Annotated in this window: 41 protein-coding genes and 2 pseudogenes; 21 read left to right on the plus strand and 22 right to left on the minus strand. The window is 66.0% G+C overall.

The annotated features are described in order from the left end of the window. Window positions 1-261: pseudogene (locus AC1DRP_RS08125) on the plus strand (aromatic amino acid exporter YddG); the annotation flags it as partial. A 6-nt stretch (window positions 262-267) separates the two neighbouring features. Here AC1DRP_RS08125 and AC1DRP_RS08130 read toward each other — a convergent pair. From AC1DRP_RS08130 to argH, 4 genes are all read right to left on the minus strand, one after another. Further along, a complete protein-coding gene (locus AC1DRP_RS08130; RefSeq protein ID WP_476768261.1) occupies window positions 268-2,946 on the minus strand; it encodes a TIGR02302 family protein in 2,679 nt (892 codons plus the stop codon). A 130-nt stretch (window positions 2,947-3,076) separates the two neighbouring features. Beyond that, window positions 3,077-4,369, minus strand: coding sequence for a diaminopimelate decarboxylase (lysA, locus tag AC1DRP_RS08135; protein ID WP_441504370.1), 1,293 nt, complete (start codon window positions 4,367-4,369; stop codon window positions 3,077-3,079). A gap of 7 nt (window positions 4,370-4,376) precedes the next feature. Further along, window positions 4,377-4,637 carry an LPS translocon maturation chaperone LptM gene (gene lptM, locus AC1DRP_RS08140; protein WP_441504369.1) on the minus strand — a complete coding sequence of 87 codons (261 nt, stop codon included), beginning with the start codon at window positions 4,635-4,637 and terminating at the stop codon, window positions 4,377-4,379. A gap of 165 nt (window positions 4,638-4,802) precedes the next feature. Further along, window positions 4,803-6,194 carry an argininosuccinate lyase gene (gene argH / locus AC1DRP_RS08145; RefSeq protein WP_441504368.1) on the minus strand — a complete coding sequence of 464 codons (1,392 nt, stop codon included), beginning with the start codon at window positions 6,192-6,194 and terminating at the stop codon, window positions 4,803-4,805. A gap of 29 nt (window positions 6,195-6,223) precedes the next feature. Between argH and tlpA the strand changes: the two genes are divergently transcribed. The 3 genes and pseudogenes from tlpA (at window position 6,224) to AC1DRP_RS08160 (ending at window position 8,968) form a co-directional block, all read left to right on the plus strand. Then, entirely contained in the window at window positions 6,224-6,853 is a 630-nt protein-coding gene (gene tlpA, locus AC1DRP_RS08150; protein ID WP_441487948.1) for a thiol:disulfide interchange protein TlpA, read from the plus strand. 48 nt (window positions 6,854-6,901) lie between these two features. Then, a pseudogene (locus AC1DRP_RS08155) lies at window positions 6,902-8,632 on the plus strand (carbamoyltransferase family protein). A gap of 87 nt (window positions 8,633-8,719) precedes the next feature. After that, window positions 8,720-8,968, plus strand: a complete 249-nt coding sequence (locus AC1DRP_RS08160) for a DUF1272 domain-containing protein (RefSeq protein WP_441487946.1) — start codon at window positions 8,720-8,722, stop codon at window positions 8,966-8,968. Window positions 8,969-9,007: 39 nt separating this feature from the next. Here the strand turns inward: AC1DRP_RS08160 and grxD are convergent, their stop codons facing one another. The 6 genes from grxD to AC1DRP_RS08190 form a co-directional block, all read right to left on the minus strand. Further along, window positions 9,008-9,343 carry a Grx4 family monothiol glutaredoxin gene (gene grxD, locus AC1DRP_RS08165; protein WP_043233156.1) on the minus strand — a complete coding sequence of 112 codons (336 nt, stop codon included), beginning with the start codon at window positions 9,341-9,343 and terminating at the stop codon, window positions 9,008-9,010. A 46-nt stretch (window positions 9,344-9,389) separates the two neighbouring features. Next, a complete protein-coding gene (locus tag AC1DRP_RS08170) occupies window positions 9,390-9,626 on the minus strand; it encodes a BolA family protein (RefSeq protein WP_113518613.1) in 237 nt (78 codons plus the stop codon). A gap of 12 nt (window positions 9,627-9,638) precedes the next feature. After that, window positions 9,639-11,846, minus strand: coding sequence for a phosphoribosylformylglycinamidine synthase subunit PurL (purL, locus tag AC1DRP_RS08175; protein ID WP_476768278.1), 2,208 nt, complete (start codon window positions 11,844-11,846; stop codon window positions 9,639-9,641). A gap of 167 nt (window positions 11,847-12,013) precedes the next feature. Then, window positions 12,014-12,466, minus strand: coding sequence for an acyl-CoA thioesterase (locus tag AC1DRP_RS08180; RefSeq protein WP_441504367.1), 453 nt, complete (start codon window positions 12,464-12,466; stop codon window positions 12,014-12,016). Between the two features lie 16 nt (window positions 12,467-12,482). Further along, window positions 12,483-13,364 carry a methyltransferase domain-containing protein gene (locus AC1DRP_RS08185; RefSeq protein ID WP_441504366.1) on the minus strand — a complete coding sequence of 294 codons (882 nt, stop codon included), beginning with the start codon at window positions 13,362-13,364 and terminating at the stop codon, window positions 12,483-12,485. A gap of 26 nt (window positions 13,365-13,390) precedes the next feature. Next, a complete protein-coding gene (locus AC1DRP_RS08190; RefSeq protein ID WP_476768262.1) occupies window positions 13,391-15,247 on the minus strand; it encodes a M3 family oligoendopeptidase in 1,857 nt (618 codons plus the stop codon). 165 nt (window positions 15,248-15,412) lie between these two features. Between AC1DRP_RS08190 and AC1DRP_RS08195 the strand changes: the two genes are divergently transcribed. From AC1DRP_RS08195 to AC1DRP_RS08205, 3 genes are all read left to right on the plus strand, one after another. After that, on the plus strand, window positions 15,413-16,906 hold the full coding sequence (locus AC1DRP_RS08195; protein ID WP_476768263.1) for a sigma-54-dependent transcriptional regulator: 1,494 nt from the start codon (window positions 15,413-15,415) through the stop codon (window positions 16,904-16,906). A 108-nt stretch (window positions 16,907-17,014) separates the two neighbouring features. Then, window positions 17,015-18,940, plus strand: coding sequence for a L,D-transpeptidase family protein (locus AC1DRP_RS08200; protein WP_441504363.1), 1,926 nt, complete (start codon window positions 17,015-17,017; stop codon window positions 18,938-18,940). 200 nt (window positions 18,941-19,140) lie between these two features. After that, entirely contained in the window at window positions 19,141-20,910 is a 1,770-nt protein-coding gene (locus AC1DRP_RS08205) for a peptidoglycan L,D-endopeptidase MepK (protein WP_476768264.1), read from the plus strand. An 18-nt stretch (window positions 20,911-20,928) separates the two neighbouring features. Here AC1DRP_RS08205 and AC1DRP_RS08210 read toward each other — a convergent pair whose 3' ends face one another. Further along, complete coding sequence (locus tag AC1DRP_RS08210) at window positions 20,929-21,537, minus strand: glutathione S-transferase family protein (RefSeq protein WP_476768265.1); 609 nt, start codon at window positions 21,535-21,537, stop codon at window positions 20,929-20,931. A 78-nt stretch (window positions 21,538-21,615) separates the two neighbouring features. Beyond that, window positions 21,616-22,617 carry a LysR family transcriptional regulator gene (locus AC1DRP_RS08215; RefSeq protein WP_441487938.1) on the minus strand — a complete coding sequence of 334 codons (1,002 nt, stop codon included), beginning with the start codon at window positions 22,615-22,617 and terminating at the stop codon, window positions 21,616-21,618. 116 nt (window positions 22,618-22,733) lie between these two features. Between AC1DRP_RS08215 and AC1DRP_RS08220 the strand changes: the two genes are divergently transcribed. The 8 genes from AC1DRP_RS08220 (at window position 22,734) to AC1DRP_RS08255 (ending at window position 30,346) form a co-directional block, all read left to right on the plus strand. Then, window positions 22,734-23,339 carry an FMN-dependent NADH-azoreductase gene (locus AC1DRP_RS08220; protein WP_441504361.1) on the plus strand — a complete coding sequence of 202 codons (606 nt, stop codon included), beginning with the start codon at window positions 22,734-22,736 and terminating at the stop codon, window positions 23,337-23,339. Window positions 23,340-23,486: 147 nt separating this feature from the next. Beyond that, complete coding sequence (locus AC1DRP_RS08225; RefSeq protein WP_441504360.1) at window positions 23,487-24,965, plus strand: SLC13 family permease; 1,479 nt, start codon at window positions 23,487-23,489, stop codon at window positions 24,963-24,965. Between the two features lie 111 nt (window positions 24,966-25,076). Continuing rightward, window positions 25,077-26,252: a glycerate kinase family protein gene (locus AC1DRP_RS08230; RefSeq protein ID WP_476768266.1), complete on the plus strand. Its 1,176-nt coding sequence runs from the start codon at window positions 25,077-25,079 to the stop codon at window positions 26,250-26,252. Beyond that, a complete protein-coding gene (locus tag AC1DRP_RS08235; protein ID WP_441504358.1) occupies window positions 26,249-27,619 on the plus strand; it encodes a S8 family serine peptidase in 1,371 nt (456 codons plus the stop codon). Before AC1DRP_RS08230 ends, AC1DRP_RS08235 begins: the two co-directional genes overlap by 4 nt. Window positions 27,620-27,666: 47 nt before the next feature. Next, entirely contained in the window at window positions 27,667-28,236 is a 570-nt protein-coding gene (locus AC1DRP_RS08240) for an RNA polymerase sigma factor (RefSeq protein ID WP_476768267.1), read from the plus strand. Further along, window positions 28,233-29,042, plus strand: a complete 810-nt coding sequence (locus AC1DRP_RS08245; RefSeq protein ID WP_476768268.1) for an anti-sigma factor family protein — start codon at window positions 28,233-28,235, stop codon at window positions 29,040-29,042. The genes AC1DRP_RS08240 and AC1DRP_RS08245 overlap by 4 nt, the downstream gene beginning before the upstream one ends. A gap of 85 nt (window positions 29,043-29,127) precedes the next feature. Then, window positions 29,128-29,259, plus strand: coding sequence for a hypothetical protein (locus AC1DRP_RS08250; protein WP_441504355.1), 132 nt, complete (start codon window positions 29,128-29,130; stop codon window positions 29,257-29,259). Window positions 29,260-29,626: 367 nt separating this feature from the next. After that, window positions 29,627-30,346 carry a response regulator gene (locus AC1DRP_RS08255; protein ID WP_441504354.1) on the plus strand — a complete coding sequence of 240 codons (720 nt, stop codon included), beginning with the start codon at window positions 29,627-29,629 and terminating at the stop codon, window positions 30,344-30,346. On the opposite strand, the gene AC1DRP_RS08260 is transcribed toward AC1DRP_RS08255, so the two are convergent. Together AC1DRP_RS08260 and AC1DRP_RS08265 are read right to left on the minus strand one after the other, a co-directional pair. Then, window positions 30,310-33,000 carry an ATP-binding protein gene (locus AC1DRP_RS08260; protein ID WP_441504353.1) on the minus strand — a complete coding sequence of 897 codons (2,691 nt, stop codon included), beginning with the start codon at window positions 32,998-33,000 and terminating at the stop codon, window positions 30,310-30,312. The genes AC1DRP_RS08255 and AC1DRP_RS08260 overlap by 37 nt on opposite strands. Continuing rightward, on the minus strand, window positions 32,997-33,893 hold the full coding sequence (locus AC1DRP_RS08265) for an ABC transporter substrate-binding protein (protein ID WP_441504352.1): 897 nt from the start codon (window positions 33,891-33,893) through the stop codon (window positions 32,997-32,999). The genes AC1DRP_RS08260 and AC1DRP_RS08265 overlap by 4 nt, the downstream gene beginning before the upstream one ends. Before the next feature lie 592 nt (window positions 33,894-34,485). Between AC1DRP_RS08265 and AC1DRP_RS08270 the strand changes: the two genes are divergently transcribed. Then, window positions 34,486-37,023, plus strand: a complete 2,538-nt coding sequence (locus AC1DRP_RS08270) for a methyl-accepting chemotaxis protein (protein WP_476768269.1) — start codon at window positions 34,486-34,488, stop codon at window positions 37,021-37,023. A gap of 199 nt (window positions 37,024-37,222) precedes the next feature. Here AC1DRP_RS08270 and AC1DRP_RS08275 read toward each other — a convergent pair whose 3' ends face one another. Both AC1DRP_RS08275 and AC1DRP_RS08280 read right to left on the minus strand, forming a co-directional pair. Beyond that, window positions 37,223-37,465, minus strand: a complete 243-nt coding sequence (locus tag AC1DRP_RS08275) for a DUF2312 domain-containing protein (RefSeq protein ID WP_043233170.1) — start codon at window positions 37,463-37,465, stop codon at window positions 37,223-37,225. Window positions 37,466-37,575: 110 nt separating this feature from the next. Continuing rightward, window positions 37,576-38,370 (minus strand): N-formylglutamate amidohydrolase, encoded by a 795-nt coding sequence (locus AC1DRP_RS08280; protein WP_476768270.1) that lies wholly within the window; start codon window positions 38,368-38,370, stop codon window positions 37,576-37,578. Between the two features lie 173 nt (window positions 38,371-38,543). Between AC1DRP_RS08280 and AC1DRP_RS08285 the strand changes: the two genes are divergently transcribed. From AC1DRP_RS08285 to pyk, 3 genes are read left to right on the plus strand one after another with little or no spacing between them, the layout of a single operon-like run. Then, a complete protein-coding gene (locus AC1DRP_RS08285) occupies window positions 38,544-39,800 on the plus strand; it encodes a glycerate kinase type-2 family protein (protein ID WP_476768271.1) in 1,257 nt (418 codons plus the stop codon). A 6-nt stretch (window positions 39,801-39,806) separates the two neighbouring features. Continuing rightward, window positions 39,807-40,256 carry a DUF1036 domain-containing protein gene (locus tag AC1DRP_RS08290; protein WP_476768272.1) on the plus strand — a complete coding sequence of 150 codons (450 nt, stop codon included), beginning with the start codon at window positions 39,807-39,809 and terminating at the stop codon, window positions 40,254-40,256. Between the two features lie 10 nt (window positions 40,257-40,266). Continuing rightward, window positions 40,267-41,706 (plus strand): pyruvate kinase, encoded by a 1,440-nt coding sequence (gene pyk / locus AC1DRP_RS08295; RefSeq protein ID WP_441487924.1) that lies wholly within the window; start codon window positions 40,267-40,269, stop codon window positions 41,704-41,706. A gap of 100 nt (window positions 41,707-41,806) precedes the next feature. Here pyk and AC1DRP_RS08300 read toward each other — a convergent pair whose 3' ends face one another. The 4 genes from AC1DRP_RS08300 to AC1DRP_RS08315 all read right to left on the minus strand — a co-directional run bounded on the left by AC1DRP_RS08300 (window position 41,807) and on the right by AC1DRP_RS08315 (window position 44,727). Beyond that, entirely contained in the window at window positions 41,807-42,775 is a 969-nt protein-coding gene (locus AC1DRP_RS08300; protein ID WP_476768273.1) for an alpha/beta fold hydrolase, read from the minus strand. A gap of 53 nt (window positions 42,776-42,828) precedes the next feature. After that, window positions 42,829-43,485 (minus strand): tetratricopeptide repeat protein, encoded by a 657-nt coding sequence (locus tag AC1DRP_RS08305; RefSeq protein ID WP_476768274.1) that lies wholly within the window; start codon window positions 43,483-43,485, stop codon window positions 42,829-42,831. A gap of 147 nt (window positions 43,486-43,632) precedes the next feature. Further along, the gene (gene ykgO / locus AC1DRP_RS08310; RefSeq protein WP_038363015.1) at window positions 43,633-43,758 is read right to left on the minus strand and encodes a type B 50S ribosomal protein L36; all 126 of its coding nucleotides are present in this window, start codon (window positions 43,756-43,758) and stop codon (window positions 43,633-43,635) included. A gap of 177 nt (window positions 43,759-43,935) precedes the next feature. After that, window positions 43,936-44,727 (minus strand): MBL fold metallo-hydrolase, encoded by a 792-nt coding sequence (locus AC1DRP_RS08315; protein WP_441504346.1) that lies wholly within the window; start codon window positions 44,725-44,727, stop codon window positions 43,936-43,938. A gap of 134 nt (window positions 44,728-44,861) precedes the next feature. Between AC1DRP_RS08315 and AC1DRP_RS08320 the strand changes: the two genes are divergently transcribed. Further along, a complete protein-coding gene (locus tag AC1DRP_RS08320; protein ID WP_476768275.1) occupies window positions 44,862-45,395 on the plus strand; it encodes a MarR family winged helix-turn-helix transcriptional regulator in 534 nt (177 codons plus the stop codon). Window positions 45,396-45,511: 116 nt separating this feature from the next. Further along, window positions 45,512-46,180 carry a hypothetical protein gene (locus AC1DRP_RS08325; protein ID WP_476768276.1) on the plus strand — a complete coding sequence of 223 codons (669 nt, stop codon included), beginning with the start codon at window positions 45,512-45,514 and terminating at the stop codon, window positions 46,178-46,180. Window positions 46,181-46,270: 90 nt separating this feature from the next. Here the strand turns inward: AC1DRP_RS08325 and sugE are convergent, their stop codons facing one another. Together sugE and AC1DRP_RS08335 are read right to left on the minus strand one after the other, a co-directional pair. Continuing rightward, the gene (sugE, locus tag AC1DRP_RS08330; protein WP_113511072.1) at window positions 46,271-46,588 is read right to left on the minus strand and encodes a quaternary ammonium compound efflux SMR transporter SugE; all 318 of its coding nucleotides are present in this window, start codon (window positions 46,586-46,588) and stop codon (window positions 46,271-46,273) included. A 25-nt stretch (window positions 46,589-46,613) separates the two neighbouring features. Next, window positions 46,614-46,836, minus strand: a 223-nt coding sequence (locus AC1DRP_RS08335; protein ID WP_476768277.1) for a F0F1 ATP synthase subunit A, incomplete at its 5' end; no start/stop codon positions are given.

A 46,836-nucleotide genomic window follows, 5' to 3' on the forward strand; every position in this document is an offset into this window, starting at 1 on the left:
ACCCTCTGGGAGCTGACGACAGTTGAATGGGCCGGCGCGCTCGGGCTCGGCCTCGGCTCGATCGGGCTGGCCTTCATCTGCTGGGATATCGGCATGAAGCGCGGCGACGTCGCCTTCCTCGGTGTCGCCTCCTATGCCGCACCGGTGCTCTCCACGCTCATCCTCGTGATCGCGGGCTATGCGGCCGCGAGCTGGCTGCTCGCGGCGTCCTGCGCGCTGATCGTGGCCGGGGCGCTGGTCGCGAGCTCCCGCAAGGCCTGAAAGCGCTCAGTTCCGCCGGAGCAACCGCTCGAGATAGTCGAGCTCTTCGAGGGGCCGCGACGGATCGCCGAGCCGACGCCGGAGCTCTTCGAGGATGCGCCGCGCCCGCTGCGTCGCACTTTCATCGGCCCCGGGCACGCGCACGCGGCCATCGGCCCAGTCGCGCTGACGCTGCGGCCGGCCGAGCGGATCGTCACGGCCTCGCTGCTGTGCAGAAGGCCGGCCGGCTGGTTGGCCATCCGGCTCGCCGAAGGCGCCTTCCGTACCGTCGCCGTCACCGGGCTGCCCCTGCATTTGCTGGGCAAGGTTCTGCCCGCCACGGCGCAAGGCATCGAGCGCCTTGCCTTGCGATTCGAGCGCACCCTCGCCCTGCCCCTGGCCGAGCTGGCCTTCGGCCTCGCGCATTGCGTCCTCGGCCTCGCCCAGCTCGCCGGACTCCGGGGCGCCCATGCCGCGCATCCGCCGCTGCAGATCCTGCAGGCGCTCGCGCAGAGCCTGCTGGCGCTGTGACAGCCCCTGCCCTTGGCCCTGCTGCTGACCCTCGGCTCCCTGCTGCCCGTCCTCGCCCTCGCCGTCTTCGCCCTCCTGGCCGGGCTGCTGCTGTCCACGCTGCCCGCGCTGGCCCTGTTGGCCCTGCTGACGCTGTCCTTGGCCAGGGCGCGCCTGCTGTTGGCCAGGGCGTCGGCCCTGCTGCGCCCGGTTCTGACGCTGCTGTTCCTGCTGATAGGTTTCGTCGCGGAGGTTCTGCTGGTCGCGGGTCATCCGGTCGAGATCGCCGAGTGCCTGGTTCATCTCGCGCTGCCGCGGATCCTGCTGGCCGGGCCGCGCCATCTGGAGATTGTTGAGGAGATTGTTCAGCTCCTCCATCAGCCGCTGAGCCTCGGCCATGTCGCCGCGCCGGGAAAGCTCTTCGATCCGGTTCAGCATGTTCTGCAGGTCTCGCGGCGTCACTGAGCGGAAATTCTCCGGCAGTTGCGCCTGGTTCTGGTCGCCATTCTGCTGCTGGCGCTGCATTTGCTGGGCGAGCTCGCGCATGAACTTGTCGAGCGCCCGCCGCATATCTTCGGTCAGCTTGCGGATCTCTTCCTCGGACGCCCCGCGCTCCAGAGCCTGCTGCAGCCGTTCCTGGGCGGCGCGCAGATCGCGCTCCGCATCGGAGAGATCGCCATCCTCGAGCTGGAGCGCCATGCCCCACATCAGGTCGGCGACATCGCGCAACTGGTCGTCATTGGTGGCGCGCCGCAGCCTTTCGCCGATCATGCGCATGCCGAGATAGACGCCGGCCTCCTTCATGAAGCGCCCAGGCTCGATCAGCAGCGCATCCATGGCGAGCTGGACGTGCTTGCGCGCGTCGACATCCATGACGAGCTTGCGTCGCTGCTCGACCAGCGCCTTGGCGAGCGGCTTGGTGAAGGTGCGCTGCGGCAAGACGACCTCGACCGTCTCGCTGCGGCCCTCCTGCCCGGCTTCGTCGCGGGCAACGAGCACCATCTTGACCTTGGCACCGGCCCAGGGATGAGCCGAGAAATCGACCGTGTTCTTCAGTTCTTCCTCGCCGGACGGGGAGGACGGAACGCTGAGCGCCTGTTTCGGCGGCTCGACCAGCGAGYGCCCGCCCGATGGCGGCCCGGTCCGCGAGACGACGACCTCGGCCGAGGCAATGCCGTAATCGTCCTTGGCGCGGAACGTCAGCCCCAGCCCGCCCTGCACCCCGCTGACCGGTTTGGGCGGCTCGACGAAGCTGATCTGGGGCGGCTGGTCCGCAACCGCGGTCAGGGTCAGTGTCGCCTGAGGCGCGCCGCTGCCGGTGATCCTGAGCGTGCCATTGCCGGCCAGCATGTAGCGCTTTTCCAGCACGGCAACAGAGGCCGGCTCGACCGGCTTGCCATCCTTCGTCTGCGGCGGCGGCAATACGTCGAGCCGGCCCGTGGTCACGACATCCATGCCGCTCTTGCCGGCAATGCGAATCACCACGGTCGATTTTTCCGGCGCGGTGAAGGCGGTGCCGTGCAGCCGGGCGAAATCGATCAGGATCGGCGGCAAGCGGGTATAGGCGGGCGGATCGATCCAGGCATCGATCCTGGCGGCGGCAACCGGCGCCGACGGACCGCGCCAGTCGAAGGCAGCCGAGATACGGGATCCGGCCTCGTGGCCAGCGACGAAAAAGGCGGTGACGGCCGCAAGCAGCGGCACGGCGCGAATGGCAAGCCGGTCGCGCATGGCCATGCGTGGCCGCGGCGGGGCGACCCGCAAACCAGCGATCTGCGCGCCCTGGCGCTCGACGTGAAGCTTCCACAGCGCCTGGGAAACCGGATCGTTCGAACCGACGGCGAGACTGTCCTCCAGCGCCGAGGCCGGGCGATGCGCCCCTTGCAGCGACTGGTCAAGCCGCGCCAGCGCATCGCGCCGTGACGGCAAGGGCGTGCGAACAACGTACCAGATGCTGGCAGCCAGCGCAGACAAGAAGAGCACGACGCCCATGGCGCGGCCCTGCCAGGGCAGGTGCGTCCACAGCCCGAGCCAGGACAGCGCCAGGAACGTGAGGATGACTGTCGCGGGCAACCAGAGCCGGGGCCAGAGGCGCTCCCAGGCAAGCGAGGCGCGGGACACCGCGGCCAGCCTGCCAAGGCGCTGGCGGATGCTCCCGATCGGATCAAGCGCCATGCGGCGCTGCGCCTCTTTCATGCCGTCGCTCCGAGCCGCCCCCGCTCCGCGTGAACCCCACCAAGTAACAGCACGCTATCACGTGAATATGGCAAGGCCAGAGTGCAGCCCTGTCACACACAGGCCGCTCCGCGTTTCGTGAACCGCAGGCTCAGGCCAGCCAGGGCGGTGCACGATCCGTGCCGATCAGGTCTTCATAGCTCTGGCGCGGGCGCGTCACGGCAAATTCGGCACCCTTGACCAGCACTTCGGCGACCAGCGGGCGCTGATTATAGGTCGAAGACATGCTGGCGCCATAGGCCCCCGCTGTCATGAAGGCGATCAGATCGTGCTGTTTCAGCTCCGACAGCAGGCGATCGGTGGTGAATGTGTCGCCCGATTCGCAGATCGGTCCGACCACGTCATAGGCAAGCTTGCGCATATCGGCAGCAGGCTCGGCCACCGGCCAGATCTCGTGATAGGCCTCGTACATCGCCGGCCGCAGCAGGTCGTTCATCGCCGCATCGACGACGAGAAACTGCTTGGTGGGCCGCGAATTGAGATGCAACACCTGCGTCAGCAGGATGCCGGCATTGCCGACGATCAGGCGGCCAGGCTCGAAGCCAAGCTCGACATCGAGCCCCTTGGTGACGCGCCCGACCATGGCCGCGTAATCCTCGATCAGGCTCGGACCGTGATCGAAATCCTTCGGAATCTCGTAGGGAATTCCAAGGCCTCCGCCGAGATCGAGCCGGTCGACCCGGTGCCCCTCCGCCCGCAGGCTGCCAACGAGGCCGACCATCTTGGCATAGGCCGCCTCAAAGGCCTCGGTCTCGCGGATCTGACTGCCGATATGAACTGCCAGCCCCATCATCCGGACACCCGGCATATTGGCGGCGCGTGCGTAGAGCCGGCTCGCCTCCTCGAAGGAAACGCCGAACTTGTTGGCGGCAGAGCCGGTGGTGATCTTGGCGTGGCCGCCGGCACCGACATCGGGATTGACGCGGAAGACAGCCTCCTGGCGCTTGCCGAGCCTTGCCGCCACCTTCGACAACAGGTCGAGCTCGCTCTCCGACTCGATATTGATCTGGAAGATGCCCGCCCCGACTGCGAAAGCGAGTTCGCTCTCACTCTTGCCGACGCCGGAAAAGACGATCTTCTCGGGAGCGAAACCGGCGGCAAGTGCCTTGCGCACTTCGCCTTCCGAGACGGTATCGGCCCCCGCGCCGAGCGCGGCCAGCGTCTTCAGGACACCGAGATTGCCGTTCGCCTTGACGGCATAGAAGACATGCGGCGCCGGCCCCGCGGGATCGATGCCACGCATTGCGCTTTCGAACAGCCTGTAGTGCCGCTCGATCGTCGCCGAGGAATAGACATAGACCGGCGTCCCGACGTCGGCCGCAATCCGGCGCAGATCGACATCCTCGGCGAAGAGCGCGCCGTCGCGATAGGCAAAGTGATGCATCGGGATCTCAGAGCAGAGGATCGAGCACGAAGCTCTTGTTCGGAATGGCGATGGCGCGGCTCGCTTTCGGCGGCTTGGCGATCGGCGAAGTCGTGGTCTCCGGCACGCGGTTCTCGACCGCGCCGATGTCCTCGTCAGGCAGGTCGAGGGCGTTGGTCGCGTTCGGCGGCGCTTCGAGCGGTCCCTTGCGGCCGCAGGCAGTCAAAGCGAGACCTAGCAGGCCGGCGACCACGATGGCGCGGCCGAGTTTCAGGCGGGGGTGCAGCACGAACGGGAATCCTCGGGCAATATGTGACGGGGACTGTAGCGAAAGGCGCGCGCGCTTGCGAGCCTTTGCAGCGACGGAGCGTCATTCCCAGGGCAGAGTGCAGGGCCGCCCCGGGAATCTCCTGCGGTCATGCCCGGGTTGTGCCCGGGCATCTCCCCCGAATTGTCACTGCTGCTCCTTGGCGAGCTGCCTCAGCCAGCGCTTGGCCTGACGACGGACATTGGCCGGCGCCGTGCCGCCATAACTGACACGGCTCTTCACCGACTGCTCGACGCCGAGCACGGCGAAGACAGCCTCGGTAATCTTCGGCTCGACGTCCTGCATCTCGGCGAGCGTCAGCTTCTCCAGCCCGACGCCCCTGGCAGAAGCGACGCCGACCAGCTTGCCAGTGACGTGATGCGCATCGCGGAACGGCATCTTCAGAACCCGAACCAGCCAGTCCGCAAGGTCGGTCGCGGTGGCGTAGCCGAGGCCCGCGGCGTTCTTCATCACCTTCAGGTTGGGCTCCATGTCGCGGACCATGCCCGACGTGGCGGCAAGGCACAGCGAGAGCGACTGCAGCGCATCGAAAGTGCCTTCCTTGTCCTCCTGCATATCCTTGGAATAGGTGAGCGGCAGCCCCTTCATCATCGTCAGCAGCGCCTGAAGATGCCCGAAGACGCGTCCCGCCTTGCCGCGCACCAGCTCGGCGGCGTCGGGATTGCGCTTCTGCGGCATGATCGAGGAGCCGGTCGAGAACTTGTCCGAGAGCTTGACGAAGCCGAACTGGGGCGTCGCCCACAGCACGATCTCCTCAGCGAAACGCGAGAGATGCATGGCGCAGATCGAGGCCGCCGCGAGTGTCTCCAGTACGAAATCGCGATCCGAAACCGAATCCAGTGAATTGGCGGTCGGCCTGGCAAAGCCGAGCGCCTTGGCCGTGTGGAAACGATCGATCGGGAAGGAGGTGCCGGCAAGCGCCGCAGCGCCGAGCGGGCATTCGTTGAGGCGCTCGCGCGCATCATGGACACGACCGCGGTCGCGCGCCAGCATCTCGACATAGGCGAGCATGTGATGCCCGAACGTCACCGGCTGCGCCGACTGCAGATGCGTGAAGCCCGGCATCACCGCACCGGCATGGGCCTCGGCCTTCTCGGCAAGAGCCAGTTGCAGGTCGGCGATCTGCCGATCGAGCGTTTCGAGCGTATCGCGCACCCACAGGCGCATATCGGTCGCGACCTGATCGTTGCGCGAGCGGGCCGTGTGCAGACGGCCCGCCGCAGCGCCGATCCGCTCCTTGAGATTGCTCTCGACATTCATGTGGATGTCTTCGAGCGCGCGCGAGAACGTGAACGTGCCGGCCTCGATCTCGGCCTCGATCGCCTTGAGCCCTGCGCTGATCACGTTCACATCTTCACGGGTCAGGATGCCGGTCTCGCCCAGCATCGCCGCATGCGCCAGCGACCCGCGGATATCCTGGCGCCACAGGCGCTGGTCGAAGTCGATGGAGGCATTGATCTCCTCCATGATGGCATCCGGCCCCGTGGCGAAACGCCCTCCCCACATGCGATTGCTCACGACGCTCTTTCCTGCTTTTTGGACGCGCAATGACGTCTCGTTCAAAAACATTTGCCGCCTTCGGCGCTCTCGCCTTGATTGCACTCGGCGGCGTCGCGGCCTTCTACTCTGTCCAGGGCCGGGCCGGCAATTCGGGATCATGCTCGGCGGCGGCAGCGACCGCTGAAAAACTGCGACCGTTGGCACGCGGCGAACTTGCGGCCGTGGAGGTTGCAAAAGCACCGCAGCCCTTGCCAAACCTCGCCTTCAACGGCCCCGACGGCCAGCCGACAACATTGTCAGCCTTCAAGGGACGGACCGTCCTGGTCAATCTCTGGGCGACATGGTGCCTGCCCTGCCTGCATGAGATGCCGTCGCTGGACGCGCTGCAGGGCAAGCTCGGCGGCCAGGATTTCGCGGTGGTGGCGATCAATATCGACACCCGGAACCTCGAGAAGCCGAAGACCTGGCTTGCCGAGCGCAAGATCGACCAGCTCGGCTATTACGCCGATCCGGAGGCCAAGGTCTTCCAGGATCTGCGCTCGGCCAAAAAGATCGAAGGCATGCCGGTCAGCTTCCTGGTCGACCCGTCGGGCTGTGAACTCGCGATGCTCCAGGGCCCTGCCGACTGGGCCAGCCAGGACGCGCTCTCCTTCATTCGCACGGCGCTCGGACGCTGAGCCGCCGCGGTTTGCCTGATCGCGCGCTCTGCTCCATATCGTTGCGGCATGAGCTACACGATCGGCCTCGCGACCACCTTCCACGATCCTGCGATCGCGATCGTTGGCCCCGATGGCGAGGTGCTCTTCGCCGAGGCGACCGAGCGCTACCTGCAATATAAGCGCGCACCGAACTGCGAACCCGATTCCGCACCGCGGATGGAAAGCCTGCTCAAGCGCTACATCCCGGCAGGCGCTCCGGTACAGATCGCGACGAGCTGGAGCGGGGAGTTCACCGGGTTCCTCGAGCAGATGAGCCGGACCGGCGCCTTCACGATCGATGAACTGCTCAAGCTCTCCCCCGAGCTCAACCGCTCGCTGGTGCCGGAGCGCTCCGAGCGGGCCTTGATCGCCTCGCTGCATCTCGGCCAGCAGCGCGCCGGCCTAGGCACTCTGCTCGGGCTCGACCGCGCCTTCGGCAAGGCAAATGTCACCGGGATCAAGCGCTATGGCCACCATCTCGGTCACGCGGCCTATGCCTGTTGGTCGTCGCCCTTCCGCGATGCCGCCTGCCTCGTCGTCGACGGCATGGGCGAGACAGGGGCCTCGGCCATCCTTACGTTGCGCGATGGCGAGATCAGCGAGGTGAAGCGTCACCGCGGGCGCGAGTCGATCGGCTTCTATTTCGGCCTCGTCACCGACCTGACCGGCTTCGACCAGGCGAAGGGCGAGGAATGGAAGATCATGGGGCTCGCGCCCTATGGCAAGCAGGATGCCGGCTTGCTGGCGCTGCTGCGACGCCTCTATCGGATCGAGGAGAACAAGCTTTCCTTCGCGGATACCGCAACCATACGCGCGGTCTCCGCCGAGATCCTGGCGCGGCGGCCCACTGATGCGCTCGACCAGGGCTGGGCCGACCTTGCCCGCTGCGGCCAGGATGTCTTCGCCGAGATGATGGCGGCTCTGCTGGCTGAAGCTGCCGCATTGGTGCCCTCCGAGAATCTGGTGCTGTCAGGCGGCTGCGCGCTCAACTCCTCGTTCAACGGCAAGATCGTCGGCCGCCACGGCTTCAGCCAGGTCTTCGTACCCTCCGCTCCCGCCGATGACGGCAATGCCATTGGGGCGGCCTGGCTCGCCCATGCCGAGGCGCATCCGGACTGGCGCGCGCCGAAGGGCCCGATGACGCCCTATCTCGGCTCGCGCGTCTCGACCGAGCCGCTGGAGCGCATGGCGGCCTGGGAGCCTCGCCTGAAGCGTCTCGCACCCAAGGAGGTTGCCCCGGTGACGGCCCGGCTGCTTGCCGAGGGCAAGCTTGTCGGCTGGGTCCAGGGCAAGGCCGAGTTCGGCCCACGTGCGCTCGGGAACCGCTCGATCCTTGCCGATCCTCGCCCGGCCAACGCCAAGGATCTGCTCAACGCCAAGGTCAAGTATCGCGAGGCCTTCCGCCCCTTCGCCCCGTCGATTCTCGCCGAACACGGCACGGACTGGTTCGAGAACTACCAGGACTAGCCCTATATGGAGCGTACGCTGGTCTGGAAGCCGCCGGTGCGCGGACGCGTCCCCGCCGTGGTTCATGAAGATGCGACTGGCCGGCTGCAGAGCGTCACAGCCGACCGCAACGAGCGCTATCACGCGCTGATCTCAGCCTTCCATGCCATCACCGGCGTTCCGGTGATCCTCAACACCTCTTTCAACATCATGGGTAAGCCCATTCTGCACACGGCAGAGGATGCGATCCTGATGTTCTATACCAGCGGCCTTGATGCGCTGGTCGTCGAGGACTGGCTTTTGGTGAAGTAATCGCCTGGGCTGATCGATCTCATCAGCAAGTGCTGGCGGCGCAGCATCGCCGGTCGCATGATCTCTCCGCCGTGTCTGGAGAATGCCATGCTGCAACTTCGCCCGAACTGTGAATGCTGCGACCGTGACCTGCTGCCCGAGGCGCGCGACGCGATGATCTGCACCTTCGAATGCACCTTCTGCGCCGACTGCACCGAGACGCGCTTCAACGGCGCCTGCCCGAATTGCGGCGGCGAACTGGTGCGCAGGCCGATCAGGCCCGCCGACAAGCTGGAAAAATACCCGCCCTCACAGGAACGGATCCGCAAGCCCCACCCGGAATGCGCCGCGGCCTGAAGGCTACGACGCAGCTCCGCGGACGGGTCCGGACGAGCCTCAGCTCGCCTGCTTGACGGTGATGCCCTTTTCTTCGAAGAGCGCCTGCAGCTCGCCGGCCTGGAACATCTCGCGGGTGATATCGCAACCGCCGATGAACTCGCCCTTGACGTAGAGCTGCGGGATGGTCGGCCAGTTGGAATAGGCCTTGATGCCCTCGCGGATCTCCTGGTCTTCCAGCACGTTCACGCCCTTGTAGGGCACGCCGAGATAACCGAGGATCTGGGCGACCTGCCCGGAGAAACCGCACATCGGGAACTGGGGCGTGCCCTTCATGAAGAGCACCACGTCGCTGGACTTCACTTCGGCGTCGATACGGGCGTTGACGTCGCTCATCGGTCTTCTCTCCTGAGGCGGGGTCAAGGCCCGCTGGTCATCTCTACTAATTCTGGGGAACCGTCGTCGTCAGCGCAAGGGCGTGCAGCACGCCGCCCATGCGGCCTTGCAGCGCGGCATAGACCATCTGGTGCTGCTGAACCCGGCTCTTGCCCTTGAAGGCGGCCGAGGTCACGGTCGCCGCGTAGTGGTCGCCATCGCCGGCGAGATCCTTGATCTCGATCACCGCGTCCGGCAGCGCCGCCTTGATCATCGCCTCGATATCGTGCGCGTCCATCGCCATGATCGTGTCTCCTTACGCGCCCTTGGCCGACATATAGGTCGGGAACCAGTCCTCATGCGCCTTGTCGAGCGCGGTCAGCGCCACCGGCGCMTCGCCCGGCAGCGCAAGAGCGTTTCCGCCAGTCCGGCCGATGAGAGCGGCAGGCACGCCGGCCGCCCTGGACTCGGTCAGCAGCCCCTCGACGGCACTCGACGGCACGGTGACGAGATACCGCGCCTGATCTTCACCGAACAGGACGGCATGGGCCGGCCCCGCGGGAAGCTGCGTCACGGTCGCGCCGACGCCGCCGGCAAGCGCCATCTCGGTCAGGGCAACCGCGAGGCCGCCATCCGACAGATCATGGCAGGCGCTGACGCGGCCGCCCGTGATCAGCGCGCGCACGAATTCGCCATTGCGGCGCTCGATCGCGAGATCGACCGGCGGCGGCGCGCCTTCTTCCCGGCCGCAGATGGTCGCGAGATAGGCCGACTGGCCGAGCCAGCCGGAGGTCTCGCCGATCAGGATGATGCTCTCGCCTTCGGCCTTGAAGCCGACAGTCGCGTGCTTCGTCACGTCGGCCAGAACACCGACGCCGCCGATCGTCGGGGTCGGCAGGATCGAGATGCCATTGGTCTCGTTGTAGAGAGAGACGTTGCCGGAGACGACCGGGAAGTCGAGCACCTTGCAGGCCTCGCCGATACCCTTGATGCAGCCGACAAGCTGGCCCATCACCTCAGGGCGCTCGGGATTGCCGAAATTCAGGTTGTCGGTGATGGCGAGCGGCGTCGCACCGACGGCGGTAAGGTTGCGCCACGCTTCGGCGACCGCCTGCTTGCCGCCCTCGAACGGGTCAGCTTCGCAATAGCGGGGCGTCACGTCGGCGGTCATGGCAAGGCCCTTCGGCCCCTCCTCGATGCGAACGATGCCGGCATCGCCGCCGGGCGTGACCACCGAGTTTCCGAGGATCAGCGTGTCGTACTGCTCATAGACCCAGCGCTTCGAGCAGAGATCCGGCGAGCCGACGAGCTTCAGCAAGGCATCCGCGTTCGACATGGGTGGCTTCACCGCAGCCGCCTCGATGATCGCCAGCTTCGGTGTCTCGATCCAGGGCCGGTCATATTCGGGAGCCTCGTCGCCGAGTTCCTTGATCGGCAGGTCGGCCATGGTCTCACCCTGGTGCTTCACGACGAAGCGCAAGGTGTCGGTGGTCTTGCCGACAACGGCGAAATCCAGACCCCATTTCCTGAAGATCGCCTCGGCCGGCTCCTCATGACCCGGCTTGATCACCATGAGCATGCGCTCCTGGCTCTCCGAGAGCATCATCTCATAGGCGCTCATCTGGTCTTCGCGGCAGGGCACCGCGTCGAGATCGAGTTCGACGCCGAGGTCGCCCTTGGCGCCCATCTCGACGGCCGAGCAGGTCAGTCCGGCTGCGCCCATGTCCTGGATGGCGTCGACATGGCCTGCCGCCATGATCTCGAGGCAGGCTTCCAGCAGCAGCTTCTCGGCGAAGGGATCGCCGACCTGCACGGTCGGGCGGCGTTCCTCGCCGCCATCGCCGAAGGCGGCCGACGCCATGGTCGCGCCGTGGATGCCGTCGCGACCGGTCTTGGATCCGAGATAGACGATCGCCTTACCAACACCCGACGCCTTGGCGTAGAAAATCTCGTCGGTCTTGGCGAGGCCGACCGCCATCGCGTTGACCAGGATGTTGCCGTCATAGCGCGTGTGGAAGCCGACCGCGCCGCCGACCGTCGGGACGCCGAAGGAATTGCCGTAGCCGCCGATGCCGGCAACGACGCCCGAGACAAGATGCCGGGTCTTGGGATGCGAAGGATCGCCGAAGCGCAGCGCATTCAAGGCCGCGATCGGGCGTGCGCCCATGGTGAAGACGTCGCGCAGGATGCCCCCGACACCGGTCGTCGCGCCCTGATAGGGCTCGATGAACGAAGGGTGGTTGTGGCTCTCCATCTTGAAGACCACCGCAAGTCCGTCGCCGATATCGATGACACCGGCATTCTCGCCCGGGCCCTGGATCACCCAGGGCGCCTTGGTCGGCAGCGTCTTCAGATGGATCTTCGAGGATTTATAGGAGCAATGCTCGTTCCACATCGCCGAGACGATGCCGAGCTCCGTGATCGTCGGTTCGCGACCGATCAGGTGGAGGAAACGCTGATATTCGTCCGGCTTGAGGCCGTGCTCGGCCACGAGTTGCGGAGTGATCTTGATCTCGTTGGGAATCACGGCTCGCCTGGTCCCTGATCGCGGACGCCCGGCCCGCCTCTGATGCGCGGGGCATAACCTGCTTGTCCGCCGGAGACAACGCATTCCCGCCGATCAATGCCATGCAGGCGTGCATTCGCGCCTATTCCGCCCGCGAAAGCACCAACCGGTGTCCCGAACTGAGATCAGCCCGGCGCGTCCGATACGGCGAGCGCCTGGAGCGCATCGCGCAATCCGTCCGGGATCGGGGCCGGCTTCTGGCTGGCGCGCCCGACATAGACATGGGTGAAGCGGCCCTGCGCCGCCGCCTGCTCGCCACCGCGCCGGAAGATGCCGATCCGATAGGTCACCGAACTGCGGCCCAGTTTCTCGACCGCAATTCCAGCCTCGATCGTCTCGGGGAAGGCGACGCTTTCGAAATAGGTGCAGGCCGTCTCGACCACGAGGCCGACAATCTCGCTTCCGGCAAGATCGAGATGCCCCTGCTCGATCAGCCAGGCATTCACCGCCGTGTCGAACCAGGAGTAATAGACCACGTTGTTGACGTGACCATAGGCGTCATTATCTGCCCAACGCGTCGGAATCGCGCGAAACAGCCTGAAATGGGAGCGACCAAGCCGTACCGCGCGTTCGCTCATCGGCTGCTGCTCCCTGTCATTGCCCCGGCTTCTCGCCTGTCCCGATCTCGGGCACGCCGAGCGCATCCGCCAGCCTCGCCTTGGCCGAGCCCGGCCTGAGCGGCTTCTGCTGACTCTCATGCGGCGCCCAGCCGGAAAGCCAGACGATCTCGAACGTGGCGCGCAACCGGCTGTCGGGATCGGCAAAACGCTCGGCATAGAGCGCAGCTGCACGCATCAGCGTGTCGCGACGGAGCGGCGCCTTGCGCCGGTCGGTCAGCGCATTAGCCCAGCCCATCGCGCGTAGATCACGCAGCAGGCCGAACAGGTCGCGATAGCGCACCGTGACGAGTTCGCTGTCGACCACCGGAAGTGCGAATCCCGCGCGCTGCAGCAGGCTGCCCATGTCACGCAGATCGGCGAAGGGCGCGACACGCGGGCTCACGCCGCCGGTCGTCTCGGCTTCTGCGGCAAGCAGGACTTCGCGCAATTCCTGAAGCGTGCGACCGCCCAGCAGGCAGCCGATGAAGAGGCCATCGGGCCTGAGCGCCCGCCTGATCTGAATCAGCGCGCCCGGCAGGTCGTTGACGCCGTGCAGGGCGAGCAGCGAGGCGGCAAGGTCGATCGAAGCCGCTGCGAGCGGTAGGCGCTCGAGATCGCCGACGACATCGCCTCTCGCCCCCTCGGTCTCCGCCATTCGCCAGAGCGCCTCGGCCTTGGCACGCAGCACGGGTGCTGCAACCGGCAGCGGCGTGCCGAGATCGGCCGCCAATGCGAAGCGGCGCAGCACCGCAGCGAGCCTCTCGTCGAGATCCTCGCTGGCGCGGGCCAGCAGGAAATCGGGATAGCCTCCCGCCACCGCCCGTGCCTGGCGGCGGCGGACGAGATCACGATCGAAAACCAGGGGACCCTCAGCCATGCCCGCGCTCCAGCGCTATTGCGGCCTCACGCCATTCCCTCCAGCTCGATGATCAACCCCTCGATCATGGTGAGGCCGATCTGCCAGAAAGCGGGATCGCGCGCATCGAGACCAAACGGCTTCAGCAGCTCGGAGTGGTGCTTGGTTCCACCGGCCGAGAGCAAGGCGAAATAGCGCTCCTGAAAGCCCCCGGCCGAGTTCTGATAGACGCCGTAAAGCGAGTTCACCAGGCAATCCCCGAAGGCATAGGCATAGACGTAGAAGGGCGAATGAATGAAATGCGGGATATAGGCCCAGAACGGCTCATAGCCCGGTCCAAGCGTGATCGCCGGCCCGAGACTTTCCGCCTGCACGCTCATCCAGAGTTCGCAAAGCTGGTCCGCCGTCAGCTCGCCTGCCTTGCGCGCTTCATGCACCTTGCGCTCGAAGGAGTAGAACGCGATCTGGCGCACGACCGTATTGATCATGTCCTCGACCTTGGCCGCCAGCATCGCCTTGCGCTGCTTCGGATCGGTGGTTCCGTCGAGCAGCTTGCGGAACGTGAGCATCTCCCMGAAAACGCTCGCCGTCTCTGCCAGGGTCAGTGGTGTCGGCGCCATCAGCGCCCCGTTCGGCGCCGCCAGAACCTGATGCACGCCATGCCCGAGCTCATGGGCGAGTGTCATCACGTCGCGCGGCTTGCCCTGGTAGTTCAGCAGGACATAGGGGTGGACCGACGGCACGGTCGGGTGCGCGAAGGCGCCGGGCGCCTTGCCCGGCCGGGCGGGCGCATCAATCCAGCCCTCGTCAAAGAAGCGCCGGGCAATGCCGGCCATCTCGGGCGAAAAGGCGCCATAGGCGTCGAGAACGGTGTCGCGCGCCTCGGTCCAGGGAATCGTGCGCTGCTCGACCTTGGGCAACGGCGCGTTGCGGTCCCAGTAATCGAGGGCCTCGCGGCCAAACCAGCGGGCCTTCAGCTTATAGTAGCGGTGCGACAGGCGCGGATAGGCCTCGCGCACGGCCGCAACGAGAGCATCGACGACCTCGCGCTCGACCCGATTCGCCAGGTGCCGCGAATCGGCGACATCCTCGAATTTGCGCCAGCGGTCGGAGATTTCCTTGTCCTTGGCGAGGGTGTTGGTGATCAGCGAGAACGTGCGCAGATTGCCGCGCAGCACCGTGCCCAGCGCTTCGGCCGCAGCCTTGCGCACCGCGCCGTCGGCATCCTGCAGCTTGTTCAGGGTGAGCTCGAGCGTCAGCTCCTCGCCATTCACCGTGAAGCGCAGCGAGGCGACGGTCTCGTCGAAGAGCCGGTTCCAGGCACCACGCCCAGTCACCGACTTCTCGTGGAACAGTTCCTCGATCCGGTCTTCGAGCTGGTGCGGCTTGTCCTTGGCGAGATCCTCGATCCAGGGTTGCCAATGGCTCAGCGGCGGCTCGGCCGCGATCTTGGCCAGCAGCGCCTCGTCGAGGCGGTTGAGTTCGAGCCCGAAGAACAGCAATTCGGTCGAGGCGGTCGTCATCCGGTCCTGGGTGTCGCCATAGAATTTGGCGCGCTTCGGATCGGTGGTGTCGCCGGAGTAGATGAGGCCGGCATAGGACATGATCTTGCCGAGCAGGTCTTCCAGCCGCTCGTAGGCACGCACGGCTTCAGCGAGTGTCGCGCTCGCGTCGTCACGGGCGGCGAGCTCCGCCAGCTTGCCGCGATAGAGTGCGGCGAAGCGCTGCGAGTCGGTCAGCGCGCGGTCGAGATCGGCGGTGAACTCGGGCGAATCCATCGACGCATAGAGATGGCTGAGATCCCATTCCGGCAGCTTGCCCAGCGCCTTCGCGGTCTTGGCGGCGCTGCTCGCCGCGCTTTTTGCGACGTTGGCGGAGATCGTCCCGTCGAAAGCAATCGTCATGTCAAAGGCACCTCGCTGGCGAAACCATCCTTACCCATATGCGCGGACAAGGCCGCGCGATCAACGCCGCTGCCCGACGCCGGCGCTTAAGAGCGGCTTAACCGTTCTGGATGACAGTGCCCCGAAACGGAACACTGATTCTGCAGCGACCGGCATCGAGGTGACATGACAACCACCGTTCTCGTCGTTGATGACGATCCCGTTCAGCGCCGACTGCTCGACGCCATGCTGAAGCGCTTCGGCTACGACGTCGTCGTGACTGAGAGCGGCGACGAGGCGCTTGCCCTGCTTGGCAATGGCGAGACCGGAGCCTTCGACGCTGTGGTCCTCGACCTGGTCATGCCCAATCTCGATGGCATGGGCGTGCTCTCCCGGCTGCGTGAGCGCGGCATCGACACGCCGGTGATCGTGCAGACCGCGAACGGCTCGATCGAAACCGTGGTCTCGGCGATGCGCGCCGGCGCCGTMGACTTCGTGGTCAAGCCGGTCGGCGCCGAGCGGCTGCAGATATCGATCAAGAACGCGCTGAAGCTCGGCGCGCTCGAACATGAACTGCGCTATCTCAAGCGCCGCGCCTCCGGGCAGCTCGGCTTCCGCGACCTCGCCACCAAGAGCCCGGACATGGGCCGTGTCATCGGACTGGCCGAACGCGCCGCGAAATCGAACATCCCGATCCTGATCGAGGGCGAATCCGGCGTCGGCAAGGAGGTGCTGGCGCGCGCCATCCAGGGCTCCAGCGACCGCAAGGGCAAGCCCTTCGTCACGGTGAACTGCGGCGCAATCCCGCATAATCTCGTTGAATCCATCCTGTTCGGCCATGAGAAGKGCGCGTTCACCGGCGCCACCGAACGCCATATCGGCAAGTTCGTCGAAGCCAATGGCGGCACGCTCTTCCTCGACGAAGTCGGTGAATTGCCGCTCGATGCCCAGGTCAAGCTCCTGCGCGCGATCCAGGAGGGCGAGGTCGACCCTGTCGGCGGCAAGAAATCGGTGCGCGTCGACATCCGGATCATTTCAGCCACCAACAAAAGCCTGCTCGATCAGGTGAAGCGCGGCGAATTCCGCGAGGATCTCTACTATCGCCTGAATGTCTTCCCGATCACGCTGCCGCCACTGCGGCAGCGCTGGGAGGACATCGCCGATCTGGCCCGCGGCTTCCTCGTCCGGTTCGCTGCCGAAGAGGGCAAGAAGCTGCGAGCGATCTCGCCCGAGGCTCTCAACCTGATCAACGGCTATGACTGGCCGGGCAATGTCCGCCAGCTCGAGAATGCGATGTTCCGGGCGGTCGTGCTCGCGGATGGCGATGAGCTGACCGTCGCCGAATTCCCCCAGATCGCGGCGCAGATGGAAGGCTTTGAAGTCCGTATCCCGGCCGCGCCGACCGCAACCGCTCGCCCCGAGCCGCGCGACGAGGCGCCGCGCATCATTCAGGTGCCGGTGCGCGATCCCAATGCGCTCGATTTGGTCGCCGGCTCCGACATCCGCAGGCTCGAAGAGCTCGAGCGCGAGATCATCAAATTCGCCCTGGCGCATTATCGCGGACACATGTCCGAGGTCTCGCGCAAACTCGGCATCGGTCGCTCGACGCTCTATCGCAAACTCAAGGATTACGGGCTGATCGAGGGCGATGACGCATCTGCGAACTCGGATGCGGCATAGGCGTTGTAGAGCTGAAAGATGCCCGCTGTTGCACCCCCGCATCTTGTCGAAACAGGCCGAGTCACGCAGGTATCGCGGATATCGGGCAGAGCTATAGGGAATTGGACCATGCGTCGTCGCCACTGGGCGAGCTTTGCTTCTGCATCGGTCCTGGCCTTGGCCCTTGGTACCGGATATGCGCTTGCGCAGGCTACCCTTGAGCCTCAACTCGGCATCCCCCTGCCCGAGCAGCCGGCACTGCTGATCCTGAATGGCGACAAGCCGCCCGAGAGCCTGACGCCGCCGGTCTTGCCGGAGGTTGTCGTCACGATCGAGACCGCCCCCAAGGCCGCGAACGCCGAGCCGGAGATGGTGACCGGCACGGTTGCCCCCTCGGCCCAGCCACAGGGCGGGCTTGCTCCGCTCGAGGTGCCCCCGACGCCTGCCACGACGCCCGGCGTCGACCTCGACGAGCCTGTGGTGCTCGACATCCCGGCCATCGATCTGCCGCCTTCCGACCCAGCGCTTGTCCCCGCCGCCAGGCCTGCGCCTCTGCGCTCCGCCGAACCCGTGATTGCGCCGCCGGACCTGCCCAAGGTCGTGGTCGAGCTTCCCGCCGGACCGGCGCTCGCCGCCGAAATCACCGAGCGCGCGCCGGAAGCGCTGGCATTGCCGCGCCTCGCGGAACGCGAGCGCAGCGAGATCCTCGCCGCCTATCAGGCTTTCGAGAACCGTCCCTTCTGGATCGACGGCAAGGGCTGGAGCGCGGCGGCCAAGCTGCTCGTGGCGCAGCTAAGCCGCGCCGGCGAGGATGGCCTGCGACCGACCGACTATCCGCTGCCCGTTTTCGAGGCCAGCGACAAGGGCAGCCTCGCCGAGGCCGATGTCCGGCTTTCCGCGCTCGCCGTGCTCTATGCCCGCGACGCGCGCGGCGCCCGCGTCGACCCGCGCCGGCTTTCCAAGCTGCTCACGCCGACACTGTATCTGCCCTCCGCCACCGAGGTTCTCTCCGAGATCGCGGCCGTTCCAGATCCGGGCAAGGTGCTGGCGGCCTACAACCCGCCGCATGAGGGCTATCGCCGCCTGAAGGCCAAGCTCGCCGAGCTGCGCCACCACCAGGACGATACGCCCATGGTGCGCATTCCCGCCGGCCCTCCGCTCAAGCTCGGCATGCGTGACGAGCGCGTACACCTGATCCGCGCCCGGCTCGGCCTCGGCCCGTCCGATGAGGCTGTGTTCGATCGCTCGACCGCCACTGCAGTCGCCGAGTTCCAGAAACAGGCTGGCCTGCGCGCCAACGGCATCCTCAGCGCCCAGACGATTGCGGCGCTCGGCACGCCGGCGACCAACCGCGCCCAGCAGGACATCGTCGCGCAGATGGAGCGCTGGCGCTGGCTGCCCGCCGATCTCGGCCAGACCCATATCATGGTCAATGTGCCGGAATTCCAGATGCGGGTAATCCGCGACGGCAAGGTGGTGCACCACGCCCGCACCATCGTCGGCAAACCTGAATCGGCGACGCCGATTTTCTCGCACCGGATGGACCATGTCGTGGTCAACCCATCCTGGTTTGTGCCGCCATCGATCCTGAAGAAGGAATTCCTGCCCGGCCTCGCCGCCGATCCGGACTATGCCGCCAAGCGCGGCTATGTCGTGACCCGCCGCGGCAACAACATCTCGGTGCGCCAGCCGCCGGGCGAGCGCAACGCGCTCGGCTGGATCAAGTTCATGTTCCCGAACGACCATGCCGTCTACCTGCATGACACGCCGAACCGCCGGCTCTTCGCGACGGAACGCCGGGCCTACAGCCATGGCTGCGTGCGCGTCGACAATCCTTTCCTGCTTGCCGACCAGGTGCTCGGCCCGGAATGGACGACAGAGCGTCTGAAGCGTCTGATCGGCTCCGGTGAGCGCACCATCCGGCTGCCGCAGCCGCTGCAGATCCACCTTGTCTACAACACTCATGTCGTCCAGCCGGACGGCAAGCTGGTGACCTTCGACGATATCTACGGCTTCCACCGCATGGTGCGGCAGGCTCTGGAGCAGCAGGGCTGAGATCGTGGCGAAATGTGGATCGGGCACCTTTTCGCCACGATCCACAGCTAGCCAGCTTCGGTGGAAAGAATCGTAGCGTGCAGGTTACCTGCTTGTTAACCTGCTGTTAACGCATCTCCGCAACTGTTCGTTGACGTTTGCCGAGCTCCTTGCCGGCGCATCGAGACGGGTCGAGTAGCTTGAGCAGATCCTCAGCCACCATGCCGAGACGGCTTCTGCTGCGCGTTACGCCGGGTTTCCGTGGCGGACTGACGATGGCCATTGCATTCGCGGCCCTCGTCTGCGGCATCCGCGGCACGCAGAACGCCGTCGCCAATGGCGACACGCGCACGATCTCCATCCGGCACATGCACACCAAGGAAGAGATCACCGTAACCTTCAAGCGTGACGGACGTTATGTCGCCGAAGGCCTGGAGAAGCTGAACTGGGCCCTGCGCGACTGGCGCATCGACGAACCGATCAAGATGGACCCGCGCCTGTTCGACGTCGCCTGGGAGGTTCAGCGCACCGTCGGCTCCGAGCAGCCCTTCCACGTCGTCTCAGCCTATCGCTCGCCCGGTACCAATTCGATGCTGCGCCGACGCTCGCGCGGCGTCGCCAAGCACAGCCAGCACACGCTCGGCAAGGCGATGGACTTCTACCTGCCGGATACCCCGACAGCCAGGATTCGCGAAGCCGGCATGCGGCTGCAACGCGGCGGCGTCGGCTTCTATCCGGGCGCGCATACGCCATTCGTCCATCTCGATGCCGRCTCGGTCCGCTCCTGGCCGCGCATGACGCGCGACCAGCTGGTGCGCCTCTTCCCGGACGAGAAGACCGTGCATCTGCCGGCCGATGGCCAGCCGCTTGCCGGATACGAGCTGGCCAAAGCCGATGTCCTGGCGCGCGGCGGTGCCGTGGCTGGTTATGCCGCCGCCGATCTCGATGAAGGCGCGGTGATTTCATCCGGTCGCAAGAGCCTGTGGGCCGCCCTCTTCGGCGGCGATGACGAGGAGGCGGATGCACGGCCACAGCGCGGGCGCGCCCCCGCGCCGAAGCCGCAGCCGGTCGTCATGGCCTATGCCCGCCAGAATTACGCCGACAGCAGCTCGGAGGATGGCGGCACGCGCTTCGGCGCATCGCTCGTCGCGGTCCCGGCTCCGGAGCCGGCTCCGCGCGTGACCCGCCCCATCCGTCAGGCCCCCGTCCCGGCCGAGCCGCCGGTTCAGGTCGCGGCGCTCGCACCAGCGCCCGCTCCCGAAGAGGTCAGGCCGAAGCTGATCGACGCGCCGCTTCCCATCGCACGCCCTGGCGGCCTCACTCCGCCGGCTGGGCAGCAGGGCGTTGTCCAGGTTGCTGCACTGCCGCAGCAAGGCGGAGCACTTGCCTTCGCACCTCAGCTTGCGCCCGGCGGCCGCCCCGGCGAGGAGCAGAAATTGATCTTGGCCTCGCTGCCGCCGCGCCGTCCCGGCGAAATGACGGCACTGGTCGAGACGGTCGTCGCCGGCAAGCCGATGGCCGCCCCGCTGCCGCCTTCGCGTCCGGTCGCCTTTGCGAACCTGGCCACGGCCTCGTTGCGCGGCAGCGATGCCGACCCGGTGCCGGCCGTCCAGCAGGAAGGCAGGCTGGTCACGATCACTCATCCGATGCCGCCGAGCCGGCCGCAACTCGGCAGCACCGTGATTGCCCGGACCGAGCGGAACAACGGTGGCAGCCCTGCACCCACGCCGATCGTTGCGCAATATGACGCCGACCGTTCGAACCTGGACTCGCTCTTCGCCGCCGTTAGCCGTCCCGCGCCCGAAGGTCGCAAGGTGACGGTTGCGACCGCACGCGCCAAGGCCGCCTCGGCCCCGCCACCCGGCTGGGTCCAGGGCCCCGGTCCGGCCGCCTCGCTCGGCTTCAGCCATGCCGATCCGAGCGACGCCAAGACCGGCAGCTTCAGCGGCCCTGCGGTGAAACCACTGCCGACGAACTTCGTCCAGAACTGAGCAGGCTGAACCGGGGGCTCACTCCCGGTCGATTGGCCAGGCCTTGAACACGGCCAGCTCCTCGCAGGCGCGCGCCTGAGCAGCAAGAGCCGGCCAGCGGCTCTCCTCGACATAGTCCGGGATCACGAAGCGGCAGAACCCCCAGGCGATGGCAGCTGCGATATCGGCAGGCTCGAGCTCCGGCCCCGAGCCCAGTTCACCGCGCTGGGCCGCCTGATCCAGCAGATCGAGCGCAGTGTGCAACTGCGTCACGATGCGCTCCTGCCAGKGTGCATAGCGCTGGGCTTCGGGACGCTTGCGCTCATATTCCACCGAGACGGCCTTGTCCGCCGCGACGATGCCAATGCCGGTCAGGCTGAGATCGCGGACCCGGGCAGTGTCTTCGATCGGTCGCAGGGAACGGCCGGCGACATCCTCGAAATGCTGGATGATCAGCAGCGACTCGCTGATTACCGTGCCATCCTCGCAAACCAGCGAGGGTGCCTTGATCAATGGATTGATCGCCCGGAACGCATCCATGTGGCGGAACACGGAGACCGAGCGATGCTCGAATTCGACCTCGAGCAAGGTTCCGGTAATGGCGGCGCGCCGCACATAGGGACTRTCCAGCATTCCAACGAGCAGCATCGCAATCTCCGTTTGTGAGCGCGTGCAGACTGGCCGCTCGTTCAGGGAATGCAACGCCAAATCATGTGATGCCGAAGATCACGCCAATTGATGTGCAGGCAGCCCGGCCTCCGACGCGACGGCATCATCGGAAACCGGCTCCGCGCCGAAGGACAATCCGCGCGCCTTCGCCGCCATCTGGCAGCGATCCCAGCTCGGCTCGCCTCCGAAATGCTCGACCAGGAGATCGATCAGAACGCGCACTTTGCCGGGAACATAGGCGCCTGGCGGGCGCACGACAAAGAGCCCCTGCTCCTTCATCGGATAGTCCAGCAACAAATGCTCGAGCGCGCCTCTACTGATCGCGTCCGTGAGCATGAAGGTCGGCAGCACGGCGAGCCCGAGCCCCGCCTCCGCCCATTCCGCCAGGGTTTCGCCACTGTCCGAGCGCATCCGGCCGGTCGGCCTGACCGAAACCCAGCGCTTGCTCATCCGAAAGGTCCAGTCTGTCGTCGCTGTACCGGTATAGATGAGGCAGTCGTGCTCGGTCAGGTCGAGCGGCGAGATCGGGCGGCCCCTGCGATCGAGATAGCCCGGGCTTGCGACCACGGCTCCGTAGACCGGCGCGATGCGCCGCGCGACCAGGCTGGAATCCTTGAGCGTGCCGATCCGGATCGCCGCATCGAAACGTTCGCCGATCAGATCGACATAGCGGTCGCTGGCCTCGACATCGAGCTCCAGCTTGGGGTGACGATGCGCCAGCTCGGCGAGGACCGGCGCGACATGGCGCACGCCGAAGGTCAGCGGCATCGACAGGCGCAGCCTCCCGGCAACGCCACCGGTCTGCTGCGCCACCGATTCACGCGCCTCCGCGAGATCCGCAAGGATGCGTTCGCCGCGCGCCTTGAACTCGATCCCGGCCTCCGTGGGGCTGATGCCGCGGGTCGTGCGGCTGAGCAGCCGGGTACCGAGATCGGCCTCGAGTCGAGCGATGCGACGGCTGACGATAGACTTCGACAGACCCAGCACCTTGCTCGCGCGCCCGAAGCCACCGGTCTCGACCACGGCGATGAAGCTGCGGATGTCATCGAGCTCCGACATGAGAGTGTTCCCCTGAGAGCAACAGTATGGTTCCCACTATGGGCGTTCTGGTGCGTGAAGTGAACCGCTATGTTGCACTGCATCGAGGCCATTCCCTCCGTTTCAGGATCGCAACCATGTCCAACCTTCTCGTTCTCAACAGCAGCGCCCTCGGCTCGGCTTCCGTTTCGAAGCAGCTCGTCCAGGATACCGTCACCCGACTCACCGCCCAGAACCCTGGCCTGAAGGTCGTCGAACGTGACATCGGCCTGGCCCCGGTTCCGCATCTGACCCTCGATTCCGCGACCGCCATTCGCGGCGGCGAGCCGGCCAATCCGGCTCAGGTAGAAGCCCGCACGCTGTCCGATGCGCTCGTAGAGGAACTGAAGGCGGCCGATATCATCGTGGTCGGCGCGCCGATGTACAATTTCGGCATCTCGTCGACGCTGAAGGCCTGGTTCGACTATGTGCTGCGCGCCGGCGTGACCTTCCGCTACACCGAGTCTGGCCCGGAAGGCCTGATGACCGGCAAGCGTGCGATCGTGGTCGAGAGCCGCGGCGGTCTCTACAGCAGCGGCCCCGCCCAGATCATGGACTCGCAGGAGCCGCATCTGCGCACCCTGTTCGGGTTCATGGGCATCACCGATGTCACGTTCATTCGCGTCGAGAAGCTCGCTTTCGGTCCCGAGGCACGCGAGCAGGCGATCAACGCCGCCCAGGCCGAACTTAAGCTGGTTGCCTGAGCCTGATATTTCGCCAGGACAGGGCCGGCGTCGGGAAACTGACGCCGGCCTTGTCTATGCAGGGTCAACTCCGCCACGCCGGGCGGACTGAGCAACTGCTGCGCCGAGCCGAGGGAATAAGACGCGTTCTCGCTCGTTTCTCTCGACATGAGCAGCGTCCTCCCCCCTCCTCCCGTCGTGATCGCGCCGGTGCAGCCGTCCCGACATGCCGGTGCGCCTCTGGCGCCGCCCGGCGCGCCCGGCACATTCATCCGTTTCGCCGCCATAGCCCTCGCGTCGGCTGCGGCATCGTCGATCTGGTTCGGGGCCCCACTGGCACCGGATGCCAGGATCGTGCTGATCGTCTTCTCCCTCGCCACCATCGGCTGGACGATGACGGCGATCGACGACACGCTGATCGCCCTTGCGGCCGCAGCGGCCCTGGTCGCAACCCGCACGGTGCCGACCGAACAGCTCTATCTCGCACTTGGCAGCGAGTTGATCTGGCTGTTGATCGGTTCCTTCGTGATCGCGGCCGCACTGCGCGCTTCCGGCCTCGCCGAACGCCTGGCCCTGTCGGCGCTGCAGCCCTTCTCGCGCGTATCCTCGCTCTTCTTCTCCGTGACCTTCGTCATCATTGCCACCGCCTTCCTCGTCCCCTCGACCTCCGGACGCGCCGCATTGCTGTTGCCGGTCTATCTGGCGCTGGCCGAGGCGATCGATGACCGCCGTATCAACCGGGCATTGGCGCTGCTGTTTCCCTCCGTCATCCTGCTATCGGCGGGCGGATCGCTGATCGGAGCCGGCGCGCATCTGATCGCGGTCGAGATGATGACAAGGGCAGGCCGCCCGGGGCTGGACTATCTCGACTGGATCGTCCTCGGCCTGCCCTTCGCGGTGCTGTGCAGCCTCGCCGCCACGATCGCCATTCTCACGCTGTTCCTGTCTCGCGCCGAGCGCAGCTGCTCGCTGGAGCGACGCTCGCCTGAGCGAACGCCTTTGACCCGACCACAAATCCATGTGCTCGCGGTCGCTGTCACAGTGATGATCGGCTGGAGCACGCAAAGCTGGCACGGCATCGACATCGCGATCGTGACATTGCTCGGCGCTGTCGCGGTCACTCTGCAACCGCTCGCTCCAGTCTCGATGAAACAGGCCGTGAAAGCGACGGAATGGCAGCTCATCCTGTTCCTCGCGGCGACGACACTGATGGGTGGCGCGCTGATCGAAACCGGGGCGGCGGGCGCGATCGTCAAGGGCCTGCTCGGCCTTCTGCCCGGTGAAGCGCTGACAACGCCATGGCTGCTGGTCGGGGTGATCTGTGCCATCGCGCTGCTCTCGCACCTGGTCATCACCTCACGCTCGGCCCGCGCCGCGGTGCTGATTCCGATGCTCGCCTTGCCGTTCGCGGCGCAGGGTTACGATCTCCGCGCGCTGGCTTTCGTCATCGTGATGGGAACCGGCTTCTGCCAGACCTTGCCGGTCAGCGCCAAGCCGGTTGCACTCTTTGCCGGGCTCGCCCGGCCGACCTATCAGCCGCGCGACCTCGTACTGCTATCGGCGGTATTGCTACCCCTGATCTTCGCCCTACTCATGGGCTTCGCGACCTACATCTGGCCACTGATGGGCCTGCCGCTGCTGCGTTGACCGGCCCTTCGCGGGCGGCCGCAGAAATTATTGAGCCGGCATGGAATAAGCGCGCACAGGCTTCGTTTGGCACAGGGAGGCACGAGCCTCCCTGTGTTCGAGGAGCCCAACATGACCCTCAAGATCCTGATCGCCCCCTCCGGTTTCAAGGAAAGCCTGGATGCGAGCGCTGTCGCAGCGGCCATCGCGCTAGGCGTGAAGACTGGCATGCCCGACGCTGACACCCTGCTTGCCCCCCTCGTCGATGGAGGAGAAGGTTTCACCAAGGCGCTCGTCGCCGCGACCGGAGGCCGTCTCCATCGCCTCACCGTGACGGGGCCGGTCGGCGAGCCGGTCGAGGCCTTCTTCGGCTTCCTCGGGCGTTCCGGACCAAGGACGGCTGTCGTCGAGATGGCCGCCGCTGCCGGGCTCGCACTTGTTCCTCGTGATCGGCGCAATCCGATGCTGACCACCAGCTACGGTGTCGGCGAACTGATCCGTGCCGCGCTCGACGCCGGCGCCGAGCGCATTCTGGTCGGCTGCGGCGACAGCGGCATCAATGACGGCGGCGCCGGAATGGCAGATGCCCTCGGCATCAGGCTGCTCGACGCTTCGGGCCGGCGCATCGGCCGGGGCGGCGGCGCACTTGCCACTCTCGCCCAGATCGACCTGAGCGGCCGGGATCCCCGCCTTGCGACCACCCGGATCGATGCTGCGGTCAACTGGCACAATGTCCTGCTCGGCCGCAACGGTGTCGCCCGGGTCTTTGCTCCCCAGAAKGGCGCAACGCCGGAGCAGGTGGTCGCGCTCGAGCAGGCGCTGCATGTCTATGCAGCTCAACTCCAGGCTGCGACGGGCGACGATACGAGCACAGCGCCCGGTTGTGGTGCCTCTGGCGGGCTGGGCGCCGGTCTCCAGGCGCTCCTAGGCGCGAGGCTGCATCCGCGGTACAACATCGTCATGCAATATCTGGCTTTTGATGACTTGCTGGGTCAGGCCGACCTGGTCATTACGGCCGAAGGCTGCCTCGACGAGCAGACACCGTTCGGCAAGATTCCCGCCGAGGTTGCGCGCCGGGCCAAGAAGCGGGGCATCCCGGTCATCGCGCTTGCCGGAACCATCGGCCGCGGCCGTGTCCGCATCAATTTCGAGCATGGGATCGATGCCTTCGCGAGCATCTTGAAGCGTCCCTGCACGCTGGAAGAGGCCATCGCCGAAACCGAGAAGCTGCTGCGCCGTGCGGCCGAAGACGCGATCCGGATGGTCGGCGTCGGCATCAGGCTGCAGCATGAAGGACACGCCGCGTGAGCGACCTGCGTGGCACCCAGGCCAGGGCGCTCGCGCTCGGCCTCGTGCTGGCTCTGTCGCCGCTGCCCGGCCCGGGCAACGCGGCATGGCAGGCGCCTGCGGCGCTTGCCGATGACGATGGCGGGGACGGTGGCGGCGGTGGAGCCGGCGGCGGCGCAGGCGGTGGCACCGCAGGCGGCGGCGGAGGCGGTGACGGCGTCGACCCAGCGCGCTATCGCGGCACCGGGACCGGCCCCTTCAACCTGCTCAGGCTCTTCGGCATTGAAGGCCGTGCCCCGCAGCGTCCGCGGCGGGCGGGGCCGCCCACGCCACAAGCGTCTCCGCGCGAGCTTGTCGCCAGCGGGCTCGTCGAAGCCGATTTCGACAAGCTTCGCCGCGACGGCTTTCGGATCATGGCACAGCGGCAGCTCGCCTTGCTGCCCGGTCTGTCGGCCCGGCTGCGCGTTCCGCGTGGCCTCTCAACCGCGCGTGCGCTGCAGCGGGTGCGCTCGCTCGCGCCTTCGGCGCTGGTCGATCTCAACCATCTCTATCGCAGTCTGGCTGCCCCCTGTTCCGAGGCACGCTGCTTCTCCCTGACGACCCCGGAAGCACGGATCGAGGGCACCTGTCGCGCCCATGGCACGATCGGCATGGTCGACACCGCAGTCGATGCCGAGCACCCGTTCCTGTCGCACAGCGGCATTGTCACCGAGGTGGTGCGAGCCCCGGACTACCGGCCAGCTCGCGACACGCACGGCACCGATATCGCGATCCTGCTGACCCGGAACGGACCGGGCCCGGCCGGGGCGCGGGTGATCGCGGTCGACGCCTTCCATCGGCGCGCGGGTGGCGCCAGCACAGACAGCCTCGACCTCGTAACGGCACTCGACCGTCTGGCGGAACGTTCCGTACCCGTGGTCAATCTCAGCCTCGCGGGGCCGGCCAACGCATTGCTCGACCATGCCGGCCGGGCGATGCAGCAGCGCGGCACAGTCCTAGTCGCCGCCGCCGGCAATGACGGGCCGGGCACCGAACCGCGTTATCCCGCGGCCTATCCATGGGCGGTCGCGGTGACGGCCATCGACCGCGAGCGCCAGGTCTTCGCCCGCGCGAATCGCGGCGCACATATCGCCTTTGCGGCCCCTGGCGTGCGTATCCAGATGCCCGACAAGGCCTTGCGCCCGGGTCGGCTGCGCTCGGGAACCTCCTATGCCGCGCCACTGGTCGCCCTCGCCTTCTCTCAGCGCCGCTCCGCCGATCAGGGCGCGACACCGCAGATGCTCGTGGCGGCACTGTCCAGCGAGGCGACCGATCTCGGGGAGCCGGGCCGCGACCCTGTCTTTGGCTGGGGTCTGCTGGAATGCCGGCCGCAGCCCGCGCAGCCATAGGTCGATGCGCGATCTTGCCTGCTGATCCTGACGACAAGGATACGACTTTGGACATCGTCCAATCCCATATGACGGCCTCCACCGGAACGACGGCCGCGTCGGCAGGCACCGAGCCGCCCCTGTCGGCCTTCGCCAGCGAGCTTGTGGCCTTGCTGCCGAGACTGCGCCGGTTCACGCTCTCCCTGACCCACTCGGCGAGCGAGGCCGACGAACTCGCCCAGGCAACTTGCCAGCGGGCCCTCAAGGCACAGGCGCTCTGGCAACCCGGTACCCGGCTCGATGCCTGGCTGTTCAGGATTGCACGCAACCTCTGGATCGACTCGCTCCGCAAGCGCCGTAGCGAAGGACAAAGCGAGGCTCTCGAGGACCATCTCGATCTCGCCGGGGAAGACGGCCGGCATGTCGGCGACGTCGCCTTGACCGTCGATTCCGTTCAACAGGCGCTGGGAGCCATGCCGTCCGACCATCGCGAACTGCTGATGATGGTCTGTGTCGACGGAAAGAGCTACCGCGAAGCCTCGCAGCAGCTCTCGATCCCGCTCGGCACGGTCATGAGCCGGCTCTCGCGAGCCCGCCAGGGCCTCGCGGCGAAACTTGGAATGGACAAGACATCATGACGAGCGCGGTTTCGGACGAAATGTTGCTGGCCCTGGCCGACGGCGAACTCGAGAAGGCCACGGCCGATGCGCTGCATGCGCGGGTCATGGCCGAGCCAGAACTCGCCGAGCGCTTTGYCCTGTTCGTGGAAAGCCGGGCGCTGCTGGAGGACGCCGGCAGCTCCGATCAGGCCGTGYCGCCGCACCTGCTCGCAGCGATTCGCGCCGCCGACGGAGTCAGGCCAGGTCGGCATGGCCTGGCAGTGATCGAGGGCGGCGCCACACTCGCAGCGCCCGCCCCGGCCGTCTCCCCGCGCTCCCTCCCGCGCCGCCCGGGCTGGCAACTGCCTCTGGCAGCCTGCTTTGCGCTGCTTATCGGCGGGATCGCCGGTTACCGGATCGGCTCGGAAACGCCTAGCAACCCAGATCCTAGCGGCGTCGCCCTGTTCCAATCGGCCCGCGCGGCTCTCGACACGGCGCTCGGCAGCTCGGCAAGTGGCAGCAGCACATCATGGCCGCACGGCGCTGCCGGCGGCAGCATCACGCTGGTCTCGTCACATCGACTGGGAGACGGCACGCTCTGCCGCGAATATACGCTCGCCAGCGCCGCGCAGGGAGCAGATCGCTGGAAGGGCATCGATTGCCGCGTCGAGGGCCGCTGGCGCACCGAGCTTGTCATTGCCCCCCCCTCGTCGGAGGGTGGGTATCGCCCTGCCAGCGGAGACAGCGCAGCGGACGCTTTCCTGCAGGACCGCAATGCGGAAGGCCCCCTCGCCCCGGCTGCGGAAGCAGAACTCCTGAACGCACTGGCTCGACCGAAACGCTGATCCTGCCTACGCTTTGCCCCCCGAAAGGCCATAATGCCTGCCCTTTGGTGGTAGCTCGCTGTCGTCCCGACCATGGGAGAATGGAATGGCACCCTTGCTCGACATCGACGGCTATCTCGCCGTTCAGGCGCTTGAGGTGGCTCCCGGCTGGACCCAACCCAGCTATGTCGGCTGGGCCGCGCCGGAGCGCCTGCTACGTGGCCATCGCATCAAATAGAACAACCCGCGCAAGCGCTGCTGCGAGCAGTCGCCCTTGCGCGCCGGAATGGCCATTCGCGTGCATGTGATCAGCGTTAGAACATGGTTTGCCCTCTGGAAAGTGGCTCCCTTTGAAATAGGCCTTTGAACCGAGGATGCCGGCCATGCCATGGAAGAAGCACGTGTCCCAAAGGGCGCTGTCCGGCTGGCCAGGGCGACTTGCCGACTATCCGCAGGCAAACCGCCCCGCTTCGATTGGAAAGCGAACAGCCGTTCACAATCGGGGCTTCGGCAGGTTGCAGCGCGTCAGTCGCTGTTGGATCGTCCGCTCCATGATGTAGCACGGCCTCGTTGACGTTCGGATGGCCAGGGAAGACCAAGGACCGATGGATACGACACCCCGCGAGCGGCTCGTCATCGTCGAAGATGACCCCGTCACCCGCGCGGTCATCGCGGGATATTTCATCGACCAGGGGTTTCACGTCCAGGAGGCGGAGACCATCGCCCAGGCCAGGCGGACGATCCAGCGCTTCAAGCCGGAACTGATCTTCATCGACGTCGTCTTGCCTGATGGAGACGGGTTCGAGCTGGCAAAGGAGCTTCAATCGGTTTCCGACGCCGGAATCATCTTCGTGACGCGTCGCGATGCCGACATCGATCGGATCGTCGGCCTCGAGCTTGCCGGTGACCACTATGTCAACAAGCCCGTCGACCTGCGTGACCTTCTCGCCAGAACCCGCTCCCTGCTGCGGCGCCGCAAGATCGAGCGGGACATGGCCCGGCGCAGCACCACGGCCACCTTTGGCCCCTTCATCATGGATTTTCTGCGGCGTGAGCTCGCGACGATCAATGGCGACCCCATTCGCCTGACGCGAGGCGAGTTCGACTTGCTTGCAGCTCTCGTCGAAAGCGATGGCCGCCCCTTGAGTCGCGACTATCTGATCGAGGTCGTCAGCAATCGCTATACCGATGTCGACGCGCGAAGTGTGGATGCCTTGGTCGCGCGTCTGCGGAGGAAGCTGGGACATGGTGGAAAGCCGGGCATGATCGCGACCGTCAGCGGGATCGGCTACAAGCTCGGCGTGCCAGTCGAACGCAACACCTGACGGGCCGCTCCGGCTGCCGACCTGTCCCCGAACCCATCCAGGGTCTCCAGCGCCTCGCTACGGTCGCGGTCGAGCGCTTCGATGGCGAGGATAAGCTCCTCGCGATCGGCGACCATTGCGTCGCGCTCCAGCGCACTGGCTTGTGCGAAGACACGCCCGAGGCCGACGGCCCCGGCGGAACTCGCGAGCTGGTGAGCCAATCGGCTAAGTTCGGCCCGGTCGACAGCCCGGAGCGCCGCCCGCATCCCCTTCAGGATTTTCTCGGATACGGTCGCGAAGAGCGCCACGAGTTGCCGCGTGCGCTCGCTTCCGATCAGTCGACTCTGGGTCTGGAAGAAGCTTGCGTCGACCGGCTGGTCCACTGAGAGGGACACGACCGGACCTTGGCCGCTGCGACTGCTCCCGCGCCCTATGACCTGTAGCAGCGCTACAGAAGTAATGGGCTTGGACAGGATCGCCGTCAGCCCGGCTGCTCGCATCCGCCGCATCGTCTCCGGGGAGACATCGGCCGTCAGCGCGACGATCCGGGGTTGCGTGATGTTCGGCAGCTCGCGGACCGCAAGCGCGGTTTCGATTCCGTCGATTCCGCTCATGTGCATATCGAGCAGGACAATGTCGAAGGCGCGATTACGCAGCGTTGCCAGGGCAGCTTCGCCCGAGGCCACGGCCTGCACTTTGTGGCCGGCCTTCCCGACCATGACCCGGGCGACCTCTCGCGTCACAGGATCATCGTCGACCACGAGCACGCGTTGCAGCTGCGCCGTCGCCATAGGCCCGGACCGCGCGGCGGCCTTGGCCGCAACCATCGGCAAACGGACAATGAAGGTGCTGCCTTGCCCGCGACCGCTGACGACGGAAATCGTGCCGCCCATCAGTTCGCTCAGCTTGCTGCAAATCGCCAACCCGAGCCCGACCCCGCCATTGCGCCGGCCCGTGTCCGGGTCGACCTGCACAAAGTCGTGGAAGATGTGGCGTTGCATCGCCGGCTCGATGCCTATGCCGGTATCGCGGACCGTGAGCGTCAATTCTGAATTTTCCGCAGATGGACAAGGCTGGAGCTCAGCGCCGAATTCGATTCCGCCACGCTCCGTGAAACTGATCGCATTGCGCAAGAGATTGATCAGAATCCGGTGGATCTTGCCGGGATCGCCGTGCAACTGCAGGCCGCCGGCTGGGGGCAGACGCAGTGTCAGGACAAGTCCCTTCTGCTCGGCGAGGGGGCGCATCAGCGCCGCGGCGGCGTTCAGGAGCGCGCCCAACTCGAAATTGCGCAGATCCAGGCTTTCGGTTCCTGCCTCCAGCCGGGACAGGTCAAGCGTCGCATTGGCCAGATCGACCAGGGCCTCGCCCGAGGTCGCCGCCATGGCGACGAGGCGGCGATCGCGTTGGCTCAGGCGACCACGGTCGAGAAGCTCCAGAACCCCGAGTACGCCCGAGAGCGGCGTGCGGATATCGTGGCCGACAACCGCCAGAAACCGGGACTTTGCCCGCGTCGCCTCTTCTGCCGCCCGTTGTCCGGCCGAAGCAAGCTCGAGAGCGGCCTCCAGGGCCGCTGTACGCTCCGTGACCTTGTCCTCCAGAACCGCGCGGCTTTCCTCGAGGCGCTGAGCCATCAGGTTGAACTGCTCGCCGAGCTGCTGCAATTCATCGCCGGTGTTGATGCTGATCCGCTCGTCCAATTCGCCTCGGCCAATCCGCGCGGCGCCGTCGCCGAGGGCCTTGATCGGGGCGACAAGTTTCCGGCTCAAGATGATGCCGGCCAGCACGGCAGCGGACAGTGCGAGGACCAGAAGCACCAGCGAGCGCAGGAGCGACGCCTTGATCGATGCGAAAGCTTCACTCTCTGGCAGGTCGATCACCACCTTCCAGTCGAGGTCCGGGACCGAAGCCATCACGGACAGCACTTTCCGGCCTTCGATATCCGTCATCGAAAGTCCTGCACCGGTCACTCCGGCCGCCTCATGCGCACTCACCAGGCTGGCAAGATTGGTGTTCCTTAGTACGAAGCGCAGATCGGGATGCGCGATCAACCGCCCGGAACCCGTGACGATATACGCGCGACCGGTCTCACCGACCTTCAGCCGGGACACCAGATCACGGATGAAGACGAGGTTGACGGTCGCCTGTGCAACCCAGTGCGGAGATGCCGCTCGCTTGAGCAGCATCATATAGGGTTCCGAGCCGCGCCGGAATTGGACATCGCTGTAATAGCTGCCCTGCGCCAGGGCGGCCTGGAAACCCTGATCAGTCGACCAGTTGACGTCGCCACCGGTTTGGTCGCGGCTGACGCGCGAAAGCGAGAGTTGCTCGCGTCCCGCCGGATCGATCTGGCGTAATTCGAGAATGGCCGGAACCTGCCGCAGCAGCCGCAGGCCGTCGAGGCGGCGTTCCTCGGGTGGAGTGTTGCTCGCGCCGCTTTGGGAGATCCAGTCCAGGTGTTGCATGATCTCCGCCACGAAGGCGCCGATCCGCTGCGCTGCGGCCTGGGCCTGCTCCTGCTGAACGCGCACCACCAGCGCCCTCTGATCCGAGAAGGCGAAGAACGTTGCAATTGCCGTATTGAGCCCAAGCGCGAGGCAGATCGCGACGCCGACGAAAACCGCATATTTGCGGGTGAGAGCACCTCGCGGCCGAGAAGTCTCGCCCTGCGTCACGAAACGATCCGTGTCGCGCGAATCCGGAGCGAAAGCGGCACGCTCAATCCCAGAGATGCGGCGGCCATTTCGTTGATGACCAGTTCGAAGCTGCGCGAGAACTGCACCGGCAACTCGGCGACATTCGCACCACGCAAGATAAGGTCGCTATAGGATGCGATGAGGTCGCTCGCCTCGTCCCGCCCCCCCGTATACGACATCAGCCCGCCCTGGCGCGTGAAGGTGTCGAACGGATAGATGGCAGGAAGGCGATGCCGGGCGCTGGCCTTGGCACATTGCGCCGCGTGGCGGAACGTGAAGCTGTCGGGCAGGAACACCAGCCCGCCATCGCTGCCCTGTCCTGCGAAGTCCGCGATCGCACCCTCGATGCCGTTCGGGTCCATCACTGCCACCGGGCCAAGAGACAACCGAGCATAGGCAGCCGCCGCCCTCAGGCGCGCGAGATAGGTTTCACCTGCTGCAGGGGTCGTGCGCGGATTGAATACCACGCCGACCCTGCGTGTCTCGGGCGCAATCTCGGTCAACAATTCCAGCCATTTATCCGCCATGACCGGGTCGTTGTTGCTGAACCCCGTGGCATTACCCTCCGGCCGCTCCAGAGAACGCACGAAGCCGCTCCCGACCGGATCAGAGGCCGTGCCGAACAGCACCGGCATCGTCCGGGTCAAGGCGAGGACAGCAGCGGTTTCGGCACTGGAGCTGACGATGATGATATCGGGATTGTCCCGGACCAGCTCCGCCGCCGCTCGCGCAAGATCGGCTTCGCTCGAGCCCGAGAATCGCGTGCCCAAGCGCAGGTTCTGGCCCTCGATCCAGCCTCGCTCGGCAAGGCGTTGTCGGATTTCCTGCAACCTCGCCTGGACGATCGGGGCGTCCAGCGGGAGGCTGATCATGACCGCGATATGCTTGAGGCGTTCGGTCGCGCGCACCGGCTGCGCAAACGCAGTGACTCCGCACGACGCCAAACCGGCCAGAAAGGAACGACGACGCATGCGGGCAAGTCGGGGCAATGTGGAGGGCAAGGGCAGCTTCGCACGCAGCGCCGAAAGCGTCGAGAGCGAGTTCCACCACTTTCAACGAGGAGTGCACGCGTCAGGAGTGCGCACGTCTTGGCGCCAGAGCCGGAAGGCGAAGCGCTCTCGCGTGGAAGCGCGAAAGAGCGTGACAGCCATTGTGTCCGACCGCCCGCGCATCGAAGACCACGGCATGGTCGCCCAGCCGCGCCCCGCGAAGCGCGTGGGGTCCGATACGTCATTGCGCACATCGCCGCCGGCCCAAGAACCAAGCCTCTGACGCCCGACCTTCGGCATCCCTCGCCGCTTCGATAGAATTGGCGCCCGCGATATCCAAGATCAGTCGAGCGAGAAACACAGACACTCGGCTTCGCGCAATAGAGGTAATCTTAACGGAACTCGCCGAATGATCCGGCAATGGTCGACCATGGCCGCAATTTTCGCCGACTAAACTTCGTTCTGGATGCGCATCATGATGTTTCCGAGCTCCATTCGACGGTACCTGCTGGCGACGATGGCGGCAGTCTGCCTGCCAGGACTCGGTACGCTCGGCTACCTCGCCTACGATGCGGTCCGCGACGTGCGCACAAACCACCGGCTTTCCGGATTGGTCGAGGCTGACCGAGCCCTGTTGCTCACCGRCAATGCGATCCGTTCCGATCGTGGCAAGGCCCAGACAAGTCTGCAGGCAAACGACGATGCTGACACGACGATCCGCGCGATCGTGGAGACATCGCGAAACCAGATCGCAACGGCCGTAGCAAAACTCGGCGCCGCTGACCTGCCCGAGCATCGGGTTCTTGCCGAGGCCATTCTGCAGGCTGAAAAGGCCATGCAGGGGCGGATCCCCGATCTCAACGGGGAGGCGGCCAAGCCCCGGGCTCAGCGTAGCCTGGCCGCGACCATGCCTTGGTATAATGCAGTCGGAAACATCGAGGCCGCACTGACGAACGCCTCCGATGCGGCGTCGCTCGCGGTTCGGCTGGCCGATCCGGCACTCGCCGAACTCCAGGGTTTCAAGGCCACCGCCTGGCGGCTGCGCTCAAGTTACGGCACGCAGTGCTCCTTGCTGCGTGCTCCGCTTGGCTCCGGCCAGGTGCTGACACCGGTGCAGTGGAAGCAGCTTGGCGAATTGCGTGGCGCAAGCAATGCAGCCCAGGCCCAACTGAGGCAGCTTGCGACGCGTGTCGGTGTTTCGCCCGACCTCGCTCGCAAAGTTGAGGTCGCGACCAGCGAAGTCGCCACCGCAAACCAGACGATGGACCAGCTCCTTGGCAAGCTCGGCCAGGGTAGCGGCGCCGTCATTGGCGCCCAGGACTGGACAACCATGTGCAATGGTCCGTTCGCCGCCATTGTTGACGCGGTAACCCAATCGCTCGACGACATGCAGGCGACCACGGCGGCACAGACCAATCATGCCCTGACCCGGCTCGCCCTGATTGGTGGTCTGCTGGTCGCGCTGCTGGGCCTCTGCGCAGCGAGCTGGCGCGGCATCCAGAAGCGCATTGCGAACCCGTTGACGGGCATGAATGAAGCGCTTGTCCGGATGCAGGATGGTGAGGTTGATAGGGCTGTTCCCGCCGCCCCCTGCCCCGACGAGGTCGGCGCTCTGAGCAATGCGCTCGAGGCGTACCGCGGGAATCTCGTCAAGGTCCGTGCTCTCGAAGAGCAGGAACGCGAAGCAGCGACAATGCGCCTGGCGCGGGCGCAATCGATGGAGGCTGTGGTTTCGGATGTCGGCGAAGTGGTGTCGGCCGCTGCGGCGGGCGACTTCTCGGCCCGGCTGGAGATCCATGACGCCGACCCGCAGATGCAGAAGCTCGTGGCCGGAATCAACGAGATCAATGCGGTGGTCGACAGCGCGACCAGCGAATTCGCCAAGGCACTGTCTGCTGTGGCCGCGGGCGATCTGACTGTGCATGTCGACACCGATTACCGTGGCAAGTTCGCGGAACTGAAGGGCGCGATCAACGAGACAGTCGACCGCCTCTCCACGACCGTGCGCACGATCCAGACAACCTCGGCCGAGGTCGAGCTGGCCGCACGCGAGATCAACCTGGGCGCCGATGATCTCTCCAAACGGACCGAGGAACAGGCGAGTTCGCTAGAGGAAACCGCCGCGACGACGGAGGAGTTGGCGGCCTCGGTGAAGGCTTCGGCTCAGGCCTCGCGCCAGGCTGCCTCGATCGCCAACGAGGCGATGGAGACGGCACAGTCTGGCGGCGCGATCGCGACCCGGGCGGTCGACGCCATGGCCCGCATCGAGAGTGCGTCCCAAAAGATCTCCGACATCATCAGGGTCATCGACGACATCGCCTTTCAGACCAACCTCCTCGCCTTGAACGCAGCGGTGGAAGCCGCCCGCGCCGGCGATGCCGGCAAGGGCTTCGCCGTCGTCGCCAGCGAGGTCCGCACGCTCGCGCAGCGCTCCGGCGAGGCGGCAAAGGACATCTCGGCCTTGATATCCTCTTCGAACACAGAGGTCGGAGATGGCGTCAAGCTGGTGCGCCAGGCGGGCGATGCGCTGACCCGGATCCTGGGAGCGTCGCAGAAAGTAGCAGCCACGATCGCCGACATCTCCTCGGCGGCAGGAGAGCAGGCCAACGGCATCGACGAAATGAGCCAGGCTGTGGCGCATCTCGACGAAATGACCCAGCAGAATGCGGCGCTAGCCGAACAGAGTGCTGCCTCGGCAGCTTCGCTGACCGGGCGCATCGCGCAGCTCAATGATCTCGTCGCGGCATTCAAGACCGGGCCTGAGGCGGCGGCTCTCGCCGATCTGCAGCCTCAGACGCCGGCAATCAAACTCTTCACCGCGCCGCCGCCGACGCGTGCGGGCGACAGGGTCGCGATGGCCGCGAATTCCGGGTCGGAACCGGCTCGCCTGCGCAGGCTGGCCCAGGCCGCCTTCGTTCAGGCCAAAGCTCCCCCTTCAGAGCCCGCCAGACCGGCGCCCGCCCGCAAGGTCGCCAACAGCCGAGCCGGCGATTCCGGTTGGGAAGAGTTCTGAGCGCGCCAAGCCGGGGCGGCGGGGAGAGCATCACCTCAGCGTCGCAACGCGTGGAATGCGGCCTCACTCAGAGTTGAGACGCACGCGATCAGAATGGATTCACCCCGACGCGAGAGCCGGGGTGAATCCAACTGTGAAACAGTATTCAGTGAGCTGACGAGGTCGATGTGCAAATTATCGAGGCTCGCACAGGCAATGATCAGGCGCTCTCGCCGACGGCCTGAAGATAGAGCTCGAGGATGGCTTCCTCTTCCTGGCGCTCGTTCAGGTCGCGCTTGCGTAGCGCGACGACCTTGCGCAGCACCTTGACGTCATAGCCATTGCCCTTGGCCTCGGCATAGACCTCCTTGATGTCGTCGGCGATCGTCTTCTTCTCTTCCTCGAGGCGCTCGATGCGCTGCACGATGCTCTTGAGCTGATCGCCCTGAACCGGATCGTCCATTCCAAAATCCTTCTCTATAGATTTGGCCGCAGGGGTTCGCCCGGATCGGGGGCCGGCGTCAAGCGCGAACCGCCCTTTGGCACAAAGTGCTCAACAGTCCTGCTGTCGCATCAGGCGATCGCGACAGCATTCAGCGCCGCAACGCAGGGCGGCACGATGCGGGCAAGGCGCAGCCCCCATTCCCGCGCGGCCTCCGGCGTCGCGATCAGGTCTTGCCGGATCTCGATCAGCGCATCAGGCAGGCCACGACGGGTGGCATGTCGGTCGATCGTGTCGCCCGGCAGGCCGCCACGATAGGGCTCATTGTCCCCGACGACGAGATCACTCTCGGCCTGGAAGGCGGCGATCAGCGGCTGGGCCAGCACCCCTGCCCGATCCCACAGCACCCCGACATGCCAGGGACGCGCCACCGCTTTCCAATAGGGTGTGAAGGAGTGCACCGAAACGATCGCCGGCGGATGGCCGGCGGCGACTGCCATCTCGACGGCGTGGTCGATCGCCGCGTCATAGGGGGCGTAATAGCGGGCGATCCGCGCTGCGATGCCGGCCTCGTCGATGCGGGCATTGCCGGGCACGATCGCACCATCAGACAGGCGCATGACCAGGGTGGGATCGTCGAGCCCGCGATTTGGATCGATCAGCAGCCGCGAGAAACTGGTCAGAATGGCCGGCGCGCCGGTCGCACGCGCCATGGCGCGCACCGCCTCGGCCGCACCGATATCATAGGCGATGTGGCGCGCGAGTTGTTCGGTCGGCAGCCCGAGCGATGCAAGCTCGGGCGGGATCGCGTTGGAGGCGTGATCGCACAACAACAGCATACCCGTCGCGGGATCGCCGGGAATGATCTCGACCTCGCCTGGGGCGAGCATTATGGCGGAATCCGCCATCGGGAAATCGGACCGCATCGGCGCTCCAAAAAGTATGATTAGATCGGCAAATGCCTGATGACGTCCGCCGGCCAGCGACATAGAAGAGCATACAACGAAAGTCGACCAAATCGACGTGACAGCGGGTGGAAGGCGGGGTGGACTTGCAGCAGGTGAGGAACGATTCGGCTGAGGCCCTGCGCATTGCGAGGATGATTTTCGATGCCGCCGTCGACCGCGCCCGCCCGTCCGGCTGCCTTCCCGCTCACCTGCCCGAACCACCCAGGAACGGCCGCCTGATCCTGCTCGCCGCCGGCAAGGCCGCCGGCAGCATGACCGCACTCGCGGAAGCGCATTATCTCGACTCCGGCCTGTCGCCCGAGCGCCTTGTTGGCCATGCCGTCGCCCGCCATGGCTACGAGACCGCGACGCGCCATGTTCCGATGGTCGCCGCCGGCCACCCGGTGCCGGACGAAGGCAGCATTCGCAGCGCCGAACGCGCGCTCGAACTCGCCCGCTCGGCAAGCGCGGATGATCTGGTGCTGGTGCTCCTCTCCGGCGGCGGCTCGGCCAACTGGGTCGCACCCGCAGGTGACCTGACGCTGGCGGAGAAGCAGGCAGTCAACAAGGCACTGCTGCGTTCCGGCGCGCCGATCGGCGAGATGAACATCGTCCGCAAGCGGCTCTCGCGCATCAAGGGCGGCCGTCTCGCGCTGGCCGCCGCGCCGGCCCGGCTCGTGACGCTCGCAATCTCGGACGTCCCCGGCGACGAGCCGACCGTGATCGCCTCGGGCCCGACCGTCCCCGATCCGAGCAGCATGGCCGATGCGCGCACCATCGTCGCGCGCTATGGGCTCGACCTGCCGCCAGCGGCGCGCGCGCTGCTTGCCCACGACGCCAGCGAAACCCCGAAGCCTGGCGACCCCKCCTTCGCCAGGAGCGTATTCCAGATCATCGCCCGGCCTCAGGACGCGATTGCGGCGGCGGTCGCAAATGCACGGGACGCGGGCTACGAGCCCATCGATCTCGGCGCCGATCTCGAAGGCGAGGCGCGCGAGGTTGCGGCCGACCATGCCGCGCTTGCCCTGCGCCTCAAGGCAGAGGCGCGGCGCGCCGCGATCATCTCCGGTGGCGAACTGACCGTGACCCTGCGCGGCAAGGGCCGCGGCGGCCCGAACCAGGAATATGCGTTGGCTCTGGCCATTGCGCTCGGCGGGGAGCCGGGCATCGTCGCGTTGTCCGGCGACACCGACGGCACCGATGGCGGCGGCGGCRAAGCGACCGACCCCGCTGGCGCGCTGATCGATGCGACGACATTGGCGCGAGCGGCGGAGCGCGGCCTCGTTCCTGCCCAATCGCTGGCCGACAACGATTCCACCGGCTTCTTCGAGGCCATTGGCGACCTGCTGCGGACGGGACCGACCTTGACCAATGTGAATGATTGCCGCGTCATCCTGATCGACCCTTAGACGATCATGACGAGCCGATTCGACCGATCTCTCTTGCGCCTCGGCCTGCTGCTGGCCTGCCTTCTCGGAAGCGCGGCTCCCGCGCTCGCCGATCTGCGGATGTGCAACACCACGGGCAGTCGCGTCGGTGTCGCCATCGGCTATCGCGATGCGCAGGGCTGGGTCACCGAAGGCTGGTGGAACATCGCGCCGCGCGGCTGCGAGACCCTGCTGCGCGGCACGCTCGCGGCAAGGTTCTACTACGTGCACGCCATCGACTACGACAAGGGTGGCGAATGGACCGGCAAATCCATCATGTGCACGCGCAACAAGGAATTTACGATCCGAGGCATCGAGGACTGCCTCGCCMGCGGATATGACCGGTCCGGCTTCTTCGAGGTCGATACCGGCGAGCAGAAGAGCTGGACCATCCAGCTGACCGATTCCACCCCCGGCGCAACGCCGCCGCGACCATGAGGACATAAGAATGAGGCGCGAACGCCGGATCAAGATCATCGCTACGCTGGGTCCGGCTTCCGCCAGCGAGGAGATGTGCGCCAAACTGTTCGAAGCCGGCGTCGACGTCTTCCGGATCAATATGAGCCACACCCAGCGCGAGACGCTGCCGGAGCGGGTCGCCATGCTGCGTGGTCTGGAGGAGAAATTCCATCGCCCCGTCGGCATTCTCGCCGATCTGCAGGGACCGAAGCTACGCGTCGGCCAGTTCGGTGGCGATGGTGGCGTGATGCTGGAAAAGGACGCGCGCTTCGTCCTCGATTCCGACCCCGCCCCCGGCGACGTGAAGCGCGTCTACCTGCCCCATCCCGAGATCCTGAGTGCGCTTGAGCCCGGCCACGCCCTCATCCTCGACGACGGCAAGATCCGTCTCGTCGTCGAGAAGGCGAGCCCCAAGCAGGCGGTGACCCGCGTCACGGTCGCTGGCAGGCTTTCATCGCGCAAGGGCGTCAGCCTGCCCGACACCACGATCCCGGTTTCGGCGATGACGGACAAGGACCGTTCCGACGCCGAAGCCGCAGCAGATGCCGGCGTCGACTGGATCGCGCTCTCCTTCGTCCAGCGCCCCGAGGACATGGCCGACCTGCGCAAGATCGTTCGCGGGCGGGCGCTCGCACTCGCCAAGATCGAAAAGCCGCAAGCGCTGCTCCGGCTTGAAGAGATCATCGAGGCGTCCGATGCGATCATGGTCGCGCGTGGTGATCTCGGCGTCGAGATGCCGCTGGAAAAGGTGCCGGGCACGCAGAAGCGCATCACCCGCATGGCACGGCGCATGGGCAAGCCCGTCGTCGTCGCAACGCAGATGCTGGAAAGCATGATCACCGCTCCGGTGCCGACCCGCGCCGAGGTCTCCGACGTCGCGACTGCCGTCTTCGAGGGGGCCGACGCCGTGATGCTCTCGGCCGAGAGCGCTGCCGGACAATATCCGATCGAGGCGGTGACGATGATGAACCGCATCGCCGAGGAGGTGGAGAGTGAATCGATCTACCGCTCGATCCTCGAATCGCAACGCGCTGAGCCCGAGGCCACGGGCGCGGATGCCATCGCCAAGGCGGCCCACGAGATCGCCGATACGCTGAATCTCAAGGCCATCACCGCCTGGACCTCCTCGGGCTCGACCGCCTTCCGTATCGCCCGCGAGCGGCCGAACTCGACCGTCATCGCGCTGACGCCCAATCGCGGGACGGCGCGGCGCCTCACCCTGGTCTGGGGTGTGCACGCGGTCGTGACCAAGGACGCCAGCGACATCGACGATATGGCCTTCCGCGCTTGCAAATTCGCGGTCCGCGAAGGCTATGCCGCGGTCGGAGACCGCATCATCGTGGTTGCCGGTGTCCCGTTCGGCACGCCGGGCGCGACCAACATGGTGCGTATCGCCTTCATCGCGAAGGAGCACGTCGCCAAGGCCTGACGCCCTTAGATCATCGGACCGGATATCGTATCCGATGATCTGACCCTTTGTGTTGCATCGGCTTTCCCGAAAACCGCAATCCACTTTTCGGGCCGATGCCTTAGCGCGCGAATGCGAGGCTCGAGCGCGGTCCGGCCAACTGGTCGATTGCCTCGACGACGATTTCGGGCGCCGCGTGATGCGGCATATGCCCGACGCCCGGCAGCAGCACGAAGCGCCCCTGCGGCGCCTCGCGTGCGATCGCGGCGGAATGGATCACCGGAGACACGATCGCGTCGCTGTCCCCGGTGATCGCCACCACCGGAATCCTGAGATCGCGGTAGCGCGGAGCCTGTGCGCTGACGAAGGCGTGGGTCGCTGCGACATCCCGGGCATTCGCCTCGAAGGTCGAAGGGCGCAGCAGCAGCCGGATTTCGCCTGCTGCGAMATAGCCGGGCGTGACCGGCCGCGGCGCAAAGACACTCTCGACACCGGAGCGCAAAAGGGCATCGGACGCCGGCACGCCGATCAATCGCGTGAAGACCGGGCCGATCACAGGCCATGAGGCCGCGTGATAATACCAGGCAATGCCGCCAGGCCAGGGGTGGGTCACGCCGCCAAGCAGGACAAGTCCGCGCAATCGCTCGGGGTGATCCAGTGCGATCCGCGTTGCGAGCGCTCCGGCCAGCGAATGAGCGACCAGCACGAAGGGCTCCGACAGGATCTGATCGAGAGCCTTCATGATGACTGTCGCCTGCTGAGCGGGATCAGCCATGGCGTTCTCGTCGATCCGATCGCTCCAGCCATGGCCCGGCCGGTCGAGCGCGATCACCCGGTAATGGCCAAGCTCGGGTCCGAGCGTCGCCAGCAGGTCGGCATGATCTGACGAGGCTCCGTGGACGAGCACGACGGTGCCGCGCATCTCGCCCACCGGCTTGCGCTCGACATAGTGCAGCCTACCTCCTGGAAGCGTCAGGAAGCTGCCCTTGGGGGGATGCTGTCGTTCTGCTTCGACGCCAAGCCACTCCGTCCTGGCGAGCAGGCCGGCAACAAGAAGGGCAGGAAGAATGAGCAAGGCGCGCGGGAGCATGATTTGCTTACGTCGCCGCATTCGCTTTGGTTTCACTGGGGAACCGCAAGGGCCTACGCGTCGCGGCCGTCGACTTCAGTCTTCAGCGAATCGACTGCGTCCTTGATGGCCTCGAATTGCGGATAGATCTCCTGCGCCCGCCGATAGGCGATCAGGGCACGCTTGTCGTCCCCCTGCTGCCGTAGGATGGTGCCGAGCCCCATCATCGCGCCGTAATGACGCGGCTCGCGCTTCAGCGCCTCTCCGATGTCGATCATCGAGCGGATCGAATCGCCCGCGAGGAAGAGCGCGTTGGCGCGCTGATTCCAGCCTTCAGCCCAGTCCGGCTCGAGACTGATGATGCGGTCGAGCAATTCGATCGCGAGATCGAGCTCCTTGGATCGCATCGCCTCCTGCGCCCGCGCCATCAGGAGATCCGCCGTATCCGACCCTGATCGCGCCCAGCGCCGCTGGATCAGATTGGCGATGCCCTTGGCCTCCTCCGGGCTCTTGGCGGCAGCAAGCCGCTCGAACAGTCGATCCAGCGTCGCAGCCGGGCTGCGCGAGGCACCGGGAGCCGGTGCCGCCGGATTATCCGTCGTGTCCGAATGCGGCACGGTGCCAGGCTGCGCTGGTGCGCTGTCCTGCCCCAGGGCAGCGCCTAGCCCGAACGGCAAGGCTGTCGCCAGGACAAGCGCAAGAGCAGCGGAAGGCAGACGAGGAATGCTCATGCCCACAAGATTAGGGGCTCGTGCGGTCGCGTCAAATCACGACGTGGCGAGAGGCTCATGCCAAAAAAGGTGGGCGCGCCGAGCGCGCCCACCTTCAAATCTGGAGTCAGCATCAAAACGTCGCGGCAGCGAAAGCCGCGCGTCAACTCAGCCCTGGCGCGCCTTGAAGCGCTTCTGGACCTTGTTGATGATGTAGACGCGGCCCTTGCGGCGAACCAGCTGGTTGTCGCGATGACGGGCGCGCAGCGACTTGAGCGAATTGCGGATCTTCATCGTCTCTACTCCGTCGATCCGCCTTTCGGACGAATCGGTCAAAAATTCACAGCTGCGACGCGGATCGGCGGGCGATCCTCATCGACCACTCGAACGGCGCGGCTGATGCGATGCCGGCTGTATACGGATTTTTCCGGCGATCGCAAGGGTCCAGCGTGCGAAAACCATCGAATACCCTCAGGCGATCGCGGCCAGATAACGCCGGAAGGAGCGTGCCAGCGCCGCTTTGCCGTCGCCGGCGATGACCCTTCCCTCGAAGGCGCCATAGATCCTTGCGAAGGAAAAGGGCTCGAGAACCGCGGCGATCCGCCGGATCGTCGCCGCATTGACCGGAATCATGTTGGGATAGGAATAGAGCACGCTGACATAGCGGCGATCCTGCGCCACCTGCAGCACGTCGCCGCAATAGAGCGCGCCCTCCCCCTTGGCATGGTGCAGTACGGTCGCCCCGGCGAAATGGCCGCCGCAGCGCAAGAGCGTCAAGGTCGGACCAAGCCTCAGCGCCTCGCCGTCCCAGAAGCGGATGGCAGGGTCCGGCTCGGTCACCCACTGCCGATCATCAGCGTGGAGATAGACCGGCACGCCGAGCGCGGCCGCCCATTCCGCCATCGCGGTGTAGTAATGCGGGTGCGAGATCGCGATGCCGATCATCGGCCCGCGCGCGCGGATCGCCTCGACCGCCTCGGGCGTCACGAGCCCGATGCAGTCCCATAGCAGATTGCCCTCCTCCGCCTCGACCAGCAACGCCCGCTGATCGATCGCGAAGGCCGGTGCGATGCGCAGGCCAAGCACGCCATGGTCCTCGCTGCAGACGACGGAATGACCGGACGCGAGTTCGCCCGGCGTCAGCCATTCCTGGCCGTCCCAGCGCACGTATTGGCGCTCATCACGGCAGATCGGGCAAGCGTCGGGCGGGGTGGCCGTATCGGGAAATCGGGCGCCGCATTGGCGGCAGATGAAGCGCGGCATGAGCCTGTCTCCGGCTTGAACGAAGGCCGGCATCGAACGCCCCTGCATTCGGTGCCGCCAAACTATCTTCATATGAAGATACTAGCTCATCAATCTATCTTCATGTCAAGATACTCTGGCTGATGGAGAGTGCCTTGGCCGACGCTGACGAGACCCAGGATCATGTCGACCGGCTGCGCGCACAGTGGCAGCGCGAATTGCCCGATCTCGATACCGGCGCCATGGCCGTGCTGGGTCGGGCCTACCGGCTCTCCAACCTTGTTCGCCCAAGCATCGAGGCGACCTTCGCCGGATTTGGATTGGATCGCGGCGAATTCGATATCGTCTCCTCGCTCCGCCGCGCAGGCGCGCCGTTCCGCCTGACGCCGACCGAACTCTACACCAGCCTGATGATCGCCTCGGGCAGCCTCAGCCACCGCCTCGCTCGGCTTGAAAGGGCGGGCCTCGTCAGGCGTGTGCCATCCGACACCGATGGAAGGAGTCTTGCCGTCGAGCTGACCGAGAGCGGACGCGCGAAGGTGGAGGCGGCCTTCCGCGCCGACATGGCAAGCGAAGCGACCTTCCTGACCCATCTCTCGCCGGAAGAACGCGAGGCCCTTGCCGCGTTGCTGCGTAAACTCAACCGAGCCATCGAGGACAATCTCGGGACGACGCAGGGGCACGGCTAGTTTCTGCCGACCCCAAAGCCTTGTTGTTACCCGATTAACTTGTCACTCTGAGCCCCGGCGGACCGAGAAATAGGGGAACCGAAGCACAGACCGATCCAGAATGAAGGGAGGACCACATGAAGCGCGTGACGTGTTTCACGCTTGTCGCTGCGGCTGGACTATTGGCATTTGCCACCGGCTCGGCCCAGGCCCAGACGTCCGAAATGACCTTCTTTGTCACCAGTGCCGGATCCGGGAAGGGTGCCGATCTCGGCGGCCTCGCAGGCGCCGACGCCATCTGCCAGCGTCTTGCCCAGGCGGCGGGTGCAGGCAGCAAGACCTGGCGGGCCTATCTCTCCACGCAGGCGACTGGCAGCACCACAGCCGTCAACGCGCGAGACCGCATCGGCCCAGGGCCCTGGCGCAACGCCAAGGGAGCTGTGATCGCCACCAGCGTCGCTGACCTGCATGGCGGCGCGGCCGGCTTGACCAAACAGACCGCGCTCAACGAGAAGGGCGAGCCGGTCAATGGTCGCGGCGATACACCGAACCAGCACGACATGCTCACAGGCTCCCAGGCCGACGGCACCGCCTTCGGCCCCGGCGAGGACCGGACCTGCGGCAACTACACCAAGAGTGGTGCGGAGGGCGCCGTCATGCTCGGCCACCATGACCGCAGCGGCCTGGACGAATCCCCACCGGCGAAGTCGTGGAACACCTCGCATGCGTCGCGAGGAGGCYGCAGCCAGGAAGCGCTGCGCGGCACGGGGGGAGCCGGCCTGTTCTACTGCTTCGCGACGAACTGAGCCGAACGATCCGAATCGACACATGCCCTGAAACAAGACGGCCACCCAACCGGGTGGCCGTTCGTCTGCGATGATCGCAGGCGAGCGTCATCAGGCCGTCGAAAGCTTGAGCCCGATCAGCCCGGCGACAATGAGACTGACGCTGGCGATCCGGAAGAAGGTGACGGCCTCTCCCATAACGAAAATGCCGACGAGGAAAGCTCCGACCGCACCGATTCCCGTCCAGATCGCGTAGGCCGTGCCCAGCGGCAGCGACTTCATCGCCACGGCCAGCAGGCCAAAGCTGATGATCATCGTCGCGATCGTGATCACGCTGGGCCCGAGCTTCGTGAAGCCCTCGGACTGTTTCATGGTCGACGCCCACACGACTTCGAAGACGCCTGCAAAGAGCAGATAGATCCAAGCCATTGCTGATACTCCGTCTCGTGCGGCCTCAATKGCTCGGGTGAAGGGCATCGTTGAGATACATGCAGGTGAGCATGGTGAAGATGTAGGCCTGCAGGATTGCCATCAGTACCTCCAGACCGGTGAGGGCGACCGTCATGATCAGCGGCAGCACCGCTCCAAGGATGCCAACCGCACCGAGACCGGTCATGCCGACGACAAAGCCGGCAAAGACCTTGAGCGCGATATGGCCGGCCAGCATGACCGCGAAC

Source organism: Allobosea sp. 01N443 (genome assembly GCF_056399325.1).

Bases quoted from the DNA above. Each gene is read 5' to 3' on its own strand.
- lysA (WP_441504370.1), bottom strand. From the start codon at position 4,369: ATGCATCACTTTGCCTATCGCGACGGCGCGCTCTTCGCCGAGGATGTC.
- tlpA (WP_441487948.1), top strand. From the start codon at position 6,224: ATGACGTCTCGTTCAAAAACATTTGCCGCCTTCGGCGCTCTCGCCTTG.
- AC1DRP_RS08160 (WP_441487946.1), top strand. From the start codon at position 8,720: ATGCTGCAACTTCGCCCGAACTGTGAATGCTGCGACCGTGACCTGCTG.
- grxD (WP_043233156.1), bottom strand. From the start codon at position 9,343: ATGAGCGACGTCAACGCCCGTATCGACGCCGAAGTGAAGTCCAGCGAC.
- AC1DRP_RS08170 (WP_113518613.1), bottom strand. From the start codon at position 9,626: ATGGCGATGGACGCGCACGATATCGAGGCGATGATCAAGGCGGCGCTG.
- AC1DRP_RS08180 (WP_441504367.1), bottom strand. From the start codon at position 12,466: ATGAGCGAACGCGCGGTACGGCTTGGTCGCTCCCATTTCAGGCTGTTT.
- AC1DRP_RS08185 (WP_441504366.1), bottom strand. From the start codon at position 13,364: ATGGCTGAGGGTCCCCTGGTTTTCGATCGTGATCTCGTCCGCCGCCGC.
- AC1DRP_RS08200 (WP_441504363.1), top strand. From the start codon at position 17,015: ATGCGTCGTCGCCACTGGGCGAGCTTTGCTTCTGCATCGGTCCTGGCC.
- AC1DRP_RS08215 (WP_441487938.1), bottom strand. From the start codon at position 22,617: ATGTCGGAGCTCGATGACATCCGCAGCTTCATCGCCGTGGTCGAGACC.
- AC1DRP_RS08220 (WP_441504361.1), top strand. From the start codon at position 22,734: ATGTCCAACCTTCTCGTTCTCAACAGCAGCGCCCTCGGCTCGGCTTCC.
- AC1DRP_RS08225 (WP_441504360.1), top strand. From the start codon at position 23,487: ATGAGCAGCGTCCTCCCCCCTCCTCCCGTCGTGATCGCGCCGGTGCAG.
- AC1DRP_RS08250 (WP_441504355.1), top strand. From the start codon at position 29,128: ATGGCACCCTTGCTCGACATCGACGGCTATCTCGCCGTTCAGGCGCTT.
- AC1DRP_RS08255 (WP_441504354.1), top strand. From the start codon at position 29,627: ATGGATACGACACCCCGCGAGCGGCTCGTCATCGTCGAAGATGACCCC.
- AC1DRP_RS08265 (WP_441504352.1), bottom strand. From the start codon at position 33,893: ATGATCAGCCTCCCGCTGGACGCCCCGATCGTCCAGGCGAGGTTGCAG.
- AC1DRP_RS08275 (WP_043233170.1), bottom strand. From the start codon at position 37,465: ATGGACGATCCGGTTCAGGGCGATCAGCTCAAGAGCATCGTGCAGCGC.
- AC1DRP_RS08280 (WP_476768270.1), bottom strand. From the start codon at position 38,370: ATGCGGTCCGATTTCCCGATGGCGGATTCCGCCATAATGCTCGCCCCA.
- pyk (WP_441487924.1), top strand. From the start codon at position 40,267: ATGAGGCGCGAACGCCGGATCAAGATCATCGCTACGCTGGGTCCGGCT.
- AC1DRP_RS08305 (WP_476768274.1), bottom strand. From the start codon at position 43,485: ATGAGCATTCCTCGTCTGCCTTCCGCTGCTCTTGCGCTTGTCCTGGCG.
- ykgO (WP_038363015.1), bottom strand. From the start codon at position 43,758: ATGAAGATCCGCAATTCGCTCAAGTCGCTGCGCGCCCGTCATCGCGAC.
- AC1DRP_RS08315 (WP_441504346.1), bottom strand. From the start codon at position 44,727: ATGCCGCGCTTCATCTGCCGCCAATGCGGCGCCCGATTTCCCGATACG.
- sugE (WP_113511072.1), bottom strand. From the start codon at position 46,588: ATGGCTTGGATCTATCTGCTCTTTGCAGGCGTCTTCGAAGTCGTGTGG.